At 69.8% G+C, this 55,533-nt stretch carries 47 protein-coding genes (1 of these 47 running past the window's edge); 23 read left to right on the top strand and 24 right to left on the bottom strand.

The genetic code is table 11. The annotated features are described in order from the left end of the window. Positions 1-209 precede the first annotated feature (209 nt). Positions 210-377 (top strand): hypothetical protein, encoded by a 168-nt coding sequence (locus tag EV193_RS33455; protein WP_165401458.1) that lies wholly within the window; start codon positions 210-212, stop codon positions 375-377. 9 nt (positions 378-386) lie between these two features. Continuing rightward, positions 387-740: an MmcQ/YjbR family DNA-binding protein gene (locus tag EV193_RS22025; protein WP_207222739.1), complete on the top strand. Its 354-nt coding sequence runs from the start codon at positions 387-389 to the stop codon at positions 738-740. Positions 741-747: 7 nt separating this feature from the next. On the opposite strand, the gene EV193_RS22020 is transcribed toward EV193_RS22025, so the two are convergent. Next, positions 748-1,422 (bottom strand): winged helix-turn-helix transcriptional regulator, encoded by a 675-nt coding sequence (locus tag EV193_RS22020; RefSeq protein WP_130346082.1) that lies wholly within the window; start codon positions 1,420-1,422, stop codon positions 748-750. Positions 1,423-1,538: 116 nt separating this feature from the next. Here EV193_RS22020 and EV193_RS22015 point away from each other — a divergent pair, with 116 nt between their 5' ends. Together EV193_RS22015 and EV193_RS22010 are read left to right on the top strand one after the other, a co-directional pair. Next, complete coding sequence (locus EV193_RS22015) at positions 1,539-2,738, top strand: acyl-CoA dehydrogenase family protein (RefSeq protein ID WP_130346081.1); 1,200 nt, start codon at positions 1,539-1,541, stop codon at positions 2,736-2,738. A gap of 47 nt (positions 2,739-2,785) precedes the next feature. After that, positions 2,786-3,349 carry an EF-hand domain-containing protein gene (locus EV193_RS22010; protein WP_130346080.1) on the top strand — a complete coding sequence of 188 codons (564 nt, stop codon included), beginning with the start codon at positions 2,786-2,788 and terminating at the stop codon, positions 3,347-3,349. Here EV193_RS22010 and EV193_RS22005 read toward each other — a convergent pair. Then, on the bottom strand, positions 3,346-4,044 hold the full coding sequence (locus tag EV193_RS22005) for a glycoside hydrolase family 75 protein (protein WP_130346079.1): 699 nt from the start codon (positions 4,042-4,044) through the stop codon (positions 3,346-3,348). The two genes, EV193_RS22010 and EV193_RS22005, sit on opposite strands and share 4 nt — an antisense overlap. A gap of 101 nt (positions 4,045-4,145) precedes the next feature. Here EV193_RS22005 and EV193_RS22000 point away from each other — a divergent pair, with 101 nt between their 5' ends. Together EV193_RS22000 and EV193_RS21995 are read left to right on the top strand one after the other, a co-directional pair. Continuing rightward, the gene (locus tag EV193_RS22000) at positions 4,146-4,787 is read left to right on the top strand and encodes a hypothetical protein (RefSeq protein ID WP_130346078.1); all 642 of its coding nucleotides are present in this window, start codon (positions 4,146-4,148) and stop codon (positions 4,785-4,787) included. 17 nt (positions 4,788-4,804) lie between these two features. Beyond that, positions 4,805-6,409, top strand: a complete 1,605-nt coding sequence (locus tag EV193_RS21995; RefSeq protein WP_130346077.1) for a UDP-N-acetyl glucosamine 2-epimerase — start codon at positions 4,805-4,807, stop codon at positions 6,407-6,409. On the opposite strand, the gene EV193_RS21990 is transcribed toward EV193_RS21995, so the two are convergent. Then, positions 6,396-8,381 (bottom strand): NB-ARC domain-containing protein, encoded by a 1,986-nt coding sequence (locus EV193_RS21990; protein WP_130346076.1) that lies wholly within the window; start codon positions 8,379-8,381, stop codon positions 6,396-6,398. The genes EV193_RS21995 and EV193_RS21990 overlap by 14 nt on opposite strands. Before the next feature lie 76 nt (positions 8,382-8,457). On the opposite strand from EV193_RS21990, the gene EV193_RS21985 reads away from it, so the two are divergent. Beyond that, positions 8,458-9,399: a DNA polymerase domain-containing protein gene (locus EV193_RS21985; protein ID WP_130346075.1), complete on the top strand. Its 942-nt coding sequence runs from the start codon at positions 8,458-8,460 to the stop codon at positions 9,397-9,399. 355 nt (positions 9,400-9,754) lie between these two features. On the opposite strand, the gene EV193_RS21980 is transcribed toward EV193_RS21985, so the two are convergent. Continuing rightward, positions 9,755-10,357, bottom strand: a complete 603-nt coding sequence (locus EV193_RS21980; RefSeq protein ID WP_130346074.1) for a GNAT family N-acetyltransferase — start codon at positions 10,355-10,357, stop codon at positions 9,755-9,757. A gap of 89 nt (positions 10,358-10,446) precedes the next feature. Here EV193_RS21980 and EV193_RS21975 point away from each other — a divergent pair, with 89 nt between their 5' ends. Next, positions 10,447-10,992 (top strand): SMI1/KNR4 family protein, encoded by a 546-nt coding sequence (locus EV193_RS21975; RefSeq protein ID WP_130346073.1) that lies wholly within the window; start codon positions 10,447-10,449, stop codon positions 10,990-10,992. On the opposite strand, the gene EV193_RS21970 is transcribed toward EV193_RS21975, so the two are convergent. Beyond that, a complete protein-coding gene (locus EV193_RS21970) occupies positions 10,944-12,440 on the bottom strand; it encodes a flavin-containing monooxygenase (RefSeq protein ID WP_130346072.1) in 1,497 nt (498 codons plus the stop codon). The genes EV193_RS21975 and EV193_RS21970 overlap by 49 nt on opposite strands. A 73-nt stretch (positions 12,441-12,513) precedes the next feature. Here EV193_RS21970 and EV193_RS21965 point away from each other — a divergent pair, with 73 nt between their 5' ends. Next, the gene (locus tag EV193_RS21965) at positions 12,514-14,046 is read left to right on the top strand and encodes a fatty acyl-CoA synthetase (RefSeq protein ID WP_130346071.1); all 1,533 of its coding nucleotides are present in this window, start codon (positions 12,514-12,516) and stop codon (positions 14,044-14,046) included. 256 nt (positions 14,047-14,302) lie between these two features. Here the strand turns inward: EV193_RS21965 and EV193_RS21960 are convergent, their stop codons facing one another. Continuing rightward, a complete protein-coding gene (locus EV193_RS21960; RefSeq protein WP_165401457.1) occupies positions 14,303-17,023 on the bottom strand; it encodes an ATP-binding protein in 2,721 nt (906 codons plus the stop codon). A 56-nt stretch (positions 17,024-17,079) separates the two neighbouring features. Next, positions 17,080-17,454 (bottom strand): PH domain-containing protein, encoded by a 375-nt coding sequence (locus EV193_RS21955; RefSeq protein ID WP_130346069.1) that lies wholly within the window; start codon positions 17,452-17,454, stop codon positions 17,080-17,082. Positions 17,455-17,615: 161 nt separating this feature from the next. On the opposite strand from EV193_RS21955, the gene EV193_RS21950 reads away from it, so the two are divergent. Both EV193_RS21950 and EV193_RS21945 read left to right on the top strand, forming a co-directional pair. Then, positions 17,616-19,406, top strand: a complete 1,791-nt coding sequence (locus tag EV193_RS21950; protein ID WP_130346068.1) for an FG-GAP-like repeat-containing protein — start codon at positions 17,616-17,618, stop codon at positions 19,404-19,406. 115 nt (positions 19,407-19,521) lie between these two features. Next, positions 19,522-20,121 (top strand): hypothetical protein, encoded by a 600-nt coding sequence (locus EV193_RS21945; RefSeq protein WP_130346067.1) that lies wholly within the window; start codon positions 19,522-19,524, stop codon positions 20,119-20,121. Positions 20,122-20,226: 105 nt separating this feature from the next. On the opposite strand, the gene EV193_RS21940 is transcribed toward EV193_RS21945, so the two are convergent. Beyond that, complete coding sequence (locus EV193_RS21940; RefSeq protein WP_130346066.1) at positions 20,227-21,780, bottom strand: DHA2 family efflux MFS transporter permease subunit; 1,554 nt, start codon at positions 21,778-21,780, stop codon at positions 20,227-20,229. Further along, a complete protein-coding gene (locus EV193_RS21935; protein ID WP_130346065.1) occupies positions 21,777-22,241 on the bottom strand; it encodes a MarR family winged helix-turn-helix transcriptional regulator in 465 nt (154 codons plus the stop codon). The genes EV193_RS21940 and EV193_RS21935 overlap by 4 nt, the downstream gene beginning before the upstream one ends. A gap of 404 nt (positions 22,242-22,645) precedes the next feature. Between EV193_RS21935 and EV193_RS21930 the strand changes: the two genes are divergently transcribed. Next, positions 22,646-23,392, top strand: coding sequence for a polysaccharide lyase family 7 protein (locus EV193_RS21930; protein WP_130346064.1), 747 nt, complete (start codon positions 22,646-22,648; stop codon positions 23,390-23,392). 205 nt (positions 23,393-23,597) lie between these two features. On the opposite strand, the gene dinB is transcribed toward EV193_RS21930, so the two are convergent. Continuing rightward, the gene (gene dinB, locus EV193_RS21925; RefSeq protein ID WP_130346063.1) at positions 23,598-24,794 is read right to left on the bottom strand and encodes a DNA polymerase IV; all 1,197 of its coding nucleotides are present in this window, start codon (positions 24,792-24,794) and stop codon (positions 23,598-23,600) included. 45 nt (positions 24,795-24,839) lie between these two features. Between dinB and EV193_RS21920 the strand changes: the two genes are divergently transcribed. Beyond that, the gene (locus tag EV193_RS21920) at positions 24,840-25,616 is read left to right on the top strand and encodes a GntR family transcriptional regulator (RefSeq protein ID WP_423202205.1); all 777 of its coding nucleotides are present in this window, start codon (positions 24,840-24,842) and stop codon (positions 25,614-25,616) included. An 18-nt stretch (positions 25,617-25,634) separates the two neighbouring features. Here EV193_RS21920 and EV193_RS21915 read toward each other — a convergent pair whose 3' ends face one another. Continuing rightward, positions 25,635-29,603, bottom strand: a complete 3,969-nt coding sequence (locus tag EV193_RS21915) for a LamG-like jellyroll fold domain-containing protein (RefSeq protein WP_165401456.1) — start codon at positions 29,601-29,603, stop codon at positions 25,635-25,637. Positions 29,604-29,769: 166 nt separating this feature from the next. Between EV193_RS21915 and EV193_RS21910 the strand changes: the two genes are divergently transcribed. Together EV193_RS21910 and EV193_RS21905 are read left to right on the top strand one after the other, a co-directional pair. Continuing rightward, positions 29,770-30,672, top strand: coding sequence for an FAD-dependent oxidoreductase (locus EV193_RS21910; protein WP_130346060.1), 903 nt, complete (start codon positions 29,770-29,772; stop codon positions 30,670-30,672). 20 nt (positions 30,673-30,692) lie between these two features. Continuing rightward, complete coding sequence (locus tag EV193_RS21905) at positions 30,693-31,490, top strand: leucine-rich repeat domain-containing protein (RefSeq protein ID WP_165401455.1); 798 nt, start codon at positions 30,693-30,695, stop codon at positions 31,488-31,490. On the opposite strand, the gene EV193_RS34210 is transcribed toward EV193_RS21905, so the two are convergent. The 3 genes from EV193_RS34210 to EV193_RS21890 all read right to left on the bottom strand — a co-directional run bounded on the left by EV193_RS34210 (position 31,449) and on the right by EV193_RS21890 (position 34,916). Continuing rightward, positions 31,449-31,658: a DUF7455 domain-containing protein gene (locus tag EV193_RS34210; RefSeq protein ID WP_130346058.1), complete on the bottom strand. Its 210-nt coding sequence runs from the start codon at positions 31,656-31,658 to the stop codon at positions 31,449-31,451. The two genes, EV193_RS21905 and EV193_RS34210, sit on opposite strands and share 42 nt — an antisense overlap. Further along, positions 31,658-31,915: a hypothetical protein gene (locus tag EV193_RS21895; RefSeq protein WP_130346057.1), complete on the bottom strand. Its 258-nt coding sequence runs from the start codon at positions 31,913-31,915 to the stop codon at positions 31,658-31,660. Before EV193_RS21895 ends, EV193_RS34210 begins: the two co-directional genes overlap by 1 nt. A gap of 109 nt (positions 31,916-32,024) precedes the next feature. Further along, complete coding sequence (locus EV193_RS21890) at positions 32,025-34,916, bottom strand: helix-turn-helix transcriptional regulator (RefSeq protein WP_130346056.1); 2,892 nt, start codon at positions 34,914-34,916, stop codon at positions 32,025-32,027. A 321-nt stretch (positions 34,917-35,237) separates the two neighbouring features. Here EV193_RS21890 and EV193_RS21885 point away from each other — a divergent pair, with 321 nt between their 5' ends. The 3 genes from EV193_RS21885 to EV193_RS21875 are packed head-to-tail and all read left to right on the top strand — an operon-like array spanning position 35,238 to position 37,772. After that, positions 35,238-36,815, top strand: a complete 1,578-nt coding sequence (locus EV193_RS21885) for an FAD-binding oxidoreductase (RefSeq protein WP_242613563.1) — start codon at positions 35,238-35,240, stop codon at positions 36,813-36,815. A gap of 10 nt (positions 36,816-36,825) precedes the next feature. Further along, positions 36,826-37,344 carry a nitroreductase family deazaflavin-dependent oxidoreductase gene (locus EV193_RS21880; RefSeq protein ID WP_130346055.1) on the top strand — a complete coding sequence of 173 codons (519 nt, stop codon included), beginning with the start codon at positions 36,826-36,828 and terminating at the stop codon, positions 37,342-37,344. A gap of 5 nt (positions 37,345-37,349) precedes the next feature. Further along, on the top strand, positions 37,350-37,772 hold the full coding sequence (locus EV193_RS21875) for a DUF5313 family protein (RefSeq protein WP_165401454.1): 423 nt from the start codon (positions 37,350-37,352) through the stop codon (positions 37,770-37,772). On the opposite strand, the gene EV193_RS21870 is transcribed toward EV193_RS21875, so the two are convergent. The 5 genes from EV193_RS21870 to EV193_RS21850 all read right to left on the bottom strand — a co-directional run bounded on the left by EV193_RS21870 (position 37,724) and on the right by EV193_RS21850 (position 42,731). Then, entirely contained in the window at positions 37,724-38,722 is a 999-nt protein-coding gene (locus EV193_RS21870; RefSeq protein WP_165401453.1) for a FecCD family ABC transporter permease, read from the bottom strand. The genes EV193_RS21875 and EV193_RS21870 overlap by 49 nt on opposite strands. Then, the gene (locus EV193_RS21865; protein ID WP_130346053.1) at positions 38,719-39,714 is read right to left on the bottom strand and encodes a FecCD family ABC transporter permease; all 996 of its coding nucleotides are present in this window, start codon (positions 39,712-39,714) and stop codon (positions 38,719-38,721) included. The genes EV193_RS21870 and EV193_RS21865 overlap by 4 nt, the downstream gene beginning before the upstream one ends. A 2-nt stretch (positions 39,715-39,716) precedes the next feature. Then, positions 39,717-40,739, bottom strand: coding sequence for an iron-siderophore ABC transporter substrate-binding protein (locus EV193_RS21860; RefSeq protein ID WP_130346052.1), 1,023 nt, complete (start codon positions 40,737-40,739; stop codon positions 39,717-39,719). Between the two features lie 74 nt (positions 40,740-40,813). Beyond that, on the bottom strand, positions 40,814-41,794 hold the full coding sequence (locus EV193_RS21855; RefSeq protein ID WP_130346051.1) for an NAD-dependent epimerase/dehydratase family protein: 981 nt from the start codon (positions 41,792-41,794) through the stop codon (positions 40,814-40,816). Continuing rightward, positions 41,787-42,731 (bottom strand): ScbA/BarX family gamma-butyrolactone biosynthesis protein, encoded by a 945-nt coding sequence (locus EV193_RS21850; protein ID WP_130346050.1) that lies wholly within the window; start codon positions 42,729-42,731, stop codon positions 41,787-41,789. The genes EV193_RS21855 and EV193_RS21850 overlap by 8 nt, the downstream gene beginning before the upstream one ends. A gap of 205 nt (positions 42,732-42,936) precedes the next feature. On the opposite strand from EV193_RS21850, the gene EV193_RS21845 reads away from it, so the two are divergent. After that, positions 42,937-43,572 (top strand): ScbR family autoregulator-binding transcription factor, encoded by a 636-nt coding sequence (locus EV193_RS21845; RefSeq protein WP_130346049.1) that lies wholly within the window; start codon positions 42,937-42,939, stop codon positions 43,570-43,572. A gap of 199 nt (positions 43,573-43,771) precedes the next feature. On the opposite strand, the gene EV193_RS21840 is transcribed toward EV193_RS21845, so the two are convergent. The 4 genes from EV193_RS21840 to EV193_RS21825 all read right to left on the bottom strand — a co-directional run bounded on the left by EV193_RS21840 (position 43,772) and on the right by EV193_RS21825 (position 47,093). After that, positions 43,772-44,407, bottom strand: a complete 636-nt coding sequence (locus EV193_RS21840) for a ScbR family autoregulator-binding transcription factor (protein WP_130346048.1) — start codon at positions 44,405-44,407, stop codon at positions 43,772-43,774. A 7-nt stretch (positions 44,408-44,414) separates the two neighbouring features. Continuing rightward, positions 44,415-45,236, bottom strand: a complete 822-nt coding sequence (locus tag EV193_RS21835) for an AfsR/SARP family transcriptional regulator (RefSeq protein WP_130346047.1) — start codon at positions 45,234-45,236, stop codon at positions 44,415-44,417. Between the two features lie 178 nt (positions 45,237-45,414). Further along, entirely contained in the window at positions 45,415-46,182 is a 768-nt protein-coding gene (locus tag EV193_RS21830) for an ABC transporter permease subunit (protein ID WP_130346046.1), read from the bottom strand. Next, on the bottom strand, positions 46,179-47,093 hold the full coding sequence (locus EV193_RS21825) for an ATP-binding cassette domain-containing protein (protein ID WP_130346045.1): 915 nt from the start codon (positions 47,091-47,093) through the stop codon (positions 46,179-46,181). Before EV193_RS21825 ends, EV193_RS21830 begins: the two co-directional genes overlap by 4 nt. Before the next feature lie 131 nt (positions 47,094-47,224). On the opposite strand from EV193_RS21825, the gene EV193_RS21820 reads away from it, so the two are divergent. From EV193_RS21820 to EV193_RS21810, 3 genes are all read left to right on the top strand, one after another. After that, positions 47,225-48,397, top strand: coding sequence for a sensor histidine kinase (locus EV193_RS21820; RefSeq protein ID WP_242613562.1), 1,173 nt, complete (start codon positions 47,225-47,227; stop codon positions 48,395-48,397). Beyond that, entirely contained in the window at positions 48,394-49,056 is a 663-nt protein-coding gene (locus EV193_RS21815; protein WP_130346044.1) for a response regulator, read from the top strand. The genes EV193_RS21820 and EV193_RS21815 overlap by 4 nt, the downstream gene beginning before the upstream one ends. Before the next feature lie 64 nt (positions 49,057-49,120). Next, on the top strand, positions 49,121-51,424 hold the full coding sequence (locus EV193_RS21810) for an ATP-binding protein (protein ID WP_130346043.1): 2,304 nt from the start codon (positions 49,121-49,123) through the stop codon (positions 51,422-51,424). A gap of 79 nt (positions 51,425-51,503) precedes the next feature. Here the strand turns inward: EV193_RS21810 and EV193_RS21805 are convergent, their stop codons facing one another. Continuing rightward, the gene (locus EV193_RS21805) at positions 51,504-52,508 is read right to left on the bottom strand and encodes an ATP-binding cassette domain-containing protein (protein ID WP_165401452.1); all 1,005 of its coding nucleotides are present in this window, start codon (positions 52,506-52,508) and stop codon (positions 51,504-51,506) included. A gap of 698 nt (positions 52,509-53,206) precedes the next feature. On the opposite strand from EV193_RS21805, the gene EV193_RS21800 reads away from it, so the two are divergent. Then, a protein-coding gene (locus EV193_RS21800) for a helix-turn-helix transcriptional regulator (RefSeq protein ID WP_165401451.1) crosses the window boundary here: on the top strand, positions 53,207-55,533 show its 5' portion. The gene runs 529 nt beyond the window's last position; only the first 2,327 of its 2,856 coding nucleotides appear in the window; it begins with the start codon at positions 53,207-53,209; its stop codon lies off the right edge, out of view.

The following is a 55,533-nucleotide window of genomic DNA, read 5'->3' as shown; positions in this document are numbered from 1 at the left end:
TCTTGTCAGTCAACCGGACCGCGCCACCAGAGCTAGAACCAGACACCCCAGAATGATACTAACCAGACCACCCATACCAGTCAATTTAACGCGGCGTGTTCAACATTCCATGGAACCAACAAAGCTTAACTTAGTGGTATTGACCAGAATGGACAGACGCACACCACATCATCCACTGGATCGACGGTGGAATAACCTCGGCAGAACTCATGACCTTGCTCTGCCGATACCACCACACGATCATCCACCAACAAGACTGGGAAATCATCATGCAAGACGGGATCCCCTACTACATCCCGCCCGCATGGATCGATCCGCAGCGCAAACCCATCCGCAACACCATGCACGTGGCTGGGAGTGTCGGCACTGCCTCGTAGACTCGGGGCGTGCTGGCGCAGGACATTCACGCCGAGGTGCTCGAGTTCGCGCTTCGGTTCCCAGAGGCGTACGGGGAGCCGGGGTGGGGCGGCACGATCGTCAAGGTGCGCAAGAAGATGTTCGTGTACCTCAACGCGGACGACGGGGACGATCCGGTCGCTTACAACGTGAAGCTGGCCGATCCGGACGCGCACGCCCACGCGTTGTCGCTGCCCAGGGCGGCGCGGATGGGCGCTTTGGGGCAGTACGGCTGGGTGTATGTGCCGTTCGGCGCGCATACGCCGGTGGATCTGCTGTGCGAGTGGGTCGAGGACTCCTACCGGGCGATCGCGCCGAAGAAGCTGGTCGCCGAGTTGGGGTGAGCCGTCGTCAGGAGTAGGCGCCGGACGCGCGGGCGGCACGCACGGTGGGCGCCACCGGGCTCAGTCGCAGCCAGGCCGGCAGCCCGCGCACGATCCAGCGCGCCCCGGTCAGGCTGATCGAGCCAGCCCGCACGGCGTCGAGCAACTCGATCTCGCCCTCCCACATCCGGAACAGCGTGGCGATGTCCGACCGCAGCACCGCGTCGATCTCGAACCCTGGATCCGTATAACAAACCGACACGTCCTGGGGTTCCAGCACCAGCCAGTACACCCTGCGCCGGTCGGACACCTCCACCTGGATCACCGCGCGCTTGACCACATCGGTCGTGTCCACCCGCCCGTGCAGCCACCACATCAGCACCTCGGGATCCAGCTCCTCGGCGCGCGGGTTTCCGAAAGCGTGCCGCGCGCCCCAGTCGGCGAGGCCGAACACCAGTGGGCGCAGGTCCTCCCCCGGTGGGGTCAGGAGGTAACCGTCGGCGGCGTGCACCACGAGGCCGGCGTGCTGCAACTGCCGCAGCCGCCGCGACAACAATGCACGGGACAGGCCCGGCAGGCCGCGCGCGATCTCGTTGAACCGGCGCGCGCCGTTGAGCATGTCCCGCACGATCAACAGCGTCCACCGGTCACCGAGCATCTCGACCGCACGCACGATCGGGCAGTACTGCGCGTATGTCCGCATGTAGACAAGTCGCGCAGAGTGACGTCCGTCGTTACGCGGGCGGTTCAGTCGCTGTACTACCCCGGGGCATTCGCGGTTCCTAGCGTCAGGTCAACTCCGAATCGAGAGGCAGACCCATGACCATCACCGAACCCGTGCGAGCCGGCTCGGGCACCCACCCCGCTCCGCTGCGTGAGGACGACCTGCGCTTCGTCGGACTGGCCACCACGATCGGCACTGTCGCCGCCGAACACGCCGACGAGCACGACCGCGACGCCACCTTCGTCACCGAGGCCTACGCCGCCATGCGCGAGCACGGCTACCTCCGCCTCGCCGTCCCTACCGAAATGGGCGGCCTCGGCGCCACGATCCGCCAGGTCTGCTACGCGCAGGCCGAACTCGCCCGGCACGACGGCGCCACCGGCCTGTCCGTCGCCATGCACCAGTACCTCACGCTCGTGCAGTGCTTCCGCCATCGCAACGGTGCGCCGGACGCGGAGGCGGTGCTTCGCAAAATTGCGAATGACGGCATCGTGATCGCAACGAGTGGCGGATCGGACTGGCTGTGGCCCACCACGATCGCAACGCCGGACGGCACGGGCTACCGGATCAGCGGCCGCAAAGCCTTCTGCAGCCAGTCACCCGCCGCCACCGTCGTCTCGACCTCGGCCGTGCTCGGCGAACCCGGCGACGACGCCGAGGTGTTGCACTTCAGCGTCCCGCTGGCCGCGAGCGGCGTGCGCATCGTGGAAACCTGGGACACGCTCGGCATGCGCGGCACGGCGAGCCACGACGTCGTACTCGAGGACGTCTACGTCCCGGCCGACAAGATCGCCGGCCGCCGCCCGTACGGCGAGTTCGGCGCACCGCTGGCCGCCGCGGCGATCCACTTCGCACCCGTCGTCGCCGCGACCTACTACGGCATCGCGGCCGGCGCGCGGGACACCGCTGTCGCCGGCGCGTCGACGGGCAGCCGCGGCCCCGCCCCACTGTCCGCGTCGGCCAGGGTGCACCGCCAGGTCGGCCTCATGGACGCCGACCTGCGCACCGCGTGGTGGGCGTTGCTCGGCGCGCTGGACGAGATCGGCGACGGCTACACCGCCAGCCCCGCGACGCTCAACACCGTGATGATCGCCAAGCGGCACGCGGTCAACACCGCGATCACCGTGGTGGACTCCGCGATGGCCGTCCTCGGCGGCCGGGGCTACTTCCGCCGCGCCCGGCTGGAGCGCGCCTACCGCGACGTGCGAGCCGGCGCGTTCCACCCGTTCACCCCGGACGCGACGCTGTACTACGCCGGCAAACTGGCCTTCGGCGATCCGGGGGTAACCGAGTAACGCGATCAGCGGTAGGCGCGGCGCCGCCGGTCGACAAGGCTGGAGCCATGGAGATCTCCCCGTTCCTCGAACGGAAGCTGGCCAGACGGTTCCGCACCTTCGACTTCGACGATGACGGCGACATCGACCGCGCCGACTTCGAACGCTCCGCCGCCGCCGTCGCCGACGAGTTCGACCACCCACCGGACTCGGCGGCACGGCTGCGGCTGCTGGAGCTGAGCCTCGCCCTGTGGGACCACCTGGCCCGCTCGGCCGACGCGGACGCCGACGGCGCGATCACCGTCGAGGAGTACAAGCACGCCTTCGCCGGCGGGCTGCTCGTCACCGAGGACTCGTTCGACCAGGGCTACCGCCCGTTCCTCGACGCGCTGATGGACGTCTGTGACACCGACGGCGACGGCAGGCTGGACGCCGAGGAGCATGTGCGGTGGACCGGCGCGCTGATGAACCTGCCCGAGGACGACGCGCGCGAGATCCACCGCAGGCTCGACGAGGACGGCGACGGCTTCGTCACCACTGAGGACCTGCTCACGGCGATCCACGACTTCTACTTCGACGAGGATCCCGAGGGCACCGGCTCCTGGTTGCTCGGTCCGCTGGACGACGACTAGCGCTTTCCGTTGTCCTGCACGAACTTGGTGGCCAGCTCGGCGCCGACGGCCTTCGCCTTCTCCTGGTCCTCGATCGGCGAGACGCCCGAGTTCTTGAAGCAGATGTAGGTGACGCCCTTGTCCGTGCCGCCGGTGGACGGGTCGGGGTCGATGCCGAGCGCGGCCGCCGCAGCGTAGGACGCCTCGCCGATGATCTCCTTCGGCCCGATGTCGCCGACCACGCCGTAGAGCACCTTGTCGCCGTACACGATCACGCACGAGCCGGAACCCTTCAGCCCGGACGCCGCGTAGTCCCAGATGTCGCTCTTGCCGGGCAGCACGACGAACGGAAGCGTGTCGGCGACCAGCGGCTTGCCGTCGGACTGGTGGAACGCGGTGTCCGGATAGAACGACGGATCGGTGTTCTCGTTGCACTTGTCGGTGCGCTGCCCGTCGCAGTCGATGTCCATGTCGGAGTGCCAGAACACCGCGCCGTTCGCGTCGCACACGTCGATCGTGGCGCTGGAGTCGGCGTCGGTTCGGTACTTCCCGTTCGAGATCGGCTTGCAGTTCTGGGTCTTCGCCAGCAGCTCCGCCGCCGTGGGTCCGTCGGCCGCACGTGCCGGCTGGGCTGGCGCCGGCTGGGCCACGGCGTGCGCGGTCGGCACGATCGCCGCCACCAGCGCCACCGCCCCGGCAAGAATTCCTACCCGCATGTCGCCTCCACTGGTCAATCGCCAACGAGTCGCCACACACCATGGCGCATCGGGCGCGGGTACCGGAACCCCCGGGAGCACGTCACTATGTTCTACAGACCATGAACACGACGCCGTGGTGGGGAGCTGGCCTGTTCACGCTGGCCGGCACGTTGGTCGGCGCGCTCGCCACCCTGAGCCTCGGCCTGCTCAACCGCAGATCGGAGCGCCGGCGACTGTCGCGCGACGACAAGGCCGCCACGTACCCGGCGCTCGTCGGCGCGGCCACCCGGCTCGGCAACCTGCCCGTGTGGCCCGACCAGGACGATCCGCACACGCTGCACCGCGAGGTCGACGATCTCGCCCAGAAGGTCGCGTTCCTCGGACCCCGCAAGGTCGCCGCCACCGTCGGCCCGCTGCTCACCACGGCGCGCACACTGGCCGACACCATCGTGCGGATCAGAACCGACAGCCGGCCCGGCCACGGCGACAAGATCGACCGGCGGCTCGCGCCCGAGCACCGCGCCGCGGTCGAGGAACTGGCCCGAGCCGTCGAGCGTTTCGCCGCCGCGGGCCGCGCTGACCTGGAAATTCGTGGCGATTACGCACACTTGATCAACATGACCGAGAGTTCGCGGCGTGAGATAATTGATCAGAGGAGCCGGGAGCCGGGAGCCGGGAGCCGGGAGCCGGGAGCCGGGAGCCGGGAGCCGGGAGCCGGGAGCCGGGAGCCGGGAGCCGGGAGCCGGGAGCCGGGTAGCTAGCGCGCTGCGGCCGTGCCATGCCTGAACGGCGTGGCAGCCGTCCGGACGAGTGGAGCACCTTTCCCGACAGCCGCACGATCGTCCTCGCGTGCCGCACCCTGACGTCGACGATCAGACTGCTCGAAACACACGATCTCCTTCGCGGCGACCCACGGCTGCGTTTCGTTTTCGCTCTCTACCCGGACGGAACGCGATTCGACGCCGGCGCCGAGCGACTACTCCGGCAGTCGGGCGTGGACACCGTGCTGCCGTGGTCGGAGGTCGGCGAGATCGACGCCGACCTGACGCTCGCGGCCAGCGAGAACGTCGACACCACAACGGGAACCGGCCCGATCCTGGTACTCCCGCATGGAGTCGGCTTCAACAAGTACGTACCGACCGAGGACGGCGCGCGCCGCCTCGCCGGCCTGCCCGCCGAGGAAGCTCTGCGCACCGGGCGCGTGCGCGTCGTGCTCGCGCACCCGGAGCAAGAGGCCCAACTCCGCGCGGCCAGCTCCGCGATCGCCGGGCATACCGTGGTGACCGGCGATCCGACGCTCGACCGGCTCGCGCTGAGCATGCCGCTGCGTGACCGGTACCGCCGTCTGTTGTGTGCGGGGGAACGGCGAGTCATCCTGGTCAGCTCCACCTGGGGCCGGGAATCGGCGATCGGCACCCTGCGGACGCTGCCCACCCGACTACTCGCCGAGTTGCCGGCCGACGATCACCTCGTGTGCTTTGCCCTGCACCCCAACGTGTGGTCCCGCTACGGCCCGCGCGCCGTGCGGGTCATGTTCGCCGACGCGGTGGACGCCGGACTCGTGCTGTTGCCACCCGAGTCGGGCTGGCACGCCGCGATGATCGCCGCGGATCTGGTGATCGCCGACCACGGCTCGCTCAGCATGTACGCGGCGGCCCTGGGCAAACCGCTACTGCTGACCGGCTCCGCCGAGGAGACCGTGCCGGGAACGCCGGTCGCCGAGCTCGCCGGCCGGGCCGGCAGGCTGGTCGACGACGGCACCGTGCCGGCTCAGGTCGACACGGCGCTTTCCTTGCCGCACAACGACTTGCACCGGATCACCGATCGCGTGTTCGATCACCGGGGAGTCACCGTCCAGCGACTGCGGGACGAGATCTACCGCCTGCTCGGCCTCGTCCCGCCCGATGGCGAGCCGGTGGTGCCGCGCGTGCCGGACGCAGTCGGTGAACTCGGCGGGCCGCACTCCTACCGGGTGTTCGTCCGCGAGGAAGGGGCGCTCGTCGTACTCACCCGCTACCCCGCCGCCGCGCGCCGAGCCGACGGTGCGGGCCATCTCGTGGTCACCGAGGAGGAGACGAACCTGCGCCTGTTCGAACGAGCCGCCGTGCTGTGCCGGCCGCACCGGACCGACGGCGAGCGCGCCGACGCCTGGGCACGCGAGGCACTGAGCGCCTACCCGGGCGCGCGGGTGGCGGTAGCCGGAATCGACGGCGGCTGTGTGGCCCACGCACGCGACGGGCAGGCGATGACGATCACGGGCACGGCCGACGTCACCGTGCTCGGCTCCGTCGCGTACCACCGCATCGGGTCGGCGGCCTGCCCGGACGAGCTGACAGTTTCCGTTGGGGCGCAACGGATCCCCGTCGAGGTCAGAGTTCGCTGAGTTCGATCAGGCGACGCTCGACCTGATCGGCCCGCGCACTGCCAAGCCCGTGATAGCGATCCCTCGCCGAGCGCAGGTACTCCCGCGCCAGCACCCGATCACCCGCACGGACCGCGATCTCCGCCAACCGCTCGTACGCCTGCGCCTGATGGAACGGCCTCTCGACGAGCACCGATATCGCCTCCTCGAGCAAGCTCCGCGCTCGCGTCTCGTCACCGAGTGAAACATGCACCTCGGCGAGACTGATCAACGCGCGACCGAGCATCCGAGGCTCGTTCTGCGCGCGGATCGGATCAAGCGCGCGTTCGAACGTGTCGCGCGCCGTGTCCAGCGAACCCGCACGCTGCCGCGCGCAGCCGAGGAAGTACGTGGTGAACGCGACACCGCGCGCGTCACCTTCGCCACCGAACACCTCGATGGCCCGATCGAACGCCGCCGCTGCGGCGTCGTGATCACCGGCGGCGGTGTGCCAGCGACCGTCCATCTCGTGGATCGACGCGAGCAGGCGCGCGTCGTTTCCGTTACGTGTCAAGGAAAACGCGGCGTCCAGCTCGGCGCGCGCCCGAGGCAGCTCGCCCAGCTCGGTCAGCGGGCGGGACATGAAGCTGCGCAACCGCGCCTCGGCGTCCGGCCGCTCGGCGACCGACGCCGCCCTCGCGCCGATCTCGCTGGTGTCGATCCAGTCGACCAGGTAGCGGTTGGTCACGTAGAGGGCGGTGGCCGCCTCCGCGAGCTGCCACGCCGCGTTGGGCCAGCCCTGCTCCGGGCACGCGCGGATGGCTGCCGCGAGGTTGCCACGCTCCGCCTCCAGCCACCGCAGCGCGACGTCGCGCCCGTCATCGCCGTCGAACGGATCGCCCTCGCCGGTCGGAAGCCGATCATGGGACGTGCACCGGTAGCGGCCCTTCCCGAGCACCGCCCGGTCGGCCAGCGCCGCGGTCTGACAGAGATGGTCCACGACTCGGAACACCGCGTCGGCGCGTTCGACGTCGGGTTCGTCGGACAGCGCGGACTCCTTGGCATGCCGGCGAACCAGCGAGTGCATCCGGTACCGGCCGCCCATGTCGTCCTGCACGAGACCCGCCACGACAAGCTCGTCGAGCACCTTCGCCCCGTCGGTGTCCGTGATCTGGGCCGCGATCTCCGCGGACACGTCGACGCACGGGACCACACCGAGAAGGCGGTACATCCGCGCCGCCGGCTCGGAGAGCTGCCGGTACGCCACCGTGAACGGCGCCGTCACGTCATGACCGCGACCGGTGAACGGCGCGAGACCTCGGCGCTCGTCGGCCACTTCGGTGACCAGCTCCCCGATCGTGAGGCTTCGCCGGGCGATCAGCCGCGCCGCCATGAGGCGCACGGCCACCGGCAGGCCGCCGCATTCGCGCACCAGCCGCACGGCGGCGTCCGGCTCGGCGTCGACCCGCTCGTCGCTCAGCTCGCGCAGCAGCCGCACGGCATCCGACTCGTCCAGCGGCTGGACGTCGATCACCTCGGCGCCGTCCAGCCGAAGCTCGCCGAGCTGCCCGGTACTGGTCACCAACACGACGCTGCCCGGCGCGCTCGGCACCAGCGGCGTCACCTGCGCGGGGTCGGTCACATCGTCCAGCACGACGAGTGTCGGCCGTCCGGCGGTGCGCGTGCGGTACAACCCGGTTCGCTCCGCGAGTGACGCGGGGATCGCGTCGTTGTGCACCCCGAGCGCGCGCAGGCTGGCGGCGAGCGCGTCGGCGACCGAGACGATGTCGCCGTCGCCGTACCGCACGAACAACTCGCCGCCGGACCACTGCCGCCCCTCGACCGCCTTGTGCGCCAACGAGGTCTTGCCGGTACCGGGCAGCCCGGCGAGGACGATCGTCGATGTCTGATTGCGCGCGCCGTCCAGAAGATGATCGACCCGCGTCAGTTCGGATTCGCGGTTCACGAACACGCGTGGGCCCGGCGGCACCTGGCGAGGCACCTCACCAGTCATCGAACCCCCTGCTCCCGGGCCGCATCGTGATCACGACAGTACGCTATGCGACCTTGTTGTGTGAGAAGGTGATCCGGTGAGCGACGAGGAGCGCGACGGGGTCAAGCTGACCAACCTCGACCAGCCGTTATTCGACGGCGCGGACGCGACCAAGCGCGACCTCGTCGACTACCTGGACGCGATGTCCGAGCGGATCATCCCGGGCCTCGCCGGCCGCCCGCTCTCGGTACTCAGGGTGCGCCCCGGCCAGGAACCGTTCATGCAGAAGAACGTGCCGAAGTACACCCCGGACTGGATCCGCACGGTGTCGCTGTGGGCCGAGACGTCGCGCCGGCAGGTGTCCTACGCGCTGTGCGACGACCGCAGGACGCTGCTGTGGTTCGGCAATCAGCGCGCGGTCGAGTACCACCCGCCGCTGCTGGCCGGCGAGCACCCGACGCACCTCGTGCTGGACCTCGACCCGCCCGAGGCGGACGCGTTCGGACACGTCGTCGCGGCGGCCAAGCTGGTGCGCGAGGCGCTGGCGAACCTGGGCCTCGCCGGAGCCGTGAAGACCAGTGGCGCCAAGGGCTTGCACATCTTCGTGCCGCTGCGCGAACACGGTATCGAGGACGTCGCCGCGGCGACCCGCGCGCTCGCGGTGCACGCCGAGAAGCTCGATCCGGCGATCGCCACCACGGCGTACATCCGCGAGGATCGTGGCGGCAAGGTGTTCCTGGACTCCACGCGCGCGGGCGGTGCCACCGTGGTCGCGGCGTACAGCCCGAGAGTGCGCCCCGGCACGCCGGTGTCGTTCCCGCTGAGCTGGGACGCGCTGGACGACGTCACGCCGCGCGACTTCACCGTGAAGACCGCGCCCGCGCTGCTCGGTGACTCCGACCCGTGGGCCGACGCGATGCCCGAGCCACAGGAGCTGCCGGCCGACCTGATCGCCGAGGGCCACACGATCCCGGTGGCCAGAGTGGCCGCCATGCACGAGGGCAAGCGCCGCAAGCGAGAGCAGCGCTCAGAGAGCTAGCACTACGGGATCGAGCCCGCTGAATACCATTCGCGTTAGCCTGGTCGCATCAGGCGATGGAGACAGGTCGTCCGAGCCATGAAAGTGACCGTGCCGCCATCCCATGCCTTACGTGTACCACCCTCATATTCTCCGCCCGGTGTCGATCATGCCTGACCTGGGCTTTCTCCGTGGCCGGGGGACTTTAGCGGGCTAAAGTACGCAGACGGCACCCAAGCGTTTGTCAAGCTTTGGGCGGCACGAACATTCGTCGGCCGCCCCGCCGCGGGCCTACCTCAGGAACGAGCTCGCTGAACCCCGCGGACACAAGCGGGATTAAGCCCGCTGAATACCATTCGCGTTCAGCCCGTCGTAGCTAGCGGGGGTCGCGCCACATCGGCCACAGTTGTGGGCCGTCGGTGAACCGGAACTGCTTGGTGATCCGAAACCCGTGCCGCTCGTAGAACGGCACGTTGCGCTCGTTGGACGACTCCAGGTACGCCGGCACACCTTCGCGGTCGCAGCGCTCCAGTACCGGGGTGATCACCACCGAGCCGAACCCCTTGCCCTGGTGATCAGGGTCGGTGCCGAGCACCTGCAGGTACCAGTGCGGCTCCTTCGGATGCGCTCGCTCCATCTCGGACAGTGCCTTCAACCCCACGGTGATCCGCCGGCCGAACAACTTGACGGCCGGAATCAGGTTGCGCGCAAGGGAGAACAGCGAGTCGTTGCGCACGCCCGGCGGCAGCCACAGCGCCGAGGAGCCGTTGCCGGTCACCGTCCACGCTCCGCCCGCCCGCATGCTGTCGGCCGCCTGCGCGGCGAACATCCCGGGCGCCAGCTCGGTGAACCGGGGCGTGCGCGGCCCCGTGATCCACGTCATCACCGGATCGTCGGCGAACGCCCGCGCCAGCGTCACCGCCGCCGGTCCCCGATCCGCCGCCGTCATCGGCTGTGCCACCGCCGTCACCGAAGACATCCACGCCTCCCGAAAGTTCGCCCGTCATCCCCTGTTCGTTCTACCCCCAAACGGCGCGCGGCGTCGGGTGACACCAATAGGGTCACACCATGACCTCGTGGCCCGACCTGATCGCCGACATGATCCGCCTCCGCAAACGCGTGGCCGAGCTCGAGGAGTACTACCCGGTGACCGTCCCGCACCCGCCGGCCACCGAGGCGCAGATCGCCGAGGCCGAGAGTCGCCTCGGCCACGCGCTCGATCCGCAGCACCGCGAACTGTTGCTGCTGGGCAACGGGTGGCCCGACTTCTGGTTCGACTCCGTCCTACTCAGCACCGATCAGCTCGGCGCCAGCCCGGAGTGGGACGCGATCGACGAGGGTTTCGACGCGTTCTACTCGTCGCTGCCGGACAAGCCCGCGGTCAACTTCGTGCCGCCGCGCGAGGAGCTGTACCCGATCACCTTCGACCCCGGTAGCTCGAGCGTGTTCGCGATCTGGATCAAGGGCCCGGTGACCGACGGCGGGCACCCGGTGATCTGGATGCCGTGGCAGGACTCCGAACCGCTGGCCAACCTCGTCGAGTTCTTCCGCGACACCGCGGGCGACTACGAGCGCGAGCTGGCCGAGTTGATCGAGGAGAAGTCCGAGGAGTAGGCGCGCCGAAACCGCACGGTGCCGTCGTCCACCGGCCCCCGGCGCATGGCGAACACGTCACGAAGGTAGTTCTGGCGCACCCTCCACGGCACCCGTTCACCCTGTTTGGGGAACTCGTCCATGGATCGCCGCACGTAGCCGGACGCCAGGTCGAGCAGCGGCAGCTCGGCCATCCCCGGCTCGCGGTCGGCCACGCACACCTCGGCGCCGGCCGCGTCCATGTGCGCCAGCAGCTGGCAGAAGTACTCGCACACCAGGTCGGCCCTGAGCGTCCACGAGGCGTTGGTGTACCCGACGACGTAGCCGAAGTTCGGCACACCGGAGAGCATCATTCCCTTGTACGCCAACGTTTCCGGCAGCTTCACCGCGCGCCCGTCCACGGTCAGGTCGATCCCGCCGAAGGCCAGCAGGTTCAACCCGGTCGCGGTGACGATCACGTCCGCGTCCAGCTCGCGGCCGGAGGCGAGCCGGATGCCGGACGGTGTGAAGGTGTCGATCGTGTCGGTGACCACCGAGACGTCGCCGTGGCGGATCGCCTTGAACAGGTCGCCGTCCGGGACCAGGCACAGCCGCTGGTCCCACGGGTCGTAACTGGGCGTGAAGTGCCTGTCGATGTCGTAGCCGCGCGGCAGCAGGCGCTCGGCTCCCTTGCGCAGCAAGGCTTTCACCAGGCCGGGGCGGCGCCGGCTGAGCTGGTAGAGGCCGACCTGCGCGAGCACGTTCTTCCACCGCGTGATCGCGTAGACCGCCTTGTCCGGCAGCACCTTGCCGAGCGCCGCGGCGATCGGGTCGCGGCCCGGCAGTGCGGTGATGTAGCTGGGCGAGCGCTGCAGCATGGTCACGTGCTCGGCGTCGGTGGCCATGGCCGGCACCAGCGTCACGGCGGTGGCGCCACTGCCGATGATCACCACGCGCTTGCCGGTGTAGTCGAGGTCCTCGGGCCAGTGCTGCGGGTGCACGATCTGGCCGGTGAAGTCGTCGATGCCGGCGAACTCCGGCGTGTACCCCTGGTCGTAGCGGTAGTAGCCGCCGCAGGAGAACAGGAACGAGCAGGTCAGCTCCACCGTCTCGCCGGTGTCGGTGCGCTCGACACGCACCGTCCAGCGCGCCTTCTCACCCGACCACTCCGCCGCGATCACCTTGTGGTTGAACCGGATCGCCGAGTCCACGCCGTACTCGCGGGCGGTCTCCCGCACGTAGCTCAGGATCGCCGGCCCCTCGGCGATCGACTTGCCGTCCTGCCACGGCTTGAACCGGTAGCCGAGGGTGAACATGTCCGAGTCGGACCGCACGCCGGGATAGCGGAACAGGTCCCAGGTGCCGCCGATCGCGTCCCGCGCCTCCAGGATCGCGAACGTCTTGTGCGGCAACGACTTCCGCAGGTGACACGCGGCTCCGACGCCGGAAAGGCCCGCTCCGACGATCAGCACGTCGACATCTGTGTCCATGCTTCCTCCCGGCCCGATCAATGCAACACTCGCATCCGGAACCGCCCGATGTCGAGCCCGTCAAGGAGTCGCCATGGCCGTCCCGAGGTACCCGAGCACCGTCGGCGGCGTGCTCACCAGGAGCGCCCGCCGGGTACCGGACCGGCTCGCGCTGGTGTTCGCCGACCGCCGCTGGACCTACGCCGAGTTGGACACCGCGGCGGGCCGGGTCGCCGCACGGCTGCTCGAACTGGGGCTCGAGCACGGCGACCGGGTGGCCGCGTTCGGCAAGAACTCCGACGCGTACCTGCTGCTGTACCTCGGCTGCGCGCGGGCCGGACTGGTGCACGTGCCGGTCAACTTCAACGCGCGTGGCGAGGAGCTGGCCTATCTGCTCAGCCAGTCCACACCGTCGGCGGTGTTCGTCGACCCGGCGCTGGACGAGTACGTCGAGGCGTCATCGGCGCACCGAGGAACGTTACGGGACAAGGGTTCCGGGCTCGACGTGCTGGCATGGGCGCTGGACGCGGACGGCCAGGTGCACGACGAGGTCGGCGTGACCGACGACGACCTGGTGCAGTTGCTGTACACCTCCGGCACGACTTCGCGGGCCAAGGGCGCGATGCTCACCCATCGCGCGCTGGTGCACGAGTACGCCTCCTGCGTCGCGGCGCTGGACATCACCGCCGAGGACGTGTTGCTGCACGCGCTGCCGCTGTATCACTCCGCGCAGATGCACGTGTTCCTGCTGCCGAGCCTGGCCGTTGGCGCGACCAACTACCTGGTGGAGGCGCCCGATCTGGACGACGTGTTCACCCGCGTCCCGCGCGACGGTGTCACCTCACTGTTCTTTCCGCCGACGGTGTGGGTGGGCGTGGCGAACCACCCGGGGCTGACTTCCGCCGACCTCGGCACCCTGCGCAAGGCGTACTACGGCGCGTCGATCATGCCGGTGCCGGTACTGGAGAAGCTGCGCGAACGGCTGCCCGATGTCGGGTTCTACAACTGCTTCGGCCAGTCGGAGATCGGTCCACTCGCGACGGTGCTGCGGCCCGAGGAGCACGACGAGCGGCCGGATTCGGTGGGCCGTCCGGTGCTGTTCGTGGAGACCCGGGTGGTCGACTCCGCGATGAACGACGTGCCACCGGGCTCGCTGGGTGAGGTGATCTACCGGTCGCCGCAGCTCTGCGCCGGTTACTGGGACAAGCCCGAGGAGACCGAGGAGGCGTTCGCCGGCGGCTGGTTCCATTCCGGCGATCTGGTGCGCGCCGACGAGCAGGGCTACCTGTTCGTGGTGGACCGGATCAAGGACGTGGTGAATACCGGCGGCGTGCTGGTGGCCTCGCGCGAGGTGGAGGACGCGCTGTACGCCCACCCGTCGGTGGCCGAGGTCGCGGTGGTCGGGCTGCCGCACGAGCGGTGGATCGAGGCGATCACCGCCGTGGTCGTGCTGAGCGCGCCGGTCGAGGCGGACGAGCTGATCGCGTTCGCGGCGAAAACCCTTGCGCCGCACAAGGTTCCCAAGGCCGTGCACGTGGTGGACGAGCTGCCGAAGAACGCCTCCGGCAAGCTGCTCAAACGCGATCTGCGACAGCGGTTCGGCGGCAGCGGCTCCGCCGTGCGATGAGTTTCACGGCGCTCGTGGTGGGGACTTTAGCGGGCTAAAGTACGCGCCGAGCGCCGCTCCAGCGGGAGGAATCGGGCAAGTCGGGCACCTGGAGCGCAATAACCCAGCAGAACGTGCGTACCGTTACGGGACTCGGGTGCAGGGCGCGGAACTCGCCGATGCACAGCGCGGAACTCGCGGGTGCAGGGCGCGGAACTCGCGGATGCAGGGCGCGGAACTCGGCGGTGCAGGGCGCGGGACTCGCGGGGTTGGGGTGTCAGGCGAGGAGGTCGTGCACGAGCGGGGCGAGGTGGAGGTCGTGGGCTTGGGCCACGACGGCTTCCGCGTCCGGGCCGAGTGTCGCGCGGGCCTCGGCGGCGGCGTTGTCTCGGTCGGCGATCTCGTCGGGAATGGTGAGCGGCGCGCCCATCCTGGCCCGCTGGCGCTCGGCGACGACGAGCATCCGCAGTGCCGTGGCCGGGCGGGACGCGGCGAGTTCGAGACAGGCGATCGACTCGATCATGTCGAGTTGGCCCTCGATGAGATCCAGCTCGACATAGTGGCGCAGGGCGTCCAGACACAGGGTCCGTGACCGGGCGTGCTCGCCGGCGTGGCGGGCCAGCATGCCGAGACAGCCCAGGGTTCCGGCCAGCCCGCGGCGATCATCGATGACCTGCCAGCGATCAGCGGCGGCGATGAACTTCTTCTCCGCCTCGGCCATGCGGCCCATACAGCGCAGCGCGCCGCCCATCACGTTGAGCGCGGCCGCCTGACCGCGCTGATTCTCCGCGGCGTCGGCGAGAGCACAGGAATCGCGGGCCAGGGTCAGCGCGGCGTCGAAGTCCTTCAACGTCAGCGCCGTGATCGCGAGGCCCAGCAGTGCGGTGGTCCGGCCCACGTGATCGTCGACCAGCTCCGCGGTCCGCAACGCCTGCTCGCCGAGGTCACGCGCCTCGGCGAAGTCGCCGCTGTTGCGGGTTAGCGACGCGGCGGCGCGCAACGCCTTCGCCCGCTCGACGGACGGCGCCGGATCGGCCAGCTCGAGGGAGCGCCGCAGCCACGCCCGCGCGTCGCGCATCAGGCCGCGGCTCCACCAGTACCACCACGTCGGCCCGACGATCTCGAACACCTGGCGCGGTTCGTGCTCAAGGCACCAGTTCAGCCCCACGCGCAGGTTGGTCTCCTCGGCGATCAACTCGCGCAGCGCGCCGCCGTGATCGCTGCCGCCGTAGCCGGCGTCGCGCGCGGCCAGCTCGACGCACCAGGCCGCATGTCGTTGCCGGACAACGGCTTCCTCGCCCGAGGCGTGCAGTTGATCGAGCGCGTAGTCGCACACGGTCTCCAGCAGGCCGAACCGCCGACCGCCCGCTCGCACGTCGACCGACACCAGGCTGCGGTCGGCCAGCTCGGTGAGCAGCGCCGGCACCTCGGACGGCGCGACGCCCTCCCCCGCGGCGACCCGCTCGACCGCTTCCAGTGTCGCGCCGCCACAGAACACCGACAGCCGCCGCAACAGCGCCCGCGCCCGCGCGTCGAGCAGATCGTGGCTCCAGTCCAGCGCCGCGCGCAGGCTGGTGTGCCGGGTACCGGCGTCCCGCGAACCACCGACCAGCAGCGCCAGCCGATGCTCGATACGGCGGGCGAGCTGGGACACCGACAGCGTTCGGGTCAGGCCGGCGGCGAGCTCCACGCCGAGGGGCAGCCGGTCGACCGCGGCGCAGATCGCGTCCACCTCGATGCTGCGCCCGGCACCGCTGTGGCTGCAGAACAACGCGGCCGCCGCGTCGGCGGACAGCGGGTCGACGTTCCGCGACACCTCGCCGGTGATCCGCACCGGACGCTGCGAGGTGACCAACACCGACAGCCGGGAATCGGTGCGGTGCAAGGAAGTCACCAGCCGCGCGACGGCGTCGACGAGATGCTCGGCATTGTCGACCACGAGCATCCCGCCGGCGAGCTTCGCCGCGCACCGCGGCACCGGGTCCGCCGGGCCGGCCTCCACGCCGACCGCGGCGGCCAGCGCCGAGCCGATCGCCTCGCCGGAACGCAGCGGCGCGAGGTCCAGCCAGGCGACCGTGCGTCCGCACGTACGCACGTTCGCGGCCACCGCGCGCGCGAGCCGGGTCTTGCCCACCCCCGGCGCGCCGACGAGGGTGACCACACCGGGCCCGGCCAGCAGGGCCAGAAGCTCGGCCCGCTCGCCGTCCCGACCGACGAACGCACCCGAGGTCCTGGGCAGCGACACGGCGGCCGGCGCGGGCGCGTCGAGGCCCGGATCCTGGCGCAGCAGCCGGACTTCAAGCTCGGAGGTCGCCGAGGACGGGTCGACGCCCAACTCCGCCACGAGCGCCTGACGCACGCGCGCCAGCCGGTCCAGCGCGTCGGCCTGCCGGCCGGCGCGGTAGAGCGCGATCGCGGACAGGCCGGCCAGCCGCTCGTCCAACGGGTGCTCGGCCACCAGCCGCTCCAGCTCGGCGTCGGCCGCGGTCGAGCCGAGCGCCTGCTCGCACTCGATCCAGCGGATCCGCAGTTCCAGCCGCATCGTGTCGATGCGCGCGCCTTCCGCCTCGGCGAACGGGATCCCGCGCAGATCGGTCAACGCGGAGCCGCGCCACTGGGCCAACGCGCGCACCGCGGCGTCACGCGCGGCCTGCCGGTCACCCGCGCGGCCGGCGGCGTGCAGGTCGGCCAGTGCCTGCTCGGCGTTGGTCAGGTCGACCGGGCGAGCGTCGATGGCGTACCCGGCGGGCGTCCGGCGCACCGTCGCGGCGTGGTCGCCGAGGTTGCCGCGCAGCCGGTGGACGAGCGTGCGGAGTCGCTGTGCCGGGTCGGCGACCTCGCCCTCCCACAGGTCCCGCGCCAGCAGGTCATTCGGTACGCCCGCGCCCCTGGCCAGCACCAACCTGATCGCCAGCGCGCGCTCCAACTGGCGCGACAACGTGATGGGCTCGTCTCCATGCCGCAGCCGCGACGGTCCCAGCACGCGTGCTTCGAGCACGTGAACTCCCTCCCCCAAGGATTGCCCGATACATCGCGGAAAGAGGGCGAAACGTTTCAGAGCACGTAGGTGGCGATCATCTGCCCGATCTGGCGGATGTCGGAGCTGCCGCGGAATTCCAGCCGCACCTTGCCGAGGCCGCTGAACCACAGTTCCAGCTCGGCGTCGAGATCGAAGGTGCCAGCGGTTTCGATGGAGAACGCCTGGATCTTGCTATACGGCAGCGAGGTGAAATCCCGCTTGCGGCCGGTCATTCCCTGCACGTTCACCGCGATCAGCCGCTTGTTGGTGAACACGACGAAATCGCGAACACCCTTGAAGCAGGACAGGACCTGCTCGCCGCCGATGAGAATCGGGGCAACGGACTTGCCCACACCGTCCGGATCGGCCGGCGACAGCTTGAACACCGTCGCCTTGTCGAAATCGATCACTGCTCCCCCTACGTCCACGGCGGTCGACCAGGGCGAGCCTAGCCGCCCGTGACACGCGCGTGCCACGCAAATGAGACACGCCCGGTCCAGGGTCGGGCCCGTCAGGGGCAGGAACCCGGAGGAAAGGGGTAGCGGTGTCTTTCAGGCGCAGATTCAGATCATTGACCGCGTTGCTCGGCATTCTCGTGAGCGTGGTCGCCGCGAGCGCGCTCGCCGCACCGGCGCGAGCGGCCGTCAAACCTGCCGAGGTGCCGAATCAGGCAGGTTGCCATTCGGAATCGCGAACGATCGGCAATTACGCGATGTACGGCATGAACGCCACCTCGTGGGGGCCAGGGCGAATGGACGTTCTCGCCACCGGCGACCAGAACATCGGGTTGCTGCATTACTGGTGGGACGGCCGGACCTGGCACGAGGACAGGTTCGGCCCGGCACCCAACAACGGATACGCGACCGCGATCGTGGCACGGTCGCAGAATTGGCTCGACGCGTTCGTCAAAGATCCGACACAGGGTGTTTGGCACAGATGGTGGGACGGCGTGAACTGGTCGGGCTGGGTCATGATCGGCGGTCCGGACGGATCACACATCGAGGCCGCTTCCGACGCACCCGGCCGTATGCGGGTGTTCGCGGCCGGCGCCAACGGCGTGCTGTGGCAGCTGAACTTCGACGGGTCGTCGTGGGGCCAGTGGCAGGCGCTCGGAAACACCGGGCCGGTCGAGGTCGTTTCCTCGGGACCGGGCCGATACGACCTGTTCCGCAGGGCCGCTTTCCCGAGCTATCAACTGGAACACACCTGGGTGGACGGCACGGAGGTCCGCCCGTGGCAGAACGTGGGCGGACCCAAGCTCAACCACCACTACAGATCGATCTCGGCTTCCTCCTGGGGACCCGGCCGCATCGACGTCTTCACCTATACCGACAACCCGAACGGCGGCTCCAGCGGCGAAGGAAGGGGACTGCGCCGCGTTTCCTACGAGAACGGGTGGGGCGCGTGGGAACAGCTCGACAACGAATACGATCCACTAGCCCTGACCACGGTGTCCCGCGGAAAGAACGTGGTCGACGTATTCCGACGGTCGGGCGTCCATGTCGGGCACAGTTCCTGGTCGTGCACGAGCACCGATCCGGCTGAGCGGGCGCAGCGCATCGCCGCCGATTTCGACGGCGACGGCAAATCCGATCACGCGGTGTGGCGCCCGGTCGACGGAAACTGGTGGGTGATCCGCAGCAGCGACGGCGCGCACGTGAGCCAGCGATGGGGACGCAACGGAGACATTCCGGTACCCGGCGATTTCGACGGCGACCGGAAAGCCGACCATGCCGTGTGGCGGCCGTCCGACGGAATGTGGCACGTGCTGCGCAGTAGCGACGGCAGAACGGTCGGCACGCAATGGGGCATAGCCGGTGACGTCCCGGTTTCCGGCGATTTCGACGGCGATCGGGTCGCGGACTTCGCGTTGTGGCGCCCGTCGAACGGCACGTGGTACGTGCTGCGCGGCAGCGACGGGTCGTTCCTCATGGAGGTGTGGTGGGGACAGCCCGGTGACATTCCGGTCGCCGCCGACTACGACAACGACGGCAAGACCGATCTGGCGATCTGGCAGCCGTCCGACGGCACCTGGTACATCGTCAACAGCGGCAACGGCACCAGCTACTCGCGCCAGTGGGGCACCGCCGGTGACCTTCCGGTCCCTGGTGACTTCAACGGTGACCGCCGTGCCGACATCGCCGTGTGGCGCCCGGGTACCGGAACCTGGCACGTGCACGGTGTGGTCGATCGGCAATGGGGAGCGTCAAGCGACTTCCCGGTCGTCGGCGACTTCGACGGGGACCGCAGGTCGGACCTGACGGTGTGGCGTCCGGCCGACGCGATGTGGCACCTGATCCGCAGCGGCGACGGCGGAAGTCAGTCGCGGCGGTGGGGTGCGCTCGGCGACCTGCCGGTCTGAGCCCACGCCTCGTCCCGTGTGTGGGGCCGCGGGACGAGGCGTGTCCATTCGTGGTGTGGCAACCGGTTGACGGGTTGGTGCGTGTTCGGGTCACCAGCCAACCCGAAGGGGCCACATGTCGGGCATCCACCGAAGATCACTGCTCGTTCTCGCGACGGCGTGCGGCCTGGCCGCCGCCGGGTGCGACTCCGGTTCGAGCGGAGGCGCCGCGTCCTCGCCGGCACCGCCGCCGTCGGCCACCTCGGCGCCGTCCGTGCCACCGCCGACCAGTGCGCCTGTCCCGTCCGGGGAGACCGCGGTGCTCTGGATGGACGGCTTCTGCGGTGCGGTCAACACGTTCGTCACGGACAACAACGCCACCGCCAAGGGCGTCGCCAGCAGCGTGAACGGCAAGCAGCTCGCGGACTACACGGCGATCCTGGACAAGGCGCTGACGAGCCTGGCCGCACTACCGCCGGCACCGGTGCCACTCGCCGAGACGGCCAAGAAGTCCTTCGTGGACAAGTACACCGCGGCCCGCGACCAGTTGGTCGGCGCGAAGCGACAGCTCGACGCGGCGCCGAAGAGCACAGCGGCGCAGGGCAAGGCGCTGGACGCGTACGTGGCCGCGCAGAACAAGTCCATCGAGGCCGTCGACCCGGTCTCGCCGATCCTCGCCTCCCCCGAACTGATGCAGGCCGCCGGCTCCGCGAAACACTGCCGGCCAGGCACCTGAAGCCGTCCACAGTGGACGATGCAGGGCGTCCACTGTGGACACGAAAAGGGCCGCCCGCGACCGAACTGGTCGCGGGCGGCCCGTTGTGGTGGGTGCGGGTCAGACTCAGTGCACCAGAATCGGAGGCGCGGCCTCCCCCGCCTCGTCCTGCGCGTCCAGCGACGTCGGCGGGTGCTTGGGCAGGAACAGCGCCGGAATCACGCAGACCGCGATCAGCACGACCGCCCACACGAACGTCGACGAGAACGCGTCCGCCGACATCGTGACGGCCACGTCGTGCATCTGCGGGTTCTTGATCGCCGCGTCCGCGACGAACTGCCCCGCGTTGGTCGGCACGTTGAACTTGCTGGCCAGCAGGCCGGCGAGGATCACCGACATGATGGCCGAGCCGATCGCACCGGACGTCTGCTGCACGACGTTCAGCGACGTGGACGCCTTCGCCACCTGATGTTGACGCAGTGTCGCCAGTGCCGCCGACATGATCGGCATCATCGTGGCGCCCATGCCGAGCCCGAGCACGAACAGCGCGCCGAGGATCTGCCAGTACGGCGTGGTCGCCTCGATCTGGGTGAAGAACGCCATGCCGGCCAGGATCAGCACCAGGCCAGGCAACACGATCTTCCCGGCGCCGATCTTGTCGGTCAGCTTGCCGGCGATCGGCATGGTGACCATCGCGCCGAGCCCCTGCGGGATCAGCAACAAACCGGTGTCCAGCGCCGACTCCTGCCTGATCAGCTGGAAGTACTGCGGGAAGAGCAGCATCGCGCCGAAGAAGGAGATGGAGAAGAACATCATGCTCAGCACCGCGACCGAGTACGTCCTGTCCTTGAACAGCGACAGGTCGATCAGCGGGTGTTCGGCGCTCCTGGCACGCAGCACGAAGCCGATGATCAACGCGATGCCGGCAAGAGCGGGCAGCCACACCTCGATGTCGGTGACCGTTCCGGTGCTGGGGATCTTCGTCACGCCGTAGATCAAGGCCGCCAATCCCGGCGACAGCATCAGCATGCCGGGGAAGTCGAACTTCTCGCTCGGCTCCGGCGCGTCCTTCGGCAGCACCCGCAGCGCCGCGATGATCGCGACGATGCCCAGCGGGATGTTGATGTAGAAGATCCAGCGCCAGCTCACGTCGTCGACCAGCCAGCCACCCAGGATCGGGCCGCCGATCGGGCCGAGCAGCATCGGCACGCCGAGTACCGCCATGACCCGTCCGACCCGGTGCGGGCCGGCCGCCTTGGTCATGATCGTCATGCCGGCGGGCATCAGCATGCCGCCGCCGAAGCCCTGCAGCACGCGGAAGACCACGAGTGAGGTGATGTCCCAGGCGAATCCGGCCAGGATCGAGCCGACCAGGAACGCGGCGATCGCGGAGATGAACAATCGTTTGGTGCCGAACCGGTCCGACGCCCAGCCGGTCACCGGAATGACCGTGGCCAGCGCCAGCATGTAGCCGGTCACGACCCACTGGATCGTGTCGAACGACGTGTTGAACTCTTGGTTCAGTTTCGTCAGGGCGACGTTCACTACCGTCGTGTCCAGAATCGCCATCACGATTCCGAGCACGACGACACCGGCGACCTTGAGCACGCCGGCGTCGAGCTTGTCGTCGTCAGGCACCCCCGTGCCGGCCGCGGCCCCCGTAGCGTCTGTGGATGTCATGAGGTCCTTTCCTCCAAATGTGCCCGCAGATCAGGGCGGGCAACTATGGGACGAAGCGCTTCGTGCAAACGTGACGCGTCGGCGCTGTCGAGGCTGCTGACGAAATCCCTCAGCCTGGCGCGCTGGTCGCGCTCCAGTTCCTCGATCGCCGCACGACCGGCTTCGGCGAGACTGACTCGCTTCACCCTCCGGTCGCTCTGGTCCGCCTGCCGATGCACCATGCCCCGGCCGACCAGGGTGTCCACGGCGCGCCCCGTCGCGGCGTCGGACAACCCCAAACTCTCCGCCAGGGTTCTCTGCGGGATCGGTTCGAGCTCCCTGGCCAATATGAACAACGTCTTGAACTGGGATACCGACAGGTCCAGTTCGGCGGCCACGTTCATCCTGTCGACCCGGTCGTAGCACAGCAGGTAGCCGACGAAGGCTTCCAACTGCTTGGCAAGATCGTCACTCGTGGTCACGACAAATAGTAACGCGCACGCAAGTATCCCAGCCAACGAATAAACGGTGACTCCGGTCACTGCGTTCTCAGGCTATTGCCGCGACATCGTGCTACTCCACTGTGGACGGCAAGATTTCGCTGATAGCGCAACAGTATCCGGCCGTCGACACGGTCGCCCTCAGGGGCACCCGAGGGGCGAAACGACGCACCTCTGTCCGTTTTACACGAAATGTTGCAGAGCACTCACGCGATTACTGAGCGTTTTCTCAGCAATGGAGCAGGCGCGGCCGCCCGGCCTGCCCGGTGATCTCTTGCCGGGAACGGCCCGCTCGTCGTGAATCGGCACCTGACCAGCGATTTGACCAAGCCGTGACCGGCGTGCGGCACTGTCGGCGGCCAGCGCCGCCGACAGGAGGAGACAACATGGGTGTGACGTCACGCAGGCGCGTGATCGTGGGAGGTGTGCTCGCCGCGGCACTGCTGGCCGCGACGGGAGTGGCCGCCAACGCGGCCCAGTCCACACCGCGCGCCACGGCAGACGTGCCGGCCGACGTGCTCGACCTGACCAACTGGAAACTGCAGTTGCCGACCGGCGAGGACGGCAAGGTCGACGAGGTCGAGCAGCCCGAACTCGGCAAGTACACCAGCGAGCACTTCCGGCTCAACGACGCGCGCGACGCGGTGGTGTTCAGCGCACCGACCGACGGCGCGCACACCGGCGGGTCCAAGTACGCCCGCTCGGAGCTGCGCGAGATGAAGGGCTCGGAGAAGGCGAGCTGGTCGACCAGCGAGGGCACGCACACGATGGTGATCAAGCAGGCGATCACGCACCTGCCGGCCGACCGGCCGCACGTCGTCGCCGGCCAGGTGCACGGCACCAGCGACGATCTCATGGTGTTCCGGCTCGAGGGGACCAAGCTGTACGTGACCAACCAGGACGACTCGCACCACAAGCTGATCACCGACTCCTACAAGCTCGGCGAGCAGTTCGAGGCGAAGTTCGTGGCGCACGACGGCAAGATCGAGGCCTACTACAACGGACAGCTGCAGACCTCGGTGGAGATCGCGTCGGACACCGCGTACTTCAAGGCCGGCGTGTACCCGCAGTCCGACACCGGGTCCAGCCACGGCGAGGTCGTGATCAACTCGCTCACCGTGACCCACTCCTAGGCGGCTGCTGAACAACGTCGTGCTGTCTGAAACTTAGCGATCGCTCCGTTCATGTTTTGCGTACTTTAGCCCGCTAAAGTCCGTCAGCCACGGAGAAAGCCCAGGTCAACCAAGATCATCAGGGCGCGGGGAACGTGAGGGTGATGCACATACGGCCCAACGTGGTGGTGGGCCACCACCCTCGCGGGCCTTGTTCAGCGCACTCCTAGTCGGGCAGAAGGGGCACCGAGATACCGGGATCGTGGCCGAGCAGCACGGCTCTGGTGACGGCCTTGGAGCCGTACCGGTCCCGCAGGCGGTCCAGCGCGATGTCCAGCGCTGGGCCGCCGTGCTCGTCGAACGGCAGGGCGAGCTGCACCGCGTTGTCGTTGTCCAAATTGGACAGTGAGAGCCCGATCAGGGTGATCCCGCGCTCGGCGATCATCGGCAGCGCGTCGCGCAACAGGGTGCGCGCGGTGATCAGGATCGCCGTGGTCTCGTCGGTGGCCTGCACCATCGTGCGCGAGCGGGTGGCGCGGGAGAAGTCGGCGAACCGCAGCCGCAGCACCACCGTGCGGCACACCCGGTGCGCGCCGCGCAGCCGCCGGCACAGTCTGTCCACAATGGACACCAGCATCTGGTCCAGCTCGTCCGGTGACCGCTCGCGGCGGCCGAGCGCGCGCTGCGAGCCCATCGACCGGCGGCGCCGCCCGGTGTTCACCCGGCGCGGGTCCCGGTTGTGCGCCAGGGCGTGCAGATGCCGCCCGGACGCGCGGCCAAGCATCGACACCAATGCGGTCTCGGCCAGCTCGGCCACCTCGCCGACCGTGGAGAGCCCCGCGTCGTGCAGCTTCGCCGCGGTCACCTTGCCGACGCCCCACAGCCGCTCCACCGGCAGCGGGTGCAGGAACGCCAGCTCGCCGTCCGGCTCCACGACCAGCAACCCGTCCGGCTTGGCCACGCCGCTGGCCACCTTGGCGAGGAACTTCGTGCGCGCGACACCGACCGTGATCGGCAGCCCGACCCGCGCCAGCACGTCGGCGCGCAGTTTGGCGGCGATGTCGGCCGGCGCGCCGGCGATCTTGCGCAGCCCGCCGACGTCGAGGAACGCCTCGTCGATGGACAGCGCCTCGACCAGCGGCGTGGTGTCCCGAAACACCTCGAACACGGCCTTGCTCGCCGTCGAGTACGCCGACATGCGCGGCGGCACGACCCGCGCGTGCGGACATAATCGCAACGCCTGCCGCCCGCCCATCGCCGTACGCACGCCGAGGCGCTTGGCCTCGTAGCTGCAGGCCAGCACCACCCCGCCGCCGACGATCACCGGCCGCCCGCGCAGCGCGGCGTCGTCCCGCTGCTCGACCGACGCGTAGAACGCGTCCAGGTCGGCATGCAGGATCGTGGCACCGGTCGACACGAACATATGTTCGCATCGAAGACCGACAATCCGCTCCGCGTACCCTCGGTGATCGTGCGTGCCGAACAGCGAACGGTGCACCAGGCGGACGGCCCGGTGCGTGCGGGAATCCCGGAGCACGGCCGAATTCCGCGCTACTACGCGGTGAAGGTGCGGCTGCTCGAGTTGATCGAGGAGCTGGGTCAGGGTGCCGTGCTGCCCACCGAGCGCGAGCTGGCCGAGCGGTTCGACGTGTCCAGGGTGACGCTGCGGCAGGCGGTCACCGAGCTGGTGCTCGAGGGGAAGCTGTCCCGCCGTCAGGGCAGCGGCACCTACGTCGCCGGCCCCAAGATCGTGCAGCGGCTGTCCCTGGTCAGCTACACCGAACGCCTGCGCCGCAAGGGAATCGAGCCCGGCCGCAACCTGATCACGCTGGAGACGCTGCACGCCGGCGAGGACCTGGCCGGCGATCTGGACATCGAACCCGGTGCGGACGTGATCCACATCGAGCGGGTGCTGCTGGCCGACGGCGAGCGGGTCGGCCTGGAGTCGACTTACCTTGCCGCACAACGGTTTCCCACGCTGCTGGAGGTGTTCGACCCGAGCTCCTCGCTGTACGCCTGCCTGTCGGACAAGCTGGGTGTGGTGTTCGCCGAGGCGAACGAGCGGATCGAGACCGTGCTGGCCACCCCGCGCGAGGCGCTGCTGATCGGCACCAACCCGGCGCTGCCGATGCTGCTGCTGCACCGGGTGTCCACCGACGCCGGCGGCCGGCCGATCGAGCGGGTGCGCTCCCTGTTCCGCGGGGACCGGTTCTCCTTCACCACGCACATGCGCGCGGACGACTGAGAACCGGCCCCGCACGGATCAGGGCCGCGCGGCGGCCAGCGCCGCCACCTCCCCCGCGGTCAGCACCCGGTCGTAGATCATCGCGTCGTCGAGCAGACCGGTGAAGAAGGACCACTCCCCCGCGTCGTCGCGCGCCGCGCCGAACTGGTTGTCCGGACGCAGCGTGGTCTGCCACCCCGCGTTGAGCCCGTCGGCGACGCGGCTGGCCACCGGCCGACCGTCCAGGTACAGCGTTCCACTCCAGCGCTGACACCCCTGCGGCTCAGTGCAGGGCTCCGGCTGTCTGTCCGTGACGACGGCGACGTGGTGCCACCCGCCGTCGAGCAGGTTCGGCCCACCCGGCTGACTGGCAAGATCGAGCAGGCCGAACGCGGAGTGCACGGTGCCGTCGGCGGCGACCCGGATCGCGGTGTTCGACATCGAGCCGTAACCCGCGGACGCCCAGTGGTCCACCATCGTGCTCGGGTACGCGCCGCGCTGGTCGCCGAACACCGGACCGGGCGCGGCCGGTTTCACCCACACCGCGACCGTCTGCGGCGAGAGTGTCCCGATCGTGCGCGGCACCGTGGCCCTCGTACTGGTGCCGTTGAACTCCAGCGCGCCGCCGGGCCGGTCGGGGTGCGGGCGCCAGGTGCCCTTGACGACGGCCGCTTCCTTGCCGTGATCGGACACGTCGGCGGCGAACTCGCCGTGTTGTTCGTCGAAGGTCCAGTGCGCCAGCGGTCCCGACGGCTTCGGCGGCGTCGCGAGATACCCGACGTCCTCGGCGGACAGGGCCCGCCGGTAGAGCCGGGTGTCGTCGAGCCCGCCGTCCAGGTGGAAGTAGCCATCGGTGTTCGGCGTGGACGGCCACGTGCCCGCCTTGGTGTACCCCGCGCCGAGCAGCGAGAACTGGAGATCCTCGGTGAACCGGCCGCAGGCGATCCGGCCGACCTCCCGGCCGTCGAGGTACATGACCTGCTGGTCCCGCTCCGCGACCACGGCGACGTGGTGCCACGTGCCGTCGTTGACCGTGTCGGGCGAGGCCATCCGCGGCGTGGTGCAGCCCGGCGCGGTGAGTGCTCCGCCGTACAGCTTGCCGTCCTCGCCGACGTAGGCCAGCGGAACCGACTGCGACGGCTGGGATGTCGGCCGGCTGACCGCGTCCTGGTAGCTCACGAGCACGCCGCTGCTGGTCGTGTTGAACCAGGTCGCGACGCTCATGCCGGGATATGTGCTGTCGTCGAACAGGTTGTCCGCGCCCGCCGGTGACGAGGCCCGCTTGCCGAGTGTCACGATGTCCTTGTTGGCACGCTCGAAGAACAGCGCGCCGTCACGCACCCCGCCCGCCGGCCGCCATCTGGCGTTGTGCCCGGAATCGTAAGTGCCCCAATGGTTTCCGGTCGTGCTGTCGATCACCGTCTGGGTGTTCGAGCGAGCGCCGTCCATCCGCCAGTGCGCGACAAGGTCGTTGCCGGTCGGGTGGGACCAGTTCATCTCGAACTGTCCGCTGGTCGAGCCGGTCTCCGGGTCGCTGCCCGACCGGTGCACGGTGTGCACGCCGGTGAACGCGTACCGCTGGTTGGTGCCGTACCCGTCGTCCTGTGCGTAGGCGAAATGGGTGCCGGCCCAGTGGGTGAACGCGGTGAGCGACATGCCGCGGTCCAGCAGGCCGGCCGAGACCGCCGGCAACTGGCTCGTGGCCCTGGCGACGGGCAGACCGTCCCAGGTGTGCATGCTGATCCGCTGCCCCTCGCCGGAATTGCCGCCGGTGTAGAAGTAACCGCCGGAGCTGTCCACCGCGATCCCGGTCGGCGAGTCACGGTGCTGGTACCGAGGACCCTCGAACCGGGAGTATCCGCTGAACACCGATCGCTGACCGGTCCGCACGTCCAGCATCGCGACCGCGTTCCCGCCGCCGTTGGCGAACTGGTTGAACTCGGTGGTGTCCACCGTGGTGAACAGCCGATTCTTCTTGGTGTCATGGACAACCTGCGCGCCGGAGTTGGTGGCGCGCCCGGTGCCGGGGTCCAGGTCGGACTGGGTGCCCTGCTGGATGTGGAAGTCCTCGAGCCGGTACCGCGGGCTCCCGAGCAACGGGAGGTGCGCCTGCAGTCGCGCGACGCCGGGCACGGCGGGCTTGCCGGGCTCGACCGTGGTCGCGTTGGCGAACCAGATGGTGCCCTTGTCGTCCACCCACATCGACGGGTTGCCGTTCAGATATCCCTTGTGCGAGGTCTGCTCGGTGAGGTCACCGGGATCCAGTGCACCGTTGCCGTTGGTGTCGGTGGTCAACGTCATGCGCGGGAAGACCTCGGAGTCGCTTCGCGGACCGCCGGACGGACCCAACCGGCGCAGCTGTGCCACCCGCGTCATGCCCTGCTCGTCGGGGTGCAGGCGATAGACCAGCACGCCACCGAACGGGAACGACCCGGGCTGTCCGAGGCAGTTGCTGGGCGGACTGTTCGGGTCGGTCAGGTTTCCCGCGCCGCAGCGCTGCGCCGCGAACGCGTACAGGTACCGCTGCCCGTTCAGGGTGCGGATCACCGAGCTGTCGACGGTGTGGTTGCCGAGATCGTCCACCGGCGACCAGTTGGCCCGCAGCCGCCACGGCCGGCCGTAGCTCTGGTCGGTCACCAGGTGGTTCACCTCGTACTGCCGGTTCTGGCTGAACAGGAGGTCCTGGCCCACGGTCACGTCGACGTCCGGGGTCGGGCCGTTCACGCTCTGCAGGCGTTCGGCGCGGGGTGCTCCGGTGGTCGTGTCGTAGAACATGACCCGCCCGTTGTGGTGGTCCACAACGGAAAGCGTGCCTCCGTCCGGCGACACCGCGATGGCCGCGTCGCCCCCGTCCACCATCGAGCCCGTGTCGAACTTCCAGCCGAACGTGGTGTCGGTGACCAGACCGGGGCCGCGCATGTTCGACAGCCGCCACGGCACCGGCCGCTCGACCGGAGCCGTGCCGGAGACGTCGAACCCGCGGACGGTGCCCGCGGCGAGGTCGGACACGTAGAGCGCCGAGCGGTGCAGCGCCAGTCCGTACGGGCGACCGAGCGCGGTGCTACGGCCGACCTCCCGTACGGTGCCGCCGTCGTGCACGTAGTGCCGCACGTGGTCGCCGACGGCGGCCCAGACGTGGCCGTTGCCGTCGGTGACGATGCCGCGCGGCGCGGCGTCCAGCGACAGACCGACCGGCGTCTCGGACCCCGTGGCCTTGTCGAACACGCGGATCCGCTTGCCCGCGGTGTCGGATACCCACAGGTACTTGCCGTCCACCGCGATCCCGGTCACCGGGGTGAGGCCAGTCCAGTTGTCCGCCAGACGGATCTCGCCACCGGCTGTGCCCCAGGGCGCGTGCTGACCGGTGTCGGCGCGCCTGCGTTGCACGGTGTAGTGCGTCTCGACCTTGCCGGTGCGTCCGATGGAGGCGGCGTACACGTACTCCTGGTCCACGGCGATGGCGTGACCGCGATCCCGCCAGCCGTCGTAGCCGTGCGGGCCGGTCCACACCTCCTCGCCGGTGCCCAGGTTCTTCGGCTTGTACCGGCGCACGTCGTGCTGGAACTCCTCGCCGTTGGACTGGATGTACAGGTCGCCGTCGGGACCGTAGGTGACGGCGGTGGCGTTGCCCGGGTTCTCCGACCGCTCGTAGGCCGCGCCGGGGACCGGCTTGCCCATGTCGCCCGCCTGCCCGTCGGGCGCGCCGACGGCGCCGGTGCTGATCGCGCGCCAGTTGTACTTGCCGTGCGGCAGATCGTGGCCCCAGTCGTCCTTGCCGTCCCAGGTCAGGTTGACTTTCCCGGCACGCGGGGCGAGATCGTAGAGGTGCCGGACGAGTTGCCCCCGCTCGTCGTACACCGCCGCGGACAGCCGCGAGTTCTCCCCCATCGACACCGTGCCGATGGCCCTGGCGTCCTGCGCTGCCGCCGGGAGCGCGGTCAGGACGACGCTGGCCCCCGAGGCGAGCAACGCGACCGCGGCGAGTAGGCCTGCTTGTCGTTGTCTCATGGCCGCGACCTTCGCGGTGTCGCGTCTCATCTCCGTGCCATCGACATCTCACGCCGCCGTAGGATAACGAACAGATAACACGTCTAGTCCAATATTCGAGGCCGGTTCACCCGTCGTTGGCTCGCGGTCCACCGCGCATTCGTCGTCAGAGCTGACTGTGTTCGGCGTGCGAATCCTTATCGTCGGCGGCGGAGTGCTCGGCACCATGCACGCCTGGCAGGCCGTCCAGCGCGGCCACGACGTCGTCCAGTTGGAGCGCGAGCCCGAGGCGCGGGGTGCCTCGGTGCGCAACTTCGGGCTGATCTGGGTCAGCGGTCGCGCGAACGGCGCGGAACTGAGCACCGCGCTGCGGGCGCGGACGCTGTGGCAGCAGATCGCCGAACGCGTGCCGGCACTGGGTTTCCGGCCGTCCGGCTCGCTCACCGTACTGCGTACCGAGGCCGAGCTGACCGTGGCGAACGAGCTGGTGGCCCGCGCGGACGCGGCCGAGCGGAACACGAAACTCGTTGGCGCACAAGAGGTTCGCGAGATCAATCCGGCGTTGCGCGGCGAGTGCCTCGGCGCGCTGTGGTGCGACGCGGACGCGTCCGTCGAACCGCGCACCGCCCAGCCGGCACTGCGTTCAGCGCTGATCGAGTCCGGCCGCTACACCTGGGTGCCCGGCCGCGAGGTGCGCGCGCTGACCGACGCCGGAGTCGTCGACGACCACGGCGAGCGGCACGCCGGCGACGTCGTCGTGCTGTGCACCGGCGCGTGGCTCGGCGGCCTGGTCCGCGAGGTGGCCGGCGAGGTGCCGGTGCGCCGGGTGCGGCTGCAGATGGCGCAGACCGAGCCGCTCGGCGAGCCGTTGACCACGGCGGTGGCCGACGCCGACAGCCTGCGGTACTACCCGGCCTACCAGGGTGCGGCGCTGGACGAGCTGCGCCGGTCGCAGCCGCAGCCGGAGGTGGCGTCGCGCAACGCGATGCAGTTGCTGATGGTGCAGCGCTCCGACGGTTCGCTGACCATCGGCGACACGCACTCCTACGACCAGCCGTTCGGCTTCGACGTCACCGTGCACGCAGCATGAGTGCAGCTAGCATCCCGACCATGCGCGTGGATCCGGCGACAATGGTTGATCTGTCGCGCCGTGACCTGGACACCGTGCCCGAACAGGCGTGGCAATCGGCCGACACGACGCAGCTGGCGCTGGGGTGGAACCGGATCACCGCACTCCCCGACGAACTCCACGCGCTGCGCCGGCTCACCCATCTGTACCTGCACGACAACGACCTCGGCGAACTACCGGAGTGGATCGGCGATCTCCGCGACCTCCGGGTGCTCGATCTGAACCGCAACCGGCGACTTCACCGACTCCCGAAGAGCCTCGGTGAGCTGAGCCAACTCCGCTTCGTCTACCTCGCCGACACCGGGCTTCACGAGATTCCCGAACAACTCTGCCGGCTGTCCACGGTGGAGTACCTCAACCTCTCCGACAACCGGATCATCGAGTTTCCACAGTGGACCGAATGGCGCGCGCTGGTCGAACTTCGCTTGCAGGACAATGGCATCACCGCGTTGCCCGGCTCGATCGGCGAACTGGGCGCACTCCGCGAACTTCACCTAGACGGCAATCCGATCGCTGAACTCCCCGAACCACTCGGCCGCCTCACACAACTCCGCACGCTCTCCCTGCGCGGCTGCCGGCTGGAGGACCTCCCCCGCGAGATCAGCCTGCTCCAGCGCCTCCACACACTCGACCTCCGCGCGAACCGGCTCACCGAACTCCCCGGCTGGCTCGCTGAACTCCCCGCACTCGAGCGGCTCGACGTCCGCTGGAACGGTTGGAACATCCCACCGCCACACCTACGGCCCCTCCTCGATCGCGGTTGTCGGATCTACTGCTGACCCTTCCGGTATGACGATCGCGCCCAGCTCCCTCAGCCGAGCGCCGTGCTTGCGCGCGTGGTGCCCGCAGAACATCAGCTCTCCCTCGGGCAGAACCACCAGGTGCGCGGCCGCTGCCGAACACCCGTCACAACGGTCCAACCTCGTCAACGCCGCCGTCGTGGTCATCACGCCACCTCCAGCAGCGCCGCACCGGACGCGGTCAGCGTCACAGTCCGGGATCCGTGTCCGGCACAGGCGATCAGGCCCGCTGTGCTCAGCCGCGTACCGGCGAACTGGTCACAGCAGCACAACCCGTCCACCATCAGCGATCCGCCGACGGCGGCCATCTCACAACGTCCAGCGGCGACGGCCCGCAGCACCGCGCGGTCCCGGTTGGTCAACGGGGTCGGCAGCGTGGTCACTGTCGCGGTCGTGGTGTTCATTGCTCTCTCCTTCCGGTCCTGCGGTGCGGGCCGTTCCGTCGGCCTCACCACTACGTCGAACCGGAACACGCCATCTCGACATCAAGTGCCGAAAAATCTTGGAAATCTTCTACAGCCGCTCGACCACATCGCTTCCGACCAGCTCGGAGCGCGACGATTTCCCCAGCTTGCGCAGGACATTCGCGACGTGCTGCTCGACCGTCCGCTTGGACAGGAACAGCACATCCCCGATCTCCCGGTTGGTCAGGTTCCCCGCCAGCAGCCGCGCCACGTCCCGCTCACGCGGCGACAACTCGTTCCCATACCCACGCCGCCCCCGCCGCGACGGTGTCACCGACCCGTTGCCGCGCAGCAGGTGCCGGCAGCGCGCCGCGTCCCTGGTCGCACCCAGCCGGTCGAACGTGTCCGCCACGCCGGTCAGCAACTCCGTGGCCGACGCCTCGTTCAGTCGCAGCCGGCACCGTGCCGCGCTCTCCGAATGCAACGCCGCCTCGTACGGCTGCGACAGACCGGTGTGCGCCGTGTACGCGGCGTCATACCGCTCCACCGCCTCGGCCAGCGCACCATGCGCGGCCGCGATGTCGCCCTCGCACGCGGGCAGGCTCGCGCGCACCAGCGGCGCGTCGCTCCCGTCGATCCCGGACCGCAACTCACCGAGCAGCGACTCCGCTTCCTCGACCCGGCCCGCCCGGCAGTACGCGGCCACCGTGGCCGGCACCAGCGTGCCGCCCCACGCCCAGATTCCCTTGCCGCGCAACACGTCCAGGCCGTGCGCCGCCTCCGCGACGGCACCATCCGGATCATCGCGGGACAACATCATGCGCACCATCCCGGCACTCGCGGAGATCACCACCGGCGTGATCGCGTTGGCCGGCGTGCGCAGGCCGGTCTGCTCGAAGTACCGCGTCGCGTCGTCCCACTCACCGCGCGCCACCGCCAGCAACGCGAGCACCAGCGACAACTCCGAGGTGACCGGCAACAACTCCGAGTGTGACTCCAGGAACCCCTGCGCCCGCGCGGCCAACCGGGTCCAGTCACCCGCGTGCCAGTCCAGCCGCAGCTCGGTCGTCACACCGACGCTCACGATGTACCGGGCATCGCAGTCCTCGGCCAGCCGCAGCCCGTTGGCCAACTGGGTGCGCGCCCGCTCGTAGTGCCCGAGCCAGGACCACGCGTCCGCCAGGTTGCAGTGCGCCCGCGCCAACTCGCGCTGCTCCCGCGCGCAGGTCACCCGGTCCGGCAGCATGTGCACCATCTCGTGCGCCGCCGTGTCCCCGGTGTGCGCCCGGTTCGCGATCACGTTCGCCAGCAGCGTCAGCCGCATCAGGCGATCAGAACACGCGTCGAGCACCTCCTCGCTGCGCCGCATCCACCGCAGGCTCTCCTCCACCGGCAACAACCCGATGTACGGCTCGGCCAACACGGTCATCCCGCGCGCCGCGATCTCGGGCCGCCCGCGCAGCTCGCTGACCGCCAGCTCCAGCTCGGTGCGCCCGGCCTCCAGACCGTCCTCCTGGCGCAGCAGCAACAACCCGAGACTGAGCCGGATCTCGCCGCGCACCTCGTCGGACAGCCGGTGATCGGCCATCAACTTGGCCAGTAAATCGGTGACGTCGTGCTGATCCAGCCCGGACACCGCGACCCGCGCGTACTTCGGCGCGATCCGGTCCACATCGGACGGTTGCAGGTCCGGCTCGGCGAGCAACCGGCCGAGGATCCCGACCGCGCTCTCCGCGTCCCCGGACGCCGCCGCCGCGTCCGCCGCCGCCTCGGCGTAGGCCACCCAGTCGGCAAGCCGACCCGCACACCTGGCGTGCTCGGCCAGCCGCACGTACGGCACCGGCCGGCGCTTGCGCAACGCTCGCAGCGCCCGCACGTGCAGGTCCTCGGCCTCCGGTCCGGTCAGCCGCTCGTAAGCCGCGCGCCGCGCCATCGCGTGCCGGAACCCGTAGCGATTCGCGCCGAGCCGCACCAACACGTTGCCGCGCAACGCAGACACCAGCGCCGGCCGCGCCCGCATCGTGTCCAGCGCGGCGACCTGGGTGAGCAGATCGGCCGTCGCCGGCTCGTCGACCACCGCCGCGGCCATCACGATCGCCACCGCGTCGTCGTCCAACTCGGCGAGCAGGCGCACGGTGCTCTCCGCGACCGACCGTGGCACCGGCACGATCGTCACCGACGACGGCTTGGACGGCAGGCCGGCGGCCAGCACCGAATGCGTGATCTCCGTTGCCACCACGGGAATCCCGGCCGAGTGGCGGTGCACCGCGGCCACGTACTCGCCCGGCGCGGCCGCGTCCGGTGCCGCCTCGGTGATCAGCGCGCGAACGCCGTCCACGTCCAGCGGCCGCAGGTCCAGCCGCAGCATCGTGGTGGCCGGCCCCGGCGACACGGTCGCGCCGAGCGGGCCGCCGTCGGACAGCTCCTCCGGCCGGTACGCCAGCACCAGCGCGAGCCCCGACGGCGGATCCGCGAGCAGGAAGCGCAGCAGGTCGCGGGTGTCGTCGTCGATCCACTGCACGTCGTCGAGCACCAGCACGCTCGGGCCCACCGCGACCAGCACCTCGCGCACGGCACGGAACAGCCGGTGCCGGGCCGCGTTGCCGTCGTCCAACCTCGGCGGGTCCGGCGGCAGGATCTCGGCGATCTCCGGCAGGTACGGCCGCAGCGCGCCGGTGACCGGGTTCAGCATGGCACCGGCGATCCTCGGGCCGACCGAACGCAGACAGTCGAGCACCGGGCCGTAGCGGAACGGCGCCGTGCCGGCGTGGCAGAAGCCCATCGCCGTCCACCGGTTGCCGTTCCAGTGCGTGTCGACGGCGGCGCGCAGCAGTCTGGTCTTGCCCATCCCGGCCTCGCCCGCGACGAACGCCACCGCCGGAGGTGAGGTCACCGTGGACAGCAGAGCGGCAAGCTCGTCGGCTCGCCCCACCACATCCGTCGTGGGCCGCCAGACCGAGGCCGTCGAGAACCGGGAACCGGTCCCGTTGCCGTGCGCCATCAGTACTCCCTTTGAGCTGCTCCGGGCACATTAAGCACGTGTGCGCGGCGGGAGGAAGCAACGCCAGCCAGATGGCGCAATCAGCCCGTGAACAGGCGCAATAGATACGTATCCCTACGGGGTGGCACCCCGGTTGTTTCGCGGCCGCCGAGGTTGGACAGTGATCCGTGGCGCCGATGACCGCGACCCCCGGCAGCGCGGGTCACTCCTGACGCGGAGTCGCGGGCGCCCGCCCAGCGGCGGGGAGATGAGCAACCGCACCCGAGCTCTCTCCCCGCCGCCTCTCTCTTCTCTGGTCTCTTCTCTGGGTACCGTGCTGGCGTGAAGCGCACACGATCGTGGTGGGGTTGGGGCTGGACGGACGCGGCCGTGCCGGACGGAGAGTGCGTCGCGATGGCGGCGATGCTGCCCGGCCTCGCCGACGAGCCACTGCCGGTGCCGGACGTGGCCGACCTCGACCTCCCGCCGTCCACTGTGGACGTTCCGGCGACGCTGAGCCCGTTCTGCTCGACCGGTCCCGAGCATCGCGCCGGGCACACCTACGGCAAGGCGTACCGGGACGTGGTGCGCGCGTTGCGCGGCGACGTGCGCGCCGCGCCGGACGTGGTGGCACTCCCTCGCACCGAGGCCGAGCTGGTGTCGGTCGTGGACTGGGCCGGCTCGGCGAACGTGGCGGTGATCCCGTACGGCGGCGGCTCGTCGGTGGTCGGCGGAGTGGAATACCGGGGCGGCGATCACAGCGGCGACCATCGGGGCGTGCTGTCACTGGACCTCACCCGGATGGATCGCGTGCTGGAGATCGACGAGGTCAGCCGTGCGGCGCGGATCCAGGCCGGCGCGCTCGGCCCGGTACTGGAGGACCAGCTTCGCCCGCACGGGCTGACGCTGCGGCACTTCCCGCAGAGCTTCGAGTTCTCCACGCTCGGCGGCTGGCTCGCCACCCGCGCCGGCGGGCACTACGCCACGCTGTACACGCACATCGACGACCTGGTCGAGTCGCTGCGGGTGGTCACCCCGGCCGGCGTGAGCGAGTCGTTCCGGCTGCCCGGGTCGGGTGCCGGCCCGTCGCCGGATCGGCTGTTCCTCGGGTCCGAGGGCATTCTCGGGGTGATCACCGAGGCGTGGATGCGCGTGCAGGATCGCCCGTCGCACAAGGCGTCCACGTCGGTGTCGTTCTCCTCGTTCGACGCCGCCGTGGAGGCGACGCGCGCGGTGGCGCAGTCGGGGCTGCATCCGGCGAACTGCCGGCTGCTGGACCAGGGCGAGGCGATGTTCTCCGGTGCGGGCGACGGCCGGAACTCCGTGCTGGTACTGGGTTTCGAGTCCTCGATCGGTCCGGTGGACGACCGGCTGGCGCTGGCCGTGGACATCGCCGGTCAGCACGGCGGCACCGCCCGAGCCGGTTCTGGCTCCGGCTCCGGGGACGCCGTGGAGGCGTGGCGGTCGGCGTTCCTGCGGATGCCGTACCTACGCGACGGCCTTGCTCGGATGGGCGCGATCGTGGAGACGTTCGAGACCGCGACGACCTGGGACCGGATCGGCGCGCTGATCACCGCGGTGCGCACCGAGGTGGGCGCCGCGGTCCGCGAGATCTGCGGCGCGGACGGCGTGCTCAACTGCCGGTTCACCCACGTGTATCCGGACGGCGCGGCTCCCTACTTCACCGTGATCGCCCCCGGCCGGCCCGGCGCGGAACTGTCCATGTGGGACGAGATCAAGGCCGCGGCGAGCGAAACCCTCTTGAAGCACCGCGCCACGGTCACCCATCACCACGCGGTCGGCCGCGACCACCGTCCCACCTACGACCGGCAGCGCCCCGAACCGTTCGCGGCGGCGCTGCGTGCGGCGAAGAACGCCTTGGACCCCAACGGAATCCTCAATCCCGGTGTACTCATCTGAGAGGCTCACGATGGCTGACGAACCCGCGTTTCCCGAGGTCCGGTGGGGCACCACGGACAACCCGGTCGCCAGGGCGGCGGCCGCGTTCGGTGCGACCAAGCCCGGTTCCTGGCTGATCAGGACGCTCACGCCGGTGGACCGCAAGCTGCTGGAGCGCAGCAAGGGCAAGTACGGGATTCTCGGCGCGTTCAGCGCGCCGACGTTGCTGCTCACCACGACCGGCCGCAAGTCCGGCCTGCCGCGCCGGCAGCCGCTGCTGCACTACCGCGAGGGCAATCGCGCGTACGTGGTGGGCAGCAACTTCGGGCAGCAGCACCACCCGGCGTGGACCGGCAATCTGCTGGCCGACCCGGAGGCCGTCGTCACCCTTGCCGGCAAGGAGATCCCGGTACGCGCGACGTTGCTCGACGGCGAGGAGCGGGACCGGGTGTTCGCCGAGTTCGTCAAGCGTGCCAAGGCATACGACGTGTACCGCGAACGCACCACGCGCGAGATCCGGGTGTTCCGGCTCGACCCCGAGCAACGCTGAAACCGTTGTCGCACAAGCGTCCCGACCCGGTGCGCTGGCTCTGGTACCAGTACGCCGGCACACTGCCGCCGAGGTATCGCGAGTGGGTGCTCTTCGACGGCACCTGCCGCACCTGGCTGGCCAGGGTATTCCTGCGCGGGTTCGTCCAGATCGCACCGGTGCTCGGCGCGTTGCTGGCGATACTCGTGCTGATCGGCGGGGCGTGGCCGATCGCGCTCGGCTCGGTGCTGCTCGGGCTGCTGGTGAGCCTGCGGTTCACGGCCGCGTACGCGGTGGAGAGCGTCGACCACCGGCTGGCCAAGAACGGCTACCCGCAGGGCCACGGCACCGCCGTGCGGCGCGCGCTCGACGCCGATGCCAATGCCGGCCGGGCCAAGCGCTACCGGGAGCGCTGGCGCCACTCCGACGACAACAACCAGGCCAAGTAGAGCCCGCCCACCATCGACGTTGCGATTCCGACCGGAAGTTGCGATGTGGGGAACAGTCGTTGCACCGCAACATCGCCGGCGAGAAGCAACGTTGCGCCCAGCAGCGCGGCCGGCAGCAATCCGGGCCCCTGCGAACCGGTCAGCCTGCGTGCCACCTGCGGTGCGATGAGCGCGACGAACACGATCGGCCCGGTCACCGCCGTGGCCACCGCGGCCAGCGCCACGCTGATCGCCAGGAACGCGGCACGTGCGGCCCGCACCGGTACGCCGAGACCGGCCGCCATCTCCTCGCCGAGCTCCAGCGCGCCCAGCGCGCGGGCACCGAGCAGCGCAGCCGGAAGCAACACGGCGAGCACCACACCCATGGCCAGCACGTCGTTCCAGCCGCGCAGGTTGAGGCTGCCGGTCATCCAGGCCTGTGCCGCCAGCGCCTCATAGAGCACCGCGCGGGTGATCAGGTACTGGTTGAACGCGACCAGCATCGCCGAGAGCCCCACGCCGACCAGTACCAACCGGAAGCCGTGCAGCCCGCGCCGGTACAGCAGCACGTACATCAGCATTGCGGTGGCCATCCCGCCGACGAACGCGCCGAACGAGATCTCCGCGAGCGTGCCGCCGATCCAGATGATCGTGATCAGCGCACCGGTGGTCGCGCCGTACACGATGCCGAGGAAGTCGGGGCTGCCGAGCACGTTGCGGGTCAGGCTCTGCATCACCGCACCGCTCACCGCGAGCGCCGCACCGACCAGGATCGCGGTCAGCACACGGGGCAGCCGCAGTCGGAGCACCACTGTGTCGGACACCGGATTTCCGTTGCCCAGCAAGGAGTCCAGCACGTCCGGTACGGACAGCCGCACCTCGCCGGAGGTCAGCGCGTATACCCCGACGCACACGATCACGACCGCCAGAAGCGCGCCGACCGCCACCGGCCGGGCGCGCAGGGCCTTCACAGGCTCACCTTGCTGCGCAGGCACAGCGCCAGGAACACCGGTGCGCCGATGAACGCGATCACGATGCCGACCTGCATCTCCCGCGGTGCGATGATCACGCGGCCGATCACGTCGCCGACCAGCATCAGGATCGGCCCGAGCACCACCGAGTACGCCATCACCCACCGCTGGTCCGGCCCGGCGATCATGCGCGCCACGTGCGGCACCGCCAGCCCGACGAACACGATCGGCCCGGCCGCCGCGGTCGCCGCGCCGCACAGCACGGTGAGCGCGATCGCCGCCAGCACCCGCACCAGCGTCACGTTGGCCCCGAGCCCGCGCCCGGCGTCCTCGCCCAGTGCCAGCGCGTTCAGCGCGTGCGCCAACGCGAGGGTGAGCACGGTGCCGGCGAGCACGAACGGCGCGACCACCGCCAGCACGTCGGCCCGCCGGCCGGCCAGCGATCCCACGTTCCAGAAGCGGAACTCGTTGAACGCCAACGGGTCCAGCAGCAGCACGGCCGAGTTGAACGCGAGCAGGACGGCGGTCACCGCGGCGCCGGCGAGCACGATCCGGTCCGGCGTGACGATCGACCGGCCGGTGGCGCCGAGCAGGTACACCACGGTCGCGGCCAGCGCGGCGCCGATGATCGCGAACCACACGTGCGCGAGCACACCGGACAGGCCGAAGAACCCGATGGCCACCACGACGGCCGTCGAGGAACCCATCGTCACGCCGAGCAAACCGGGTTCCGCCAACGGATTGCGGGTCAGCGCCTGCATCACCGCACCGGAGAGCCCCAACGCGATGCCGACCAGGATCGCCAGTGCCGCACGCGGCGCGCGCACCTGCCGGATGGTCACCGCGTCGGTCGACCCGTCGTCGCGCCAGAGCACGGCGAGCGCGTCGCCGAACGCGATGTCGGTCGAGCCGAGCCACAGTGACAGCACCACCGCGACGGCCAGAACCCCGAGCGCCGCGACGAGTCCCGCGACACGTGCTGTGCGGATCATCCCTATTTGACAGCCTTGGCCAGCAGCGGCACCGCGTTGTCGATGGCGTACGGGATGCTCAGCACGGTGCCGAAGGACAACGCCGCGCCGATCGGCGGGGTCTCGTACGGGATGAACAGATCACGGCCCTCGGTCGCCACTTTCAGCTTGCGGTACAACGGATCCGACTGGGTGCGCCGCACGGCGTCCTCCGACGAGGTGAGCCACACGGCGACGTCGGCCTCGAACAGGCCCAGCCCCTCGGAGCCGACCTCGACCACGTTCTGCTCCTTGGGCGCGGCGGCGATCCGCGGCGGCGTCTTGAAGCCCAGTTCGACCATGAACCCGGCCTTCGGGTCGTGCGCGGCGAACGCGGCGTAGGCGCCCGGCTGGAAGCTGTCGCCGACGACGATCGTCTTCTGCCCGAACTTCGGGTTCCGCTCGCGCACCGCGGCATACCGGTCGTCGATACCCTTGATCAGCGCTTCGGCCTGGTCGGACTTGGCCATCGCGCGGCCGACCACGCGGGTCATCTCCTGCCACGGCGCGGCATAGTCGGCGTACCCGACCGGTTGCGCCACCACCGGGAAGAGGCGCGACAGCGCGTCGTACTGCTCCTTCTTCATCCCGCTGTACTGCGCGATGATCAGGTCCGGCTGCAGCGCGATGATCCGTTCCATGTTGTAGTCGTCGCGCTCGCCGACGATCTGCGGCTCGGTGTCGCCCCACTTCGCCTTCTGCCACGGGAACTTCCCGAACGGGCGCTCCTTGAACCAGTCGACGACGCCGACCGGCTTGGCACCGAGTGCGAGCACGATCTCGTGGTCGGACAGGCCGAGGGTGACGATCTTGTCGGCCTTGCGCACCTCGGTGGTGCCGTACTTGTGGGTGACCTTCACCGGAAAGGTGCGGCCGCCGTCGGCCTGCGCGGGTGGGGCCTGGCCCGCGCTCTGGTTGCCCGAGGTGGCGGTGCCACCGCTGCACGACGCCAGTACCAGGCCCGCCACCACCGCGAGCACGGCTCGCCCGAACGATCTTCGCTGCATTAGGGCAGCCTAACCATACCGTCCGGTGGTGCACAGCGCGGGACTCACCGGTGCACAGCGCGGGACTCGCGATGTCAGACGGCGGCGGTCGCCTTGCCGGACAGCACGTCGCGGTACCACGGGATCGCGTCCGGCAGCCGAGTGGCGAGGCCGGGTCCCGGTTCCACCCCGGTGAACGACCAGATCCGCGTGCTGTCGTAGAAGTGATCCTGGGCCAGCATGGAGAACTGGTGGTCGGTGAGCGACGGCAGCGCCGACCTGGTGAGCATCCGGTGCGCGTCGGCGGTCAGGTCGAGATCGGGCAGCGGCAGATCCAGGTGCCCGCACAGCGCGGTCACCAGTTCCCGCATGCTGACCGGCCTCGGGTGGTTGACGTGGAACACCGCGCCCCGCCGCGGCCCCCACCGCATGCACGCGAGCGCCGCGATCACCGACGCCAGGTCGGACACGGCCACCATCGACGAGCGCGCGACTCCCCCGTCGGCCCAGCCCGGCACCGCCCGCAACCAGCGCAGCACGGTCGGGACCACCCACTTGTCGCCCTCGCCGTAGACCAGGTGCGGCCGAAGAACGATGCCTCCGGCCGCCCTGGTCATGCGCTCGGCGGCCAACCTCGTCCGGCTCGTCACCGAGACTGGCGACGGCGCCAGCAGCGACTCACTCGCACCGCGGTGCACGCCGTCGCCGTACACCCCCGTCGTGCTCAGCTGCACCACCCGGGACACCCCGGCCCGCCGCGCCTGTTCGAGCAGCGCCCGGGTGCCGTCGACGTTGACGGCCGTGCACGCCTCCAGATCGCCGCCGATCCGGGAGGCGAGGTGCAGCACTGTCGACACGCCGTCGCACGCACCGTCCAGCGTGGCCGCCTCGGCGAGGTCGCCATGAACGACGGCGATGCCGGCTTCGCGCATCCACGCCGGCGGCTCACGACGACAGAGCACTCGGATGAGCGCTCCGCCGTCGTGACGCCGCAGGAGCTCGCGCACGACGGCAGTGCCGACGAACCCGGTCGCCCCGGTCACCAGGACCGGAGACGCACCGGCTAACTCAGGCATCCGCCAGTTCCATCGTGCCCGTCGCGACCGTGCGACCACATTGCTCGAAGGTGACACCGAGCCGTCGGCCGCCCCTGGTACGGCCTTGGTCATCGGCGATCACCAGGCACGGGTCCTCGAACTCGACGAACCGGCGGAAGGTGAATTCCATGGCGCGCGGCACCGCGTTGGCCTTGCCAACGGTGAGCAGCGTCGCCTGTCGTGCTGCCTCCAACAGAACCATTCCGGGGACGTGGTCGACCGGGTGGTCGAACATCACCGGGTGGCCCGGATTGGCCTGTAACGACCAGACGTTGTGCAGCGGGGTCTCCGCCAGCACCACGTCCTCCGGACGGTCCCTGCCGACCAACTGCGGCTTGACCGCGGGCAGCAGCGTCGCCTGGTACGGCGTCGCGGAGAAACGGTCTCCCCGCACCCGCCGGTATCCAGCGGCCGACGCGCAGCTCCAGCCAAGCCCAGCCGTGCCGATCTTGCGACCGTCGCGGTAACAACTGAACTCCAGCCTGATTCCCCCGATGGAATCACCCCTGCGCCGAATGTCGTGCGCACGCACGACGACGACAATGTCCACCGGGCGGTCGGCGGTGCGCAACCCGACCATGTCGACCGAGACCGACATGTCGTGCAGCAGGAAGCGGTCACTCTTCGGCACGCCGAGTGCGGCGTGCGAAACGAGTAACGCTGCCTGCCGAATGGTCTCCGCGAAGATCAGCGGATCATGGGAGGCCGTGGTCCTCGGCCCAAAGAAGCTGTGCCCCCGCGGCCACTGCGCCCCCACATGAAACGTGTTCTCGTTTGTAACGTGCAGATCGGTTACGAAGACCTCTGCCACAGCGGCACGATGTACCAGGTGGCGCGGGATTGTCTGCTCGAAGAGCACCGGTCCCGCGTCGGGTAATACCCCAGTGGCGTCATCCTTCTCGATCATGGCGGTCATGACTACCTCCGTCAGCGATGAAGACCCTGTACGTAGTAAATCGGAACCCCAGGGCAAAAACCATACCTACTACCCGGTTTTTTTCGGATCTTTCCTTACGGCAAACTTGGGCTACACTCGGTGGGTGGGCCCTGACAGCCGGCCGCTATGGTCGACTGACAGGGGATGCGGCGACTGAACCGTCGACCGAAGCTAAGGAGTGACCGTGGCTCGACAGGAGCGAGCGGAACGGACGCGGAACGTGATCCTCGATGCCGCCGCCGAGGCCTTCGATGAGTACGGCTTCGTCGGCGCAAGCCTGTCCGACATCCTCGCCACCGCCGGCGTCACCAAGGGCGCCCTGTACTTCCACTTCTCCTCCAAGGAGGAGCTGGCCTCCGCACTCATCGAGGAGCAGTTCTCGGTGTGGGGGCCGTTCGCGGCCACCGACCGCCCCGGCCTGCAGACGGTCATCGACCTGACGCACAACATGGCGATGAACCTCATGCTGAGCGTGCGCGTCCGGGCGGCCATCCGGCTGGTCATCGAGCACGGCTCGTTCGCCTCGCCGGCGATCGACGCCTACCGGAGCTGGACCGACCTGGTGGAGCGCTGCATGGTGGCCGCGCAGGCCACCGGTGACCTGCGCAAAGAGGTCCAGCCGGACGATCTGGCGATGTACGTCATCGGTTCGTTCACCGGCGTGCAGCTGCGATCCCAGGTCCTCACCGGGCGAGCCGACGTCCGCCAGCGCGTCACCGACATGTGGCAGTTCCTGCTGCCGGGCATCGTCCCGCCGCGCCGGCTGACCAAGTTCAACCCGACCGGCACGGTCGACTACGAGGTCGCGGCCAGCGCCTGACAGGGGCGCACGGCTAGGCCTTGTCTCGAGGTGCCACCTGCCCCGTCCTCGCAGGGTGACCACCCGGGCGCGTCCAGGTGGATGAGCTACAAGGCGGCGTTCGCGACTCGTATTGGGCATACTCGAGCGGACGCCAACGCCGTAGATCGCCGCCTGGGCGTGCCCTACCGGACCACCCACGCAACTCCGAAACCGGCTTCTATCTGTCGACATTGGACGATCCAAACGCGTCGAGGCCGGCGAGCGTCTCGTCGTCGGCGATCTCGGGCAGGATGAGCGTCCACATACCGGCCAAGCTCTCCGAGGGCTTGGCCGGTCTGCTGGATGTCGTCGCGAGCATCTCGATACCGAGGCACATCACAGCCACCATTACCACAGCGACGTCCATGCGCACGTCCTCGGACAGCTCCTGATTCTTCTTCGCCACCCGTAAAGCGCGCCTGACCTCGGCGAACCAGGCGCGCGAGAAGGTGAGAAAGCTGTCGTCTGTCGAGCCGCACTCGCGCCCGATCCGGAAGCTAGCCGCGATCACCGGCTCGGTGTCCAGCCAGCGCACCATCGTGTGGGTCAGGTCGATCAGCGACTGCAGCGCCGACGTGCGGCCGGTCTCGAGCTCGGCGATGAACGTGCGCAGGATCGACACGGCCTCGCTCTGCACGGCCGCGCACACCTTGTCCTTACCGGAGAAGTGGAAGTACAGCGCGCCTTTGGTCACGCCCGCCGCCTTGCTGATGTCCTCCATGCTGGAGGCGGCGTAACCGTCCTTGCTGAGCAGGTCGGCCGCGGCATTCAGGAGTAACGCTCTGGTCTGCTCCGACCGAGCCTGCTTGGTCATGCCCAGGTCAGACCGCGGCGCCGACCGGCGGCTCGACGGTCACGTACTCGTGCAGCCTGGGGTCGGCGTCGAGCATCGACCGGTGCAGCCGTCGTAACGTCGGCGACGGCTCCAGGCCCAGGTCGTGGGCCAGGCACGCGCGCAGCTTGCGATACACCTCGACCGCCTCGCCACGCCGCCCGGACCGGTACATCGCCAGCATCAGGTGCGCGTACAGACCTTCGTGCGTGCGGTGTCGCGACACCAGCGCGGACAGCTCGCCGAGCAGTTGGTGGTGCCGGCCGAGCCGCAGATCGGCGTCGATCCTGCGGTCCAGCACGTTGAGCCTGGCCTCCTCGAGGCGGTGGACCTCCACCTCGAGCAGCGCACCGACCTGCACGTCGACCAGCGCCTTGCCGCGCCAGGTGGACAGCGCCTCGGTGAACGACCGCGCCGCGTCCTCGTAGTCGCCGAGTTCGCGGGCGCGGTGCCCGGCGGCGGCGAGCCGATCGAACTCGCGCACGTCGACCGTGCCGCCGCCGGTGTTCAACACGTAACCGCCCGGACGGGTAGCCAGCACCTGTTTGGCGTCGGCGTACTCCCGGTCGGCGTTCCCGCGTAGCGCCGTGGTGATCAGGTTGCGCAGGTGCAGGACGTAGGTCTGCACCGTGGTCGTCGCTGTGCGCGGCGGCGCGTCTCCCCACAGCTCCTCGAACAGCGATGGGGCCGGCACGACCTCGTCGGCGTGGACGGCGAGCATCGCGAGAACCTTTCGCGGCTTCGCGGCGGTCGGGGTCACCGACACACCGTCGATACGCACCGCTAACGGCCCGAGAACGTCGATATCCACGTCGTCTCCCCTGCCTCGGACGGCGGCCCGCCTGGTGTGCGACCCGTTCGTCCCACCAAGGATACAAAACCGACCGACCGGTTTGTCAATGGCCTAGGGGACGCCCCTACCTAATCTTTCACATCGCGAACTCGACCACCGGAAACGCCGGCGACGAACCCCAGAGCACCCGGGCGCCTCACGCGTCCCTCCTCCGCAACACGACCGCCGCGGCACCGAGCGCGACCACTACGTAGCCCACCGCGACGGCCACCGCACCCGGCTGCGAGAGCACCGCCTCCGACTGCGGGACGCCGGCCAACTGCGGCGCGAGGTTGCGCAGCATCAGCGAGGCGAGCACGTTGCCCACCGAGCTGGGCAGCGCCATGGCCACCATCGGCAGCACGAACAGCAGCACGAACACCGACACCAGCGCGCCGGCCGTGGACCGGATGACCGTGCCGAGGCCGAGCGCGACCAGGCTGATCACCGTGATCACGAGCCCGTCGGCGACCACCAGCGGTACGGCGTCGGCCGCGGAACCGCTGAAACCGAACGGCGGCGGGCGGTCCCCGACGATCAGCCGGCTCGCCCAGAACCCGGCGAACGAGATCACCTGGCCGGCCACCAGCGTCACACCGGAGACGACCAGCGCCTTGGCGGCGAGCACCTGGAGCCGATTCGGCGCGGCGACCAGACTGGTGCGGATCATGCCGGTCGCGTACTCGCCGGTGATCACCAGAATCGCCAGCGTGGCCAGGCAGACCTGGGTGACCGGCTGGGCCAGCAGGCCCGCGTCACCGGCCGCGAACTTGTCCCGCATCTCCGGCGAGCTGTCCCAGTCGGCGGCCATCAGCGCGGTGATCACCGCGCCCGCGACGAGCCCGGCCAGCGGGCCGATCAGCAGGTTCACGGACGATCGGAGCGAGCGCAGCTTCAGCCACTCCGATGCCAGCACGTCGTTCACGACGCCCTCCCAGCCTGCGCGCGGTACTCCACGCTCTCGTCGGTCAGTTCCATGTACGCCTCCTCCAGCGAGGCACTGCGCGGAGTCAGCTCGTGCACCGCGATCCCGGCGCGCAACGCCAGGTCCCCGATCGCAACGGCGTCCATGCCGCGCACCGCGAGCTCGCCGTCTGGTCCACTGTGGACGGACGCACCGGCGGTACTGAGCGCACCGCGCAGCTCGTCCGCCCTCGGCGTGCGCACCAGCACGTCGCGGCGGAAGTCCTCGGACAGCGCGGCCATCGACGTCTCGGTGATCAGTTGTCCCCGGCCGATCACCACGACGTGGTCGGCGGTCAGCGCCATCTCGCTCATCAGGTGGCTGGACACCAGCACCGTGCGCCCCTCGGCGGCCAGCGCGCGCATCAACTCGCGGATCCACCGGATGCCTTCCGGGTCCAGCCCGTTCACCGGCTCGTCGAACATCAGCACACCGGGATCGCCGAGCAACGCCGCTCCGATGCCGAGCCGTTGCCGCATGCCGAGCGAGAAGCCGCCGATCCGTTTGCGCGCGACACCGGCGAGGCCCACCCGCTCCAGCACGTCGGTGACCCGCGCCCGGCCGATGCCGTTGCTCCGCGCGACGCAACGCAGGTGCATCTCGGCGGTGCGCCCGCCGTGCACAGCGCCCGCGTCGAGCAACGCACCGACTTCGTGCAACGGTTTTCGCAACGTTGCGTACGGCCGGCCGTTGACCATCGCAACGCCCGAGGTCGGCCGGTCGAGGCCGAGGATCGCGCGCATGGTGGTCGACTTGCCGGACCCGTTCGGGCCGAGGAACCCGGTCACCTGTCCGGGTTTCACGGTGAAGGACAGTTCGCGGACGGCCACCGTGTCGCCGTACCGCTTCGTGAGCTCGCGTACTTCGATCATGGCCACAACGATCGCCGCTCACCCGAGTGTCCACATCGGACCACAGCTCGGACCCGGGCGAGCGGCTCATACCCCGGTCTGACCCACCGCGCTCCGACGCCGTGCGCGAGTCGAGCGGATACGGTCGGCCCGTGGAGAACCCGTTCGGCAGGCGATTCGGTGACGCGCACCTGTACGCCATCGACGCGATGGTCGCGGTCGTCATGGCGCTCGCCGTGGTCGTGGCGGCCAGCGAGACGCCGCGCCCCACCGGCTTGCACGAGCCGCTGTGGCTGTCCTGGTTCGTCGGGCTTGCCGTGGGACTGCCGATCGCGGTACGGCGCAAGTGGCCGATGCCCGCGTTCACGATCGTGTTCGGCATCGCGGCCGTCGCCACCACGACCGGCATCGTGCCGATCTACGCGGCCATCCCGGTGTACCTCGCGGTCGCGCTGATGCTGTACACCGTCACGGTCGTCAACGCGAGGGCCACCACCGCGCTGGCGGGGTGCCTGATCGCGGTCGGGTTGGTGGTGATCGCCGGCGAGACCGTGGCGCCGCAGCCGTGGGACGAGACGCTCCCCTGGTTCCTGGTGACCTGCGCGACGTTCGGCGCGACCTGGGCATTCGGCGTCGGGGCGCGGCAGCGGCGGGCCTACGCGGCGCGGGCCACCGAGCGGGCCGTGGCCGAGGAGCGGCTGCGGATCGCGCGCGAGCTGCACGACGTGGTCGCGCACGGCATGAGCATGATCGCGGTGAAGGCCGGCATCGCCAACCACGTCGCCGAGGACCGGCCCGAGGAGGCGCGCGAGGCGCTGCGGGTGATCGAGCGGACCAGCCGGGACGCGCTCACCGAGATGCGCAGGCTGCTCGGCGTGCTGCGCGCGGAGTCCGACTCGGCCGCCGGCGACGCCGAGCTGGCGCCCGCGCCGGGTGTCGCCGATCTGCCGGAGCTGGCCGACCGGGCCAGGATGGCCGGGGTGCCGCTGGCGCTGGACGTGCGGGTGGACGAGGAACTGCCCGAGGCGGCCGGGCTGACCGTGTACCGGATCGTGCAGGAGGCGTTGACCAACGTGGTCAAGCACGCGGCGCCGGCCCGGTGCGCGGTGAGCGTGGTGGCCGACGGCGGACAGGTGCGCATCGAGGTGACCGACGACGGGCCGGGGACGCGGATGCTGCCGGGCACGGGCGGCGGACACGGGCTGATCGGCATGCGAGAACGGGTGATGATGTACGACGGAACCTTCACGGCGGGCCCACGTCCGAAGGGCGGATTCGCCGTCACGGCAAGGATTCCGTATCAGTCCACTGTGGACGCTTCGTGACCGGCGTACTGGTGGTCGACGACCAGGCACTGGTGCGCGGCAGCTTCGGCGTGCTGGTCGAGTCGGCTCCTGATCTGACGCTCGTCGGTGAGGCCGGCGACGGCGTGGAGGCGGTTCAGGCGGCGGCCCGGCTGCGGCCGGACGTCGTGCTGATGGACGTGCGGATGCCGCGCATGGACGGCATCGAGGCGACCCGCCGCATCGTCGGCTCCGCGGAGACGGCCGGGATCCGGGTGCTCGTGCTGACCACGTTCGACCTGGACGAGTACGTGTACTCCGCGCTGCGCGCCGGGGCCAGCGGGTTCCTGCTCAAGGACACCAGGCCGGCCGAGCTGCTCGCGGCGATCAGGGTGGTGGCCGACGGTGAGGCGCTGCTCGCGCCGACGGTGACCCGGCGCCTGATCGCCGAGTTCACGGCGCGGCCGAGGCCGTCTCGCCGTCCCGGCGGTGAACTCGCCGGGGTGACCGACCGCGAGCGCGAGGTGCTCACGCTGATCGCGAAAGGCTTGTCCAACAACGAGATCACCGAACACCTGCATCTGAGTATGGCCACCGTGAAGACGCACATCGGTCGTCTGCTGGCCAAGCTGCACGCCCGCGACCGGGCGCAGTTGGTGATCACGGCCTACGAGTCCGGCCTCGTCACCGCCCGCGAGTGACCGACCCTGAGGGGTTACGATCGTTGATCGACACCGCGCGTGACGAATCGGCTTGGAGCTGCGCATGGCGGCGATCGAGGACCCGCACGGACTGCCCGGCGCACCGGTGGCGCGGACCAGTTACGTGGGCCGAGACCACGAGGTCACCGAGCTGCGCGCGCTGCTGGACGCCGAGCGGCTGGTGTGCGTCGTCGGCCCGCCCGGTGTGGGCAAGACCCGGCTCGCCGTGCGGCTCGCCGCCGATCTGGCCGCCGAACTGCCGGACGGCGGGGCGCTCATCGAGTTGGCCGAGTTGCGCGACGCGGGGCTCGTCGCCAACACGATCGCGGTGGCTCTGGGGCTGCCCACCCACGCCGGGGCCGAGCCGCGGGAACTGCTGGAGCACCTGCGGGACCGGCGGACGCTGCTCGTGCTGGACAACTGCGAGCACCTGATCGACGCGTGCGCCGAGATCGTGCACGCGATTCTGCGCGAGTGCCCGCGGGTGCTCGTGCTGGCCACCAGCCGGCAGTCCCTCGGTGTCACCGGCGAGCACCTGTACCCACTGCTGCCGCTCGCGGTGCCCGAGCCCGACGACGTGCACTCCCCCGCCGACCTGGACGGATACGACGCGGTGTCGCTGTTCGTCGCACGGGCGCGCGCGTTGATGCCGTCCTTCGAGGTCACCGAGGACAACCATCGCGACGTGGCCCGCCTGATCAACGGGCTGGACGGCCTGCCGCTGGCCATCGAGCTGGCGGCGGTGCGGCTGCGGTCGCTGTCGGTGCGGCAACTCGCCGACCGGCTGACCACGCGGCTGTCGCTGCTGGCCGGCACACCGCGCGCCGGTTCTCATCGGCACCGGAGCCTGCACGGCACGCTGGAGTGGAGTTTCGAGCTGTGCACGCCGGACGAGCGGCTGGTGTGGGCGCGCGCCTCGGTGTTCGCGGGCTCGTTCGACCTGTGCACCGCCGAGCGGGTGTGCGGCGGCGACGGGGTCTCGCCGGCCGCGATGATGGACGTCATCACCGGTCTGGTCGACAAATCGGTGCTCATCGCGCGCCAGCACTCGGGTGAGAACCGGTTCCACATGTTGGAGACGCTGCGCGAGTACGGCCGGGAGCACCTGTCCGCCGAGGAAGCCGAGCGAGCCGGGCAGCGGCACCGGGACCACTACGTCGCCCGGGCCGCCCACGTGCGCGAGACGGCGGGAACGCCGGAGGGCCTGTCGGCGTGCCAGCGGCTGCGGCTGGACCACCCGAACGTGCGGGCCGCGCTCGAATACTTCCGGCGCACCCCGGGGCAGGCCGATGCCGGGGTCGCGATGATGACCGACCTGCATCAGTACTGGCACACGTGGCGCCTGCTCGCCGAGGCCAGAGCTTGGCTCGATCGCCTGTTGCCGGACGCCTCGCCCGGCGGACCACGGGTCTGTCTGGCTCTGCTGTACAACGCGGCCTACTGCGTGCACGAAGGCGATCTGGACCGCTGCGACACGCTGGTGACCGAGGCGACGGAGATGGCGACCGGCCTCGGCGACGAGTTCCTGATGTCCAGGGCGACGTTCACGGTCGGTTTCCTCGCCGAGTGCCGCGGCCAACCTGGGCGCGCGGCGGGACTCTTCTCAACCGCGGTGGCCGGCTTCCGCGCGGTCGGCAACCGGCGGGGAGAGCTCGCGAGCCTCAACCACCTCGGGTGGAGCACCGGTTTCTCCGGCGACCCGGACGGTGGCAGACGCATTCTGCGGGAGGGTCTCGCGCTCAGCACCGAACTCGGCGACCTGCAGTCCGGGCTCTACTCGCTGGCCGGACTGACCATGATCGAGGCGGAGTTCGGCGAGCCGGACGTGGCCGCGCGCACGCTTGGAGAGCTGGTCGCGGCCGCCAAGAATCTGGAAGTCGATCGGTGGGACGTGGAATGGCTGTCCAGCGCCGGCTGGGTCGCCGGGCGTCGCGGCGATCACGCTCGCGCGGCGACCCTGTACGGGATCACCGAAACGGCCTGTCGTGTCCAGGGCATCGCCATGCACACGCTGGCCGCGTTCGAGGCGCCCAACGCGCGGCACGTCCGGCGAACCCGGGAAGCCCTCGGTGAGCAGGAGTTCGAGCGCCGTTTCACGGCCGGCGCGGCCTTGTCCGAAGCGGAGGCGATGCTCTACGTCTTCGACACCCCTGAGGCGATCCGCGTGCCGTCCGGCGCCGATCTGCTCACCAGGCGGGAGCGGGAGATCACCGACCTGGTTCGGCAAGGTCTGACCAACGGCCAGATCGCCGATCGGTTGTGCATCTCCCGCCGCACGGCGGAGAAGCACGTCGCGAACATCATGAACAAGCTCGATCTGCGCAGGCGCACTCAGTTGGCCGCCTGGGCCGTTCGCCGACCGGAGTGATCCCCGGAGCGTGCTGTCACGTGTGGACATCACGGCTGCCTCCTCGGGTCGGCGCGTACCTCGGTCGATCGTTCGGAACTCAGGCCACCAGGCCGGTCTCGGCGAGCTCGAGGACCCACTCGACCAGGTCGGCGTGCACCTGGTCGCGGTCGCGGCCCCAGTTCTCGGCGAGCAACTCGGCCGCACGGTCCAGCCGCCCGTCCCGGGTGCGCAGCGCGATCCACATCGCGGTGCGGTCGCGGTCGTAGCGGTAGCGCGCACCGGTGGCCTCGACGCGCAGCTCCAGGCCGCCGTCCTCGAGCACGGTCACCCGCACGCCGGGCGCGGGACGCACGGTCAGCGGAGCGGCCGGGGTGAGGGGGACCATTCGCCCGCCCTCGATCACCCGAACGTGGTCGCACACCCGGTCGAGGCCGACCTCGGTGTCACCGGACAGCAGCACCGCGCCGCCGTTGCCGGCGAAGTCGCGCAGAACCGTGCGCACCACGGCGGCGGAGCCCTCGTCGATACCGGCGAACACGTCGTCGAGGACCAGCACGGCCGGCCGGTGCACCAGCGCGGCGGCCAGCCGCAGGCGCCGGCGCTGCCCCTCGGTGTACTCGGCGATCTCCGAGGTCGCGACGTCCACCAGGCGCAGGGTCGTGATCAGCTCGCCGGCCCGCCGCTGGGCCGATCCGATCGGCATGCCGTGCTCGAGCCCCTCGGACACGAGCAGTTCGCGGCCGGTCATCCAGTCCGGCACGAACCCGCTGTCGGGCAGCATGCCGACCAGGTCGCGGGCGTGGCGGGTGTCGGTCGCCCAGATGTCGGTGTCGCCGACCCGCACGGTGCCCTCGTCCGGGGGCAGCAGGCCCATCGCCATGCACAGCACGGTGCTGCGGCCGGATCCGGCGTCGCCGACCAGTCCGACCACGGCGCCGGCCGCGATGTCCAGGTCCACGCCGTCGACCACGACATCGTCACCGAACTGCTTGACCAGCCCGGTCAGCCGCAGCAGGCCGGGTCGCATCGCGTCGACCGTGGTGACGGCCGGTGGGCCGGCGTGGAGTGGGGTGTTCTCGTTGGGGGAAAGTGTGGTGCGCATCGGGTGCCTCCGGTGTCGTCGTCGGTTGTTTTCGTCGTCGACACAGACGCTATGCGGGTGCCGGGTTCGCCGTAATCGGACTGAATCCACTTCGGGGGTGGACCTGACCCCACCACCGAACGGGTTACCTGCACCCACGCGCGCGCGAAGGCCAGTTACCGAGCGCATCCGGGATGGCGCGGGACCAGCGCGGGACAACTGCCGTTCAACCCCGCGTACGCCGGCGTTAATGGCATTTGATGCGACCCCGAAGCAGGCGAAACAATTGCTTGAATGGGGCTAAAAATGCGCATTTAGGCGATTCGCCATTACACACGTTCGGCCCAGTACGAAAGTCGATCATGATCACTGCCTGCGCCTGAACGTCGAGCTGGCCGCAGGTCAGGCACCCATATAGCGTAGGCAGTCCGTCACAGCCGGTGCTCTCTCTTGCACTAGCAATCCTTGAGGTCCTCTAGGTCGGTCTACCCCAAATGGAACTGCCAACTCGAGCCTTGTCAAAGACACGAACATACTCGCGGGTAATTAGTAAAAAGACTCCACGATGCCCCCGATCAGGGGTACATTAAAACCGTTGGACGAGGCCTCCAGGGGCTGCCGCCACCGTGTGTCAAGGGATCCACTAAAGGATGACTCAAGGACAACTCAAGAATCATTGGTGGACCCATGGCTACATGGCGAGCAGAGAGGAAAAAGGCATGCTGTTCGTAGAACGAAACAAAGAGCTGGACCTCCTGGACGGGCTGTTCGCGAAGTGTGCCAGGGGCAGGGGACAGATCGCGCTGATCACCGGGGGTATGGCGACCGGCAAGACCGAGTTGCTCAACGCGTTCACCGAGCGCGCGGTGGAGGCAGGCGCCGTCCTGCTCACCGCGACCGGTGCGCGCGCCGAGCGGCACCTGCACCTTGGCGTGCTTGGACAGCTCTTCCATGGAGGGGATCTTCCCGAGGCGGTGGCACAGCGCGTGACCGACGTGCTGTCCGAGGACGACGTGACCATGTCGACGCCGTCGGCCGACCTCACCACGATCGAGGAGGCCAACGCGCGCGTCGTGCACGGACTGTGCAGCGCGCTGTTGGAGCTGGCCTCCGATCACCCGGTGGTGCTGGCCGTGGACGACGTCCAGTTCGCCGACCGCGGCTCGCTGCAGGCGCTGCTGTACCTACAGCGGCGCATCCGCTCCACCAGGGTGCTGGTGGTGCTCACGCAGTGGACCTCGGCGCGGCACGCCAACCCGGACTTCCACTCCGAGATCACCAGGCAGCCGAACACCACGGCGATCAAGCTGGCGCCACTGTCCGTCGACGGCGTGGGGGCGCTGCTCGCCGAGACGGTGGACACGCCAGAGGTGAAGTCGGTGGCGACCGTGTACCACGCGGTCAGCGGCGGCAACCCGCTGCTGGCCCGCGCGCTGGTCGACGACTACGTGGCCGCGGGCGGCGAGGGCGAGCCGATCGTCGGCTCGGCGTTCACCGAAGCCGTGGTCGCCTGCCTGCACCGGTGGGACGGCCGGCTGCTGGACGCGGCCACCGGGCTCGCGGTACTCGGCGAGCACGCGTCGCTGGCCACCCTGGAGCGGCTGCTCGACCTGCGCTCCGAGACGGTCACCCAGGCGGTCGACTCGCTGGAGACGGCCGGCGTGCTGGACGGCGGCCGGTTCCGCCACCCGGCCGCGCGGGCCGCCGTGCTGGACGGCCTCGGTGACACCGAGCGCGGCACGCTGCACCACGGTGTGGCCGAACTGCTGCACCAGGACGGCGCCAACGCCGCCACGGTCGCCCAGCACCTGATCGAGGCCGACCGGGCGAACGCGCCGTGGGCGGTCGGCGTGCTGCGCGTCGCGGCCAAGCAGGCGCTCGCCGACGACGACGTGGACGCCGCGGTCGGGTACCTGGAGCTGGCCAAACGGTCCACCACCGGTGCCCGCGAGCGGGCCGACATCATCGCCTCGCTGGCCAGGGTGGAGTGGCGGCGCAACCCGTCGGCCGCCGCGCGCCACCTCGACCCGCTGCGGTCCGAGTTCGCCGAGGGCACGCTGGACGAGCGCAGCGCGATCATGATGATCAAGTCGCTGCTGTGGCACGGCCAGGCCGAGGAGGCACAGGAGGCGCTCGGCAAGATCGCCAACTCCTCCGAGCCGCCGAGGTCGCAGCCGGCCGCGGAGCTGCGGCTGATCCAGAAGTGGCTGTCCCCGGTGTCCGCGTCCGCCGCTCCGGCGATCGCGGACGACGGCGCGGCCGCACCGGTCAGCTCCTGGGTGCGCGCATCGTCCACTTTGGACTCCGCGTTGAAGAAGGGCTCCACCCGCGACCTGGTCACCGGCGCCGAGCACGTGCTGCAGAGCTGCCGGCTCGGCGAGGAGACGCTGGACACGCTGGTGTGCGCGCTCAAGGCGCTGATCTACGCCGACCGGTACGACCTGGCCGCGCCGTGGTGCGAGGTGCTGCTCAACGAGTCGGCGTCGCGCAAGGCCAACACATGGCGCGCGCTGTTCAGCGGGGTGCGGGCGGAAATCGCGCTGCGCCAAGGAGATCTGCCCGCGGCGGCCAAGCACGGGCGGGACGCGCTGAGCACCATCTCGGCGCAGAGCTGGGGTGTGGCGATCGGCTCGCCGATGGCGACGCTGCTGCTGGCCCGCACCGCGCTGGGCGACGAGGAGGGCGCGACCGAACTGGTCCGGCAGACCGTGCCGGAGGCGACCTTCCGCACCCGGCCGGGGCTGCGCTACCTGCACGCGCGCGGCAAGTACCACCTCAGCCTCGGGCGGCTGCACGCGGCGCTGGGCGACTTCCAGCAGTGCGGCGACCTGATGCGTGAGTGGGACATCGATCAGCCGACGCTGGCGCCGTGGCGGGCCGACGCCGCGCAGGCGCACCTGCGGCTGGGCAACCGGGACAAGGCCAAGGAGTTGGTCGCCGAGCAGCTGAACCTGCCTGGCGGCAACACCTCGCGCACCCGGGGCACCTCGCTGCGAGTGCTGGCGGCGGCCAGCGAGTTGAAGCACAGACCGGCGTTGTTACGCGA

Origin of the sequence: Herbihabitans rhizosphaerae (assembly GCF_004216555.1) — a bacterium.
GTDB classification, from domain to species: domain Bacteria; phylum Actinomycetota; class Actinomycetes; order Mycobacteriales; family Pseudonocardiaceae; genus Herbihabitans; species Herbihabitans rhizosphaerae.
The sequence above is the reverse complement of the archived record's forward strand: the minus strand, read 5'-3'. Positions and strand labels throughout refer to the sequence as shown.

Coding starts and splice junctions, on each gene's coding strand:
- EV193_RS33455 (WP_165401458.1), top strand. CDS start 210: ATGACCTTGCTCTGCCGATACCACCACACGATCATCCACCAACAAGAC.
- dinB (WP_130346063.1), bottom strand. CDS start 24,794: ATGTTCGTGTCGACCGGTGCCACGATCCTGCATGCCGACCTGGACGCG.
- EV193_RS21945 (WP_130346067.1), top strand. CDS start 19,522: ATGTCGGGCATCCACCGAAGATCACTGCTCGTTCTCGCGACGGCGTGC.
- EV193_RS21930 (WP_130346064.1), top strand. CDS start 22,646: ATGGGTGTGACGTCACGCAGGCGCGTGATCGTGGGAGGTGTGCTCGCC.
- EV193_RS21905 (WP_165401455.1), top strand. CDS start 30,693: ATGCGCGTGGATCCGGCGACAATGGTTGATCTGTCGCGCCGTGACCTG.
- EV193_RS22015 (WP_130346081.1), top strand. CDS start 1,539: ATGACCATCACCGAACCCGTGCGAGCCGGCTCGGGCACCCACCCCGCT.
- EV193_RS21965 (WP_130346071.1), top strand. CDS start 12,514: ATGGCCGTCCCGAGGTACCCGAGCACCGTCGGCGGCGTGCTCACCAGG.
- EV193_RS21865 (WP_130346053.1), bottom strand. CDS start 39,714: ATGATCCGCACAGCACGTGTCGCGGGACTCGTCGCGGCGCTCGGGGTT.
- EV193_RS21855 (WP_130346051.1), bottom strand. CDS start 41,794: ATGCCTGAGTTAGCCGGTGCGTCTCCGGTCCTGGTGACCGGGGCGACC.
- EV193_RS21895 (WP_130346057.1), bottom strand. CDS start 31,915: ATGAACACCACGACCGCGACAGTGACCACGCTGCCGACCCCGTTGACC.
- EV193_RS21970 (WP_130346072.1), bottom strand. CDS start 12,440: ATGGACACAGATGTCGACGTGCTGATCGTCGGAGCGGGCCTTTCCGGC.
- EV193_RS21825 (WP_130346045.1), bottom strand. CDS start 47,093: ATGATCGAAGTACGCGAGCTCACGAAGCGGTACGGCGACACGGTGGCC.
- EV193_RS21890 (WP_130346056.1), bottom strand. CDS start 34,916: ATGGCGCACGGCAACGGGACCGGTTCCCGGTTCTCGACGGCCTCGGTC.
- EV193_RS34210 (WP_130346058.1), bottom strand. CDS start 31,658: ATGACCACGACGGCGGCGTTGACGAGGTTGGACCGTTGTGACGGGTGT.
- EV193_RS22005 (WP_130346079.1), bottom strand. CDS start 4,044: ATGCGGGTAGGAATTCTTGCCGGGGCGGTGGCGCTGGTGGCGGCGATC.
- EV193_RS21840 (WP_130346048.1), bottom strand. CDS start 44,407: ATGACCAAGCAGGCTCGGTCGGAGCAGACCAGAGCGTTACTCCTGAAT.
- EV193_RS21975 (WP_130346073.1), top strand. CDS start 10,447: ATGACCTCGTGGCCCGACCTGATCGCCGACATGATCCGCCTCCGCAAA.
- EV193_RS21995 (WP_130346077.1), top strand. CDS start 4,805: ATGCCTGAACGGCGTGGCAGCCGTCCGGACGAGTGGAGCACCTTTCCC.
- EV193_RS21810 (WP_130346043.1), top strand. CDS start 49,121: ATGGCGGCGATCGAGGACCCGCACGGACTGCCCGGCGCACCGGTGGCG.
- EV193_RS21980 (WP_130346074.1), bottom strand. CDS start 10,357: ATGTCTTCGGTGACGGCGGTGGCACAGCCGATGACGGCGGCGGATCGG.
- EV193_RS22020 (WP_130346082.1), bottom strand. CDS start 1,422: ATGCGGACATACGCGCAGTACTGCCCGATCGTGCGTGCGGTCGAGATG.
- EV193_RS21860 (WP_130346052.1), bottom strand. CDS start 40,739: ATGCAGCGAAGATCGTTCGGGCGAGCCGTGCTCGCGGTGGTGGCGGGC.
- EV193_RS21880 (WP_130346055.1), top strand. CDS start 36,826: ATGGCTGACGAACCCGCGTTTCCCGAGGTCCGGTGGGGCACCACGGAC.
- EV193_RS21805 (WP_165401452.1), bottom strand. CDS start 52,508: ATGCGCACCACACTTTCCCCCAACGAGAACACCCCACTCCACGCCGGC.
- EV193_RS22000 (WP_130346078.1), top strand. CDS start 4,146: ATGAACACGACGCCGTGGTGGGGAGCTGGCCTGTTCACGCTGGCCGGC.
- EV193_RS21990 (WP_130346076.1), bottom strand. CDS start 8,381: ATGACTGGTGAGGTGCCTCGCCAGGTGCCGCCGGGCCCACGCGTGTTC.
- EV193_RS21915 (WP_165401456.1), bottom strand. CDS start 29,603: ATGAGACAACGACAAGCAGGCCTACTCGCCGCGGTCGCGTTGCTCGCC.
- EV193_RS22010 (WP_130346080.1), top strand. CDS start 2,786: ATGGAGATCTCCCCGTTCCTCGAACGGAAGCTGGCCAGACGGTTCCGC.
- EV193_RS21850 (WP_130346050.1), bottom strand. CDS start 42,731: ATGACCGCCATGATCGAGAAGGATGACGCCACTGGGGTATTACCCGAC.
- EV193_RS21940 (WP_130346066.1), bottom strand. CDS start 21,780: ATGACATCCACAGACGCTACGGGGGCCGCGGCCGGCACGGGGGTGCCT.